This is a genomic window from uncultured Campylobacter sp. (genome assembly GCF_938045225.1).
Taxonomy (GTDB): domain Bacteria; phylum Campylobacterota; class Campylobacteria; order Campylobacterales; family Campylobacteraceae; genus Campylobacter_A.
In genome coordinates this window covers 1-49,175 of record NZ_CALINL010000286.1, presented here as the reverse complement: position 1 = coordinate 49,175, position 49,175 = coordinate 1, and the positions used below count along the sequence as shown (strand labels likewise).

The following is a 49,175-nucleotide window of genomic DNA, read 5'->3' as shown; positions in this document are numbered from 1 at the left end:
CAAGCCACGATCGACGTAAACAACCGCGTCCAAGCCGCGCTCTCAAGACTGCCCCAAGAGGTGCAAAACATGGGCGTGACCGTACGCGAACGTAGCGGCTCGATCCTAGAGGTTATAGGCTTTACCAGCCCGAAAATGAACTCTATCGAGATGTATAACTACGTAAATTTAAACATAGCAGACGAGGTTAAAAGGGTTAACGGCGTGGGCGATACCGTGCTAATCGGTAGCAAAGAGTACTCGATGCGAATTTGGCTAAAGCCCGATTTGCTCGCCTACTACAAGCTAACTCCTAGCGACGTAATCGCTCAAGTAAAAATCCAAAACAGCCAATACGCCGCCGGCAAGATAGGCGAGCAACCATCAGACGGCGATAATCCTTACGTTTATTCCGTTCGCACGGGCGGACGACTCAAAAACGCCGCGCAGTTTGGGGATATAATCATCAAAAGCTCAGACGGCGCGACGCTAAAGCTAAAAGACGTAGCGACAGTGGAGCTAGGAGCGGCTAGCTACGCTAACGACGCGATGCTAAACGGTAAAGACGCCGTGCCGCTTTTAATCTTTATGCAAAACGACGCTAACGCCCTAGCGACGGCGCAAGCGGTAAACGCAAAGCTAGACGAACTAAGTAAAAATTTCCCCGAAGGATTTACGCACACGATCGCATATAACCCGACCGAATTTATCGAAGTTTCTATCCAAGAGGTTATAAAAACTTTCATCGAGGCGATGATCCTAGTTATCATCGTTATGTATATGTTTTTAAAGAGCTTCCGCGCGACCGTGATCCCGATGCTAGCCGTTCCCGTGTCCATCATCGGCACCTTTGGCGGACTGTACGCGATGGGATTTAGTATAAATTTGATCACCCTTTTCGCGCTTATCCTTGCTATCGGTATCGTCGTGGACGACGCCATCATCGTTATCGAAAACGTGGAGAGAATTTTACACGAGGAAAAAGACATCACCGTCAAAGAAGCGACCTATAAAGCGATGGAAGAGGTACAAACCCCCGTCATCTCGATCGTGCTGGTTTTATCCGCCGTCTTCGTCCCGGTTTCTTTTATGGAGGGGTTTGTCGGCGTGATCCAGCGCCAGTTTGCGCTTACGCTGGTTACTTCAGTTTGTATCTCGGGCTTTGTCGCACTTACGCTTACTCCTGCGCTTTGCGGCGTTATGCTAAAAAAACAAGAGAGCAAGCCGTTTTGGTTCGTGCAGAAATTTAACGACTTTTTCGACTGGAGTACGAAAATTTTTACCGCAGGCGTGGCAACGGTGCTTCGCCACGTTATCATCAGCCTTATTGTGATAGGCATTATGGGTTTTGCGACTTACGAGCTGTTTAAAAAAGTCCCTAGCGGCCTCGTACCGTCCGAAGATAAGGGTGCGCTGATGGTTATCACTTCGCTACCGCCGTCAAGCAATATGCTAAAAACCAAAGAAGAGGTAAAAACTATCAGCAACATGGTTCTAAGCAATCCAAACGTCGAATTTACGATGGGTTTTGCCGGATACGATATGATCGCGGGCGCGCTTAGAGAAAACTCTGCCATCAGCTTTATCAAGCTAAAAGACTGGAGCGAGAGAAAAACGCCGGATAGTCAAGCAGACGCGCTAACCAGGCCTTTTAACGGTATGCTTTGGGGCTCGAAGGAGTCGATGAGCTTTGTCGTAAACGTCCCGCCTATCATGGGTCTTTCGATGACGGGCGGCTTTGAGATGTATCTACAAAATAAAAGCGGCAAAAGCTACGCGCAGATTGAAGAGGACGTAAAAAAAGTAGTCGTCGCCGCAAACGCTCGCCCGGATCTAACCAGCGTGCGCTCGACGCTAGAGACTAATTACCGCCAGTTTAAAATCGACGTCGATAGGCAAAAAGCCCAGATGTTCGGCGTGAGCGAGAGCGAAATTTTTAGCGCGATCGGCTCAACCTTCGGCTCGTATTACGTCAACGACTTCAACCTTTTCGGCAAATCCTACCGCGTTTACGCTAGAGGCGAAGAGGGTTTTAGAAACAACCCCGAAGATTTGCGTAAAATTTACGTCCGCTCAAGCGGCGGCGAGATGATACCGCTAAACTCGGTAGCCACCCTAACTAGAATTTTGGGTCCCGATATCGTAGATAGATTTAACCTTTTTCCTGCAGCTAAGATCCAAGGCGACCCAAAACCGGGCTACACGTCGGGAGACGCGATAAAAGCGATACAAGAGGTAGTCGAACAAACGCTAAATATGGAAGAGTACTCGATCAGCTGGGCGGGCACGGCGTATCAGGAGGTTAGCTCGCAAGGCACGGGCTCTACGGCGTTTATATTCGGTATGGTTTTCGTGTTTTTGATCCTAGCGGCGCAGTATGAGCGCTGGCTCATCCCGCTAGCCGTTATCACGGCCGTTCCGTTTGCGGTTTTTGGCTCGCTAGTCGCCGTTTGGGCTAGAGGGCTAACAAACGACATTTATTTCCAGATCGGACTACTGCTTCTTATCGGCCTATCGGCTAAAAACGCGATCCTCATCGTAGAATTTGCGATGCAAGAAAGGCTAGCGGGCAAGAGCGTATTTGACGCAGCCGTTAATGCAGCTAGACTTCGCTTCCGCCCGATCGTCATGACCTCGCTCGCATTTACTTTGGGCGTTTTCCCGATGGTTATCAGCACGGGCGCTGGCGCTGCCTCTCGCCACTCGCTAGGCACGGGCGTGATCGGCGGCATGATAGCGGCCACTACGATAGCGATATTTTTCATACCAATGTTTTACTATCTGCTAGAAAAGCTAAACAACAAAGTCTGGGACAAAAAACCAAGCGGAGCACAGGAGGTCAAAAATGTATAAAATTTTAACTTTAGCCGCGGCGCTATTTTTAGCCGGTTGCTCGTTTCGCCCCGAGATACCCGAGGTCGATACGAAATTTGAATCTACGTATAAATTTGAAACTAGCGACATCAAAGACGAGTGGTGGAAGGAGTTTGGCGACGAAAATCTAAACGCCCTCGTAGCTAGCGCGCTAGAGAAAAACACCGACCTTCGCACGGCATATTTAAATTTACAAAAAGCCGCCGCAAGCCTAGGCATCTCGGAAGCAGATCTCTTTCCTAGCGTAAATTTAAACGTCGGCTACACTAAAGCAAAAAGTAGCGGCGAAACCTACACCAAGCAACCTCAGACACGCTACCGAACATCGCAGGTAAATTTAGGCCTTAGCTACGAGATAGACCTGTGGGGCAGAGTGCGAAACAGCGTCGAGTCGGCTAAAGCTAGTCTAAACGCAACTAAGCTCGACTACGTCACCGCTCGCCTTAGCATAAGCTCTAGCGTGGCAAAAAGCTACTTCGCGCTCGTAGCTCTAAACATGCGCGAAGCCGTGCTAAAAGATACGCTAAAAACATACGAGGAGACGCTAGCGCTTCGCAAAACGCAGCTTGATCTAGGCGGCATAAACGAGACGACCTATCTACAAAGCAAAGCCGCGGTAGAAAGCGCGAAAGTAAGCCTACTAGAGGTGCAAACCTCGCTATCTCAGGCTCTAACGTCCGTAGCGATACTAACGGGAAAATCAAACGACGAGATCCTAAACGGAGCCGTACAGAGCGCTAAAATGCTACCCAAAGAGCCCGAAGTGAGTGCTGGCGTGAGCGCGGACATACTGCTGCACAGGAGCGACGTAGCTAAAGCCTACGCCGATCTAAACGCCACCAACGCGCTAATCGGCGTCGCAAAGGCAGACTATCTGCCGTCCATCTCGTTAACGGGGCTTTTTGGATTTTCTAGCGTGGATTTTGAAAATATATTTGTCGGCAACGCCAACACGTGGAGCATAGGCGGCTCTTTGGTGCAGAAAATTTTCGACTACGGCAGAACCAGAAACAACGTCCGCATAGCCGAAACCAACGAGCAAATCGCGGCCGTAGCCTATGAAGCTGCGATCAAAAAGGCTCTTGGCGAAGTTAGAGATGCGCTAAACAACCGCAAAAACGCCAAACTAACGCTAAATCAGGTCAAAGAGCTCCTGCTCTCGCAAGAAAAAATCTATCAGCTAGCCAAGGATCAGTTCGAGGAGGGCTACACCGGGCATCTGGAGCTACTCGACGCGCAGCGCAACCTGCTCTCGGTTAGACTGCAAGTTATAGCGGCGAATTTGAGCCTCATCGACTCGGTCGTGGATGTCTATAAGGCGTTTGGCGGCGGATTTAAAGCCGAATAATTTTACTTTTTGGCGGAGATTTTCCGCCTCTTTCTTTTTGAATTTCCTTTTGCTTTTCGGTTTTAAATTTGACGCAACGTCGTCTGTAGATTTTAAATATTTCGCTCGTTTTATTACCGCAGCTTATCTTGCTTTATAACCTTCAAATTTCAAAATTTAGCGCTTGCTTTTGCTATTCGCTCGACTCCTGTAAACCTATTTTTAGGCGCCTAATACTTTGGATAAATTTTCGTTGCGACTTTTGAGATAAATTTGCATTCAAAGACGTAAATTTGTTTCAAATTTGGATAATGCGATAAGTCGGTCAAATTTACATCATCCTATCCGGAGTGCATGTTTTATAAATTTACCACCTCAAATTTACGGTTTTTTGGCAATATTTGCGAGTAGGCACGTGATTTACGATCGAATTTACAGACGTATTTTGAGCTTAAATTTAGCGCAAATATCCGCCGCCAAATTTAAGATTTTTGATATTTTAACTGCCGAGCGAAGCTTGCGATTTGCGACGATTTTGCAAATTTATGTTTTTAAATTTGACGTAGCGTAAAAACGGGTGCGAAATTTTAAATTTGCAAGTCGAAATTTGACTAAATTTATGCCCTGCTTCGCAAAAATTATAAATTTGACTCAAATTTAGACGCGAAATTTTACTCTTTGTCGGTTAAAATTTGTACGATAGTTTCTGGTAAAATTTCATGCTCTATTGCGTGGATTTTAGCTTCAAAATCCTCAAAACTCATTCCCGCGCTCTTTTCAAATGCGCGCTGAGCGATGATCTTGCCGCCGTCTAGCTCCTCGCTAACCCAGTGCACGCTAACGCCGCCTACCTTCATATCGCTCTCAAAGCTCTCTTTTATCGCGTGTGCGCCCTTAAAAAGCGGCAGCAGCGACGGATGTAAATTTATAGCGCGAATCTGCCTTGTAAAAACGGGCGTAAGGATACGCATAAAGCCCGCAAGCACGGTTAAATCTACGTTAGCGCGCTTGATTTGCGCTACGACCGCGGCGTCGAATTCCTCTCTCGAGGCAAAATTAACGTGCTCGATGACGACGCTTTTTAGGCCGTATTTTGCGGCTTTTGCGATGCCGCCGGCGTTAGCTTTGTTGGTTAGCGTTAGCGCGACTTCGATCTTGGTTTGGCCAAAAACTTTGCCGTGCAGATTCTGCAAAATCGCCTCCAAATTCGAGCCGCCGCCGCTAAATAAAACCGCTATTTTTTTCGTAAGCATTTGAGTCCTTTGATGACGTCCGCGGCCGTGAGCGCGTAGTCGTTGATTTTGATTTCGCGGGCGGCTAGAGCGTGAGCCAATGTGCCCGAGGTCGCGGCATTTAGCGGGTCGTAACCCTGCGCGAGCAGTCCCGCGACGATACCGCTTAGCGCGTCTCCGCTACCGCCCTTTGCGAGCGCGGCGCTGCCGTGCGTCATGACGTAGACCTCGCCGCCTTGCGCGATTATGGTATTTGCGCCCTTTAACACAAGCGCGCATTTAAAATTTCGGCTAAAAACTTGAGCGAGTTTGAAGCGATTTTTTTGCACTTCGCTAGCGTCAGATTTGCCAAGATTTGCAAGCTCTAGCAGGCTCGCAAACTCCTTTGGATGCGGCGTTACCACGACGTTTTTGCTATTTAAAAGCTCAAGCGTGCGCGGCTCGTAGCAAAGATCGGCGTCGATAACGAGCGCATCTTTTGTTTTTAGCTCGCTAAAAAGCTCGTCTTTTTGCGCCTCATCAAGCTCGCCAAGCCCCATGCCGACGGCTCCGACTCGCATTTTGGACGTTATGCTAGCACTTTGCATCAAAACTGGCTCAATGTTTAAATTTTCGCACACGACGCTAACGAGTCCCGCGCCGATCGTTAGCGCGGCAAGTCCCGCTATACGCGCCGCTCCGCTCTTTTCGCCGCTAACGACAAACACGTGTCCAAAGTCGCCTTTGTTAGCGTTTTGCTTTACGCGAAACGGCAAATTTAAGTCGCTCTTACTAAGCTTATAAAAGCTCGTCTGTGTCTCGTAAAGCTGGCGCGAAAGGCCTAAATTTGCGACTTTCACGCGCCCTACGAAATCCTTTGCGAAATCGCTATAAAGCGCGAGTTTTAGCGCGCCCATCGTCACGGTCGTATCAGCCTTAAAGACTGCGCCTTGCGACACGCCGTTTTTATCAAGTCCGCTTGGGATGTCGCAGGCGAGCTTATAGGCTGGCTTTGCGTTTAGCGTGTTTATCAAATTTATCGTCCGCTCGTCTAGCTCGCGGCTAAGTCCTGTTCCGAAAATCCCGTCGATGATGCAGTCAAATTCGCCGCCTTCCGTCAAATTTGAGATCAAATTTACGCCGCATTTTAGCGCCCTTGTTAGTTCTATTTTTGAGACTTCATTTTGTTTGTCGCTCGCTAAAAATGCAAAGCAATCAAATTTATCTTGCAAAAGCCGAAGAGCAGCAAGCACGTCTGCACCGTTGTTTCCGCTACCGACGACGCCTAAAATTTTACGTCGTTTTTTTGAGGATTTTTTAAACCTAGTTTGCACGGCGCTAGCTAATGCATTTGCGGCGTTTTGCATCAACACTTCGGTGTTAAGCCCAAACTCGCTCACGGCTCTAGCGTCAAGCTCCGCCGTATCCCAAAATAGCTTTTTCATGCGCCCTCCTGCTTCACTCGGTAGCTCAAAGCCTCTAAAATATGCGGTTTTTTGATGATGCGCGAACCCTCGATGTCGGCGATCGTGCGAGCGACTTTTAGGGTTTTGTTTATGGCACGGCGACTGAGCGAAAATCTCTGCGTCGCGTGATCTAGCGCTCTGTTCGCCTCATCGTCGCAAATGCAAAATTTAACGATCTCTTCGTCGCTAAGCTTGCCGTTTAGCTCGCTTTGGGCGCGCGAGATTTGCGTCTCAAACACGCGCAGCACGGTATCTTGCATAGATTCGCTCGTGACGTCGCTTTTATCATCGGCACTAACCTCGTCCATCTGTACGTGAAGGTCGATGCGGTCTAGCACGGGCGCGGAGATGCGCGATTTATAGCGTTTGATCTCAAGCTCCGAGCATTTGCACTCTAGATTTTTAGAGAGGAGATTGCCGCAAGGGCAAGGATTCATCGCGGCTACGAACATAAATTTGGTCTCGTACGTGATTTTTGAGTTTACGCGCGAGATGTTGATTTTATAGTCCTCCAGCGGCTCGCGCAGGCTCTCTAAAATTTGGGGCGCAAAGTGCGGAAGCTCATCGAAAAAGAGTATCCCGCCGTTAGCTAGCCCCACCTCGCCAATCCTAGCCGAGCTCGATCCGCCGCCAAAAATAGAGCTTCTCGTACTCGTATGATGAGGCGATCGAAAGGCGCGAAGGGCGGAAAATTCGCTCTCCTGCTGATTTAGCGAGCTATAAGCGCAGCTGAGCAAAATCTCATCCAGGCTTTGCGGCGGCAAAATGTAGCGCAGGCGCTTGGCGCTCATACTCTTGCCGCATCCGGGGCTGCCCTCAAAGATAATGTTGTGCATACCGCAAGCAGCCACCAGGCAGGCTCTTTTTGCTCTGTGCTGGCCTTTGACGTCGCTAAAATTTAGCTCGAAATTTTGATTTTTTACGAAGCTTTTTTCGCCGATTTTGATCAAATTCGAAAAAAGCGGATGAACGGCGCCGACCTTGCGCGAGGCGGCAAACTCTGGCTCAAGGAAAAATTTGATCGCCTCGGCCAAATTTGAAACGGCGTAAATTTCTAAATTCGGTATCGCGCCCGCTTTTTGCGCTATCTCTTGCGGGATCAGCACGCAAGAGCCCGGCGCTTTCGCGCTTAAAAAAAGCAAGATAGAAAAAAGGCTCGCAGTGCTTTTGACGCCGCCGTCAAGCCCCAGCTCGCCGAATACGAAAATAGGCTCAAAGTCGCGCTCTTTTTGCAAGGCGATTAAAAGCGCGATGGGTAGGTCGAAGTGGCTGCCCGATTTTGGCATATCGGACGGGGATAAATTTATGATGATTTTTTGCGCAGGAAAAGAAAAATTTAACGACAGAAGCGCTGATTTTACGCGTTCGGCGCTCTCTTTGATCGAAGCTCCCGCAAGCCCTACGATATTAAGTGCGGGCAAACCGCGGTTAAAACTGGACTCGACGTCCACAAGCCGCAATTCGTCGTTATAAGTGGCGCATTTTAGGGCTTTCATGCGTTTTTTTGCTTTTTATACTCTTTATCGAATTTTTTGCGTTTGTTGTAGCCGATTCGCTCGATAAAAAGGTGTCCGTCTAGGTGATCCATCTCGTGCTGGATCGCAACCGACAAAAGCCCGTCGGCCTCGAGCTCTCGGCGCTGTCCGAAGCGGTCTTGATACTCTAGCGTTATAAACTCGGCCCTTTTTACGTCCTCGTAGTATCCAGGTACACTCAGGCAGCCTTCTTGGTAGATTATCTCGCCCTCTTTGCGTAAAATTTTGGGATTTATGATTTCTAGCAGATCCTCTTTGCGCTGTTCTTTGCTCTCTTCGTCAACTAAATTTATGATCAAAATTCGCTTGGCCTCGCCTGTTTGGATAGCAGCTAGTCCGATGCCGTTTTTAGCGATCATGGTCTCATACATATCGTCTAAAAATTTATGCAAATTTTCATCAAAAGCTTTAACTTCAAGCGATTTGACGAAAAGTTTTTTGTTCGGATAGGTTAGGATTTCTAGTATCATTTTTCAGTCTTGTCCTCTAATACTAAAAAATGCTCGCCGTCTCTGCCGGTGTTTACAAGCGAATCAAGCGCCAAAGATAGCATCTCTTCGATAGTTTTTGTCATGTTTAGATCAAAAGTGACCACTTCCATGTCAAACTCGTATTTCTCTCCGTTTAGCATAAAAGAAGTGTCGTAAAACATATCGGTTATACGTTTGCAAGCCTTTTGCGCGCCGCTTATGTCGGTATGCTTCATTAGCATAGCAAAACATCCGCCGCCGTAATGCGACAAAATATCGCTACGCCTAGATGTGCGAAGCAGCATGCGAGAGATATTTTTTAAAACAGCCAATTTACCTTTAGAGCCAATACCTTCCAAAGCGCTGTCTTTTGGTTTTATTAGCATTACAGAAGATTTATAGTCGTATTTTTTAATATTTCCCAACTCGATACCGAGCGTTTTGAGGAAAAATTTTCTATTATATACGTCAAATTTTTCATCATATATAGACTGCTCTTCAACTAGTTTGAAAACTTTTCCGATCTCCTCATAGCTCGTTTTTATCACCTCAACGTGTTTATCCATTAGCGAATTTAGTCTATTTAGGTCTTCGTTAAAAGAGTTAAAGACGCTTTGGATCGTAATCAAATTTACGTTGGGGTCAAGGCTTTCTGAACGTTTTTTGATAATAGTTTTTAAAACTCCCAAATTTTTATATATGAGCGCGACAGCTTGCAACATGCTTTTTATTTGCATAAAGCTATTTTTTACTTCGCGCTCTATATTTATTTGTCTATCGTCTTCGAGTCTGCCGACCTCATCTTCGATCTTTATGATCTCGCCTACTTTTTTCTTAAACTCATCAGACTGCTTTTCAAGCATCTTTTCAAAAAAAACGGTGTAGTTTTTAGGTATTGACGGAATATTTTCCTCAGCCAGCTCCCTAATGATAGCCTCAGAAAAGCTGTAGATATTAAAACTACTATCTACAGCTTTTTCATCATCTTTTTTTACTACTTCGATCTCATTTTTTTTATTGTCCAACTTTATCAAAATCTACTCTTTACTTAAAGCTCTTCTCTAAAACTTTATCTATAAGCCCGTACTCTTTGGCTTCGGCAGAGCTCATAAAAAAGTCCCTGTCGGTATCTTTTTGGATTTTGGCTAGTTTTTGACCCGTATTTTTAGCCAGGATCGCATTTAAAATTTCTTTCATGCGCAAGATTTCCTTCGCCTGGATCTCTATATCCGTCGCTTGTCCGCGCGCGCCGCCTAAAGGCTGGTGGATCATAATACGCGAATTTGGGAGCGCATAACGCTTGCCCTGCGCGCCGCAGCTAAGCAAAAACGCGCCCATAGACGCCGCCTGACCTATACAGATCGTGCAAACGTCGGGCTTGATGTAGTTCATCGTATCGTAAATGCTAAATCCGCTCGTTATCACGCCGCCGGGGCTATTTATATATAGATATATGTCTTTGTCCGGATCTTCAGCCTCTAAAAACAGCATCTGAGCCACGATCGCAGACGCCATGCCGTCCTCGATCTCGCCGCTAAGCATTATTATGCGGTCTTTTAGCAGGCGCGAGTAGATGTCGTAGCTTCTCTCGCCCTTGCTCGTGCGCTCGATGACGTAGGGGATGTAGTAGCTCATTACTCCGCCTTTTTCTCTTTTTTATCGTTTTTCTCGCTCTTTAGCGCAAACATCTCGTTAAATAGCTTCTCCTCGATCATCGACATTTTGATCGCAGGTAAAATTCCTTGATTTTTATAATTTTCAAGGTGCTGTTTCGGATCTACACCCGAGCGGTACGCCTCAAAATACACCGCTTGGATCAGCTCTTGATCGCTTACTTTGATATCTCTGCGACGCGCTAGCTCGTCTATTATAAACGTTAGTTTCACGCTTTTTACCGCGTCGTCGCGGTATGTCTCGCGCTGTTTAGTTAGAGCGTCTTTATCCTCTCTAAATTTAGCCATCTGCTCAGGCGTAAAGCTGCTCCAAGCGCTGCGGAATTGCATATCCATCTCTTGCTCTACGATGTTTTTCGGCACGTCAAAGTTAAATTTGGCCACGATCGCGTCGGCAAATTTAGGCTTTAGCTCCTCGTTTACGTTTTTAGCGTGCTTCTCGGCTTTGATCTGCTCTTTTAGTCTCTCTTCAAACAGCTCGACGCTTACCTTTTCCTCGCCCGGCATGATGCGTTTTAGCGTCTCTTCGTCGATCTCTTCAGGCACTTTTTTGCCTTGGATTTCGTGTAGTTTTACTTTAAACGTCGCGTCTTTGCCCGCAAGGTGCGCAGCGCCGTATTCGGCCGGAAATTTGACCTTCACGTCGCGCTCTTCACCGACTTTTAGCCCGATCATACCGTCCTCAAAGCCAGGTATAAACTGACCAGAGCCGATTTCTAGTAGGTAGTTTTCGGCTTTGCCGCCCTCAAACGCAGCGCCGTCTACAAAGCCCTCGAAGTCAAATTTAGCAAAATCGCCCTTTTCAAGCGCCTCTTTTTCCACTTTTTCTAGCGGAGCCATCATTTTTAAAATTTCATTTTTTCTCTCGTCGATCTCTTTTTTAGTTACGCGCGGAGTGCTGACGCTCTCTATCAGCTCCTCGTAGCCGTCGATGTTTATGACGGGTTTAAACGAGATTTCGATCTCTGCGTCTATCTCGTTCTCACCTCTATCAAATTTAGTCACGATCGGCTCGCCGATAACATCTTCAAATTTTCTATTTAGCTCTTTTAGGCCAGCGTCGATCACGTCTTTTAGCGCGTCTTGCTCGGCATCGGCGGTTAGTTCTTTTTCGTAACGTTTTAGAACTACGTTCACGGGCACTTTGCCCGCTCTAAATCCGTCTATTTTCATATTTTTCGCAGCTTTTTTAGCAGCGTTTTCGAGTTTGGATTTTACGTCCGCGCTCGGTATTTTCGCACTTAGCGAAGCGTTTACGGCGTCGATCGCCTTAGTTTTGATTTGCATTAAATTCCTTTAAAAAATAAAAATTTTCTAGAGTGTAGCAAAATTTTCCTTATTCATAGTATAAATTTAAGCGCGCGAAAGGCGAATTTAAGTAAAATCATTTATCAAATTTAAATAGCGAAATTAATTAGGAACGCAAATGCAAGAAAATTTAAAAAATGAGAATTTAAAAAAAGAAAAGTTTGAAAGCTGCGTCGAGCAGATGCTAAATTTAGTCGGCGAAGACCCAAACAGAGAAGGACTGGTTAAAACTCCCGAGCGCGTTTTTAAAGCTTATGAGTTTTTAACGAGCGGCTACTCGCAAGACCCCAAAGTCGTACTAAACGACGCGCTATTTGATAGCTCAAATAACGAAATGGTGCTCGTGCGCGATATCGAATTTTACAGCCTTTGCGAGCATCATTTGTTGCCGTTTTTCGGGCGCGTGCACGTGGCCTACATCCCAAATCACAAGGTCGTGGGCCTTAGCAAAATCCCGCGCATGGTAAATATCTTTGCTCGCCGCTTGCAGATCCAAGAACAGCTCACCGAGCAAATCGCCGAAGCCGTACAAGAGGTCATCAAACCAAAAGGCGTGGGCGTCGTCATCGAGGCGCGCCATATGTGCGTGGAGATGCGAGGCGTGGGTAAGATCAACTCGACCACGACAACGTCGGCGCTGCGAGGCTGCTTTTTAAAGAGCAGCGAGACTAGACGCGAGTTTTTCTCCCTTATAAATTCGCACAAAGAAGTGAGATTTTAGTGGGTTTAGATAGCTTAAAATCAAAACTGGGCGCAAATTTATCTCTCTCTAGCGTCTTTGGCGTGATAGAGCGAATTTCTGCTACGACGATAGAGATTTCAGGTCTTCGCCCCAGCATCGGCGACATCGTGCAAATTTGCGCTAAAGACAAGAGTAAAAGCGGGCTAGCGATGGTGACCGAGGTACGGCAAAATACCGCGCTCATCTCGCCCTTTGGCTTTGTAGAAGGCTACAAGATCGGCGACTTCGTCTATCAAAGCGACCAAGGTATGAAAATCCCCGTCGGAGACGCTCTTTTGGGGCGCGTAGTTGATCCTTTTATGAATCCAAAAGACGGCAAAGGCGCGATCGCCGCCACCGAGTACGCTCCGATAATGCGCACTCCGATCGATGCAATGAAGCGCGGGCTAATAGATGAAATTTTTAGCGTCGGGGTTAAAAGCATCGACGGACTGCTAACCTGCGGCAAAGGCCAAAAACTTGGCATTTTTGCAGGTTCTGGCGTAGGTAAAAGTACGCTCATGGGCATGATCGTAAAAAACTCGCAAGCACCGATCAAGGTTGTCGCCCTCATCGGCGAGCGCGGCCGCGAGGTGCCGGAGTTTATAGAGAAAAATTTACGCGGCGACCTAAGCGGCACCGTAGTCATCGTAGCCACCAGCGACGATAGCCCGCTGATGCGAAAATACGGCGCGTTTTGCGCGATGAGCGTGGCTGAATACTTCAAAAATCAAGGCAAAGACGTACTTTTCATCATGGATAGCGTGACCAGGTTTGCCATGGCGCAGCGAGAGATCGGGCTGGCGCTGGGCGAGCCGCCGACGTCTAAGGGCTACCCGCCGTCCGTACTCACCCTACTGCCTCAGCTGATGGAGCGTGCGGGCAAAGAGGAGGGCAAGGGCAGCATAACGGCCTTTTTCACGGTACTAGTTGATGGCGACGATATGAGCGATCCGATAGCCGACCAGAGCCGCTCGATCCTAGACGGCCATATCGTGCTTAGCCGCGAGATGACGGACTTTGGCATCTATCCGCCTATAAACATCCTAAACTCCGCCTCGCGCGTGATGAGCGACATCGCAACCAAAGAACACAGGGCAAACGCCGCCAAGCTAAAGCGCCTCTACTCGCTTCTTAAAGAAAACGAAGTCCTGCTACGTATCGGCGCATATCAAAAAGGCAGCGACAAAGAGCTAGACCTTGCTATCTCGAAAAAAGAATTTATAGATAATTTCCTAAAACAAGACGCCGAAGAAGGATTTAGCTTCGAGCAGACGCAAGAGCTACTGGGCGGGATAAATTAGTCAAATTTAGGCTTTGCAGGTAAATTTGAGTACGTTTTATCCTCCGGTTCTTAAATTTGACGGGTTAAATTTAAGGGTATATAAGAGTAAATTTGAGCAGAAACTACGACGAAAATCCGCTAGTTTTACAGGGCGATTTTTACCGCATCGCGCTTGGCTGCGCGTTCTTATTTAGCATCAATCTTCTTATGACGTTTTTTATATTTTTTAGCGGCATGGTAGATTGGCAAAGCGGCTCATTTTGGGAGGTTTTAGGGCAGAGGCGATGCGAGACGGCAGATTTGTTTCGGTGTTTATAGGTGTTATTTTTGGAAATATTTTAGCCGCCGCCGACCTAATCAAAAAACTAAAAAATCCCTCGCTCGTTTACCTTTACGAGGATAAAATTTTCCAAACCAAAAAGGGAGTAACGATAAATTTGACGGATGTCCGCGAAATGCGAAAATCGCCCTATCAAATTTTAGGAGCGATACCTAAAAATCGGCTTTCCGCGATAGTAATCCCGTTTATGTTCGTCTTGGCCGCATTTATTTTTTATGCGCTAATTTTTTCGCCAAATGCGTGCTCAGAGCCTTTGACAAAGACGTAAATTTAAGCTACTTTTGCAACCTTGCCCTTGTTTAGCGAGACGAACGTTATAAATATTTATTTCATCTCAAAATCAGACTGCGGTGCGGTGCGTGAGTATTTTAGGGCGAAACTGAGCGCCGATATCGCGGACGCACCCTGGACGATCAAATTTTACGACCCCAGAAACATTCAGCAGTCTCAAATTTGACGCTCGCTCTCGTCTTTATCTCGCGTCAAATTTAACTGAGCAAAGATACAAATTTATCCCGAGTCGGTGCAAAATTTGGATTATTTTCGCCAAATTTTCACTCAAGATGCGAAAATTTTAATTTTTAAATTTTCTAAAACCTTAAGAAATCAAACTAAGTTTAGGATATATTTTATCTTTTTATATCAAATTTGACCGAAAGACCGACGTTTTGCTCATTTGATAAGGAATTTCAATATATAAACTCTATCAAAAAACGGCTAAATTTGAAAAAATTAAGCTAAAATTTTAATCAAAAATTTATAAAATTTGTTATATTATCGTCGCAAAAATAAAAGGGATAAAATATATCCTAATTGATAAAGGTCAAGCGTGAGAGTATATCTAGACAACAATGCCACGACAATGGTCGATCCCGAAGCTTTCGAGCTTATGAAGCCGTTTTTTTGCGAGAAATACGGCAACCCAAACTCGCTTCATAGATTTGGCTCCGAGACGCACCCGGCGCTTCGCCGCGCGATGGATCAGCTCTATGCCGGCATAAACGCAAGCGATAACGACGACATCGTGGTCACGGGCTGCGCCACCGAGAGCAACAACTGGGTGGCTAAGGGCGTATTTTTCGATCATATATTAAATAAAGACAGAGATCACGTCATCATTAGCGCCGTCGAGCATCCGGCGATCTCGGCGACTTTCGAGTTTCTCAAAAAGTACGGCGTGCGCGTGAGCTACGTACCCGTAAACGAAAACGGCCTGCTCGATCCAAACGACCTAAGAAGGCTCATCGACGATAAAACCGCGCTCGTTAGCATCATGTGGGCAAATAACGAAACGGGCACGATTTTCCCGATCAAAGAGTGTGCGGCAATCGCTCACGAGCACGGCGCGCTGTTTCACACCGACGCGACGCAAACCGTCGGCAAGATCAAAATAAACGTGCGCGAGATGGGCATGGACTTTATGAGCTTTTCGGCGCATAAATTTCACGGACCAAAGGGCGTAGGCGGCCTGTATATCAAGGACTCGCAAAAGCTAACGAGCTTGCTCCACGGCGGCGAACACATGGGTGGCAGACGTAGCGGAACGCTCGATGTCGCAGGCATCGTCGGCATGGCGCAAGCGCTGGAAAACAGCAATAAACTAATCGAGTTTGAAAACCTGCACGTTAGACGCCTGCGCGACAAGCTCGAGGACGCGCTGCTACAGCTACCCGACGTCTCGGTCGTGGGAGAGCGCGCTCACAGGCTACCAAACACCATCCTAGCCGCTATAAAAGGCGTCGAGGGTGAGGCGATGCTGTGGGATCTAAATCAAGCAGGCATCGCGGCGTCTACGGGCTCGGCGTGTGCGTCCGAGACGCTAGAGAGCAACCCGATAATGGAAGCCATCGGCGCTAGCAGCGATCTGGCGCATACGGCGCTGAGGCTGTCGCTGTCGAGGTTTAATACCGAAGAAGAGATCGACTACGCGATAGAACATATCAAAAAGGCGGTGGTGAGGTTGCGAGCTATTTCAAGCACGTACGCTTACAACCCTAACGGCAAGTAACGGCTTGTCTTTTGAGCGCTTTTTGCGGAGCTTGCTAAAATTTAGCTCGGCGGACTACTTGTCCAGCCTACGCTAAATTTTACCTGCGCAACCCCAAAAATCATCTCAAAATACTTTGCCTTAACAATTTAAATTTCATAAATTTGGTTCAAATTTGGGTTTTTAAAAGTCCAAATTTGAGTTAAATTTAAAGGAAGCGGGCGGCAGTATCGCGAGATGGATTTGAATGGTGTGAAGCAAAAATGAGCAAGGCTAACCAAATAGGTTGCCGCAGCGATATTTTTGCAAGCTCATTCAAAGACGCTCGCGAGACAACGCCTCCAAAAAGGAAATAAAATGGCAAAAAATAACCTAATCGGCGGTTCAATTTGGGACGAATACTCCCAAAACGTCCAAGACCGCATGAACAATCCCAAATTTATGGGCGAGATCACCGAGGACGAGGCCAAAGCAAAAGGCGGTAAGCTTATCGTAGCGGACTTTGGCGCCGAAAGCTGCGGCGACGCGGTGAGGCTGTACTGGCTCGTGGATGAAAAAACCGACCGCATCATGGACGCTAAATTTAAGAGCTTTGGCTGCGGCACGGCAGTGGCTAGCTCAGATACGATGGCCGAGCTTTGCATCGGCAAGACCGTGGACGAAGCGGTCAAAATCACAAACATCGACGTGGAAAAAGCCATGCGCGACACACCAGACGTCCCAGCTGTCCCGCCGCAAAAGATGCACTGTTCGGTCATGGCCTACGACGTTATCAAGGCCGCAGCGGCGCAGTACAAGGGCGTAGATCCTGAGCATTTCGAGGACGAGATCATCGTGTGCGAGTGCGCGCGCGTGAGCCTAGGCACGATCAAAGAGGTCATCCGCCTAAACGACCTACACACGGTCGAGGAGATCACGCAATACACCAAAGCAGGCGCCTTTTGCAAATCCTGCGTGCGCCCGGGCGGACACGAAAAGCGCGAGTATTATCTCGTGGACATCCTCGCAGACACTAGAGCCGAGATGGAGCAGGAGAAAAAGCAAGCCGTTATCGACGCGCAGGTTTCGGGCAAATTTGACGACGTGAGCTTTGAGAGCATGACCGTCGTTGGCCAGCTAAAGGCCATCGAGAGCGTCATAGATAGGGATATCCGCCCGATGCTGATGATGGACGGCGGCGACATGGAGATCCTCGATCTACAAAAGGACGCCGAAGGTAAATTTGACGTCTATATCCGCTACATGGGTGCTTGCAGCGGCTGCGCGAGCGGTGCGACTGGCACGCTATACGCGATCGAAAACGTGCTTCAAGAAAACCTCAGCCCAAATATCCGCGTTTTACCTATCTGATTTGCTTTAGACGGCAAATTTGACGCGGATTAGAGCTCAAATTTGATTAAATTCGGGCGGTTGGTTTATCCGCCCTGCTCTATTTTGTAAATTTATGCGACCTATAAAATGGTTTTGGCGTTACAGAATCACAAAATCCACCTTATGAAACAAACAAATTTAGCTGCTATAGCTTTGCGTAAATTTGAGTACAGAATTTGACTACTAAAATTTACTCTCTTAGCTCCGCGTAAACACTCTGGTTGCGATAGATACAAGCCGCAATCACTATAATTAGTATCGGAGTTAGCAACAAAAATGCACCAAAAGCTCCTATTGCTCCATCGTTATGCTGGCTTTTGCCAGACAAAGTGACAGGAAGATAAAAAATCAAAGCAAAAGTAGCAAAATTCTCTACCGCAAAAATCGTGTTGCTTTTTTCAGGATTTTTAATAAAAAGATTGCTGTATTTGCGTTTTAAAATTAAAAACAATAGCGTGCAAACAATGGCAGATAATACGACTAGATACAAATTATCCATGCCTAGATAGTTCAAGGTTAAGCAATAAGCCAATGCCGTAAAAGTCGGAAAATTAAATCTAACCAAACGATGAAGCTGATATCTACGCTTTAAATTTTCAGGGATTTGTACTAAGGCTTTACCGTATTCCAGCGCTTCAGCCTCCTTGTTGCTTTGAACTAGCTCGTCTTGGCGGCTTGCATTGTCAATTTTAGACTCAAATTTAGCCGCTTTGGCGATTTTATCTTTTTGAGTTTGCATTGTCGCCTCCTTTTTTGTTATTTTATCCTAAATTCACCTTTTTGCCCGTCAAATTCTACCCTCACCCCGCCTACCCCTATTCCCAATTTGCGAAATTAAATTTTTCTACTTCATTTATCAAAATACCTAAAATTCCGATAATCGTTAATGTATGCGTTTTTAGTAATAAAGTTAGATTTTTGCATATTTGTTTTTTAAGTTTTATAAAAGTTTAAGTTGTTAATATTCGCTCAGATTTTAATACGAAATCAAATTTAATTACAAAGGAAAACGCAATGTTTAGCGCAAGAAATCAACTGTCAGCACAGATCACAGAGGTAAGAGAGGGAGCGGTAAACTCTCTAGTAGTAGCAAAGTTACAAGGCGGAGAGACAGTAAAAGCAACCGTAACAGTAGATAGCCAAAAGGCTCTAGATCTAGTAGCCGGTAAAAAGGTGGTTTATCTATTTAAAGCTTCTTCTATCATAGTAGCTAAAGGCGAGAACGGTCTAAAGCTAAGCGCTACTAACCAACTAAAAGGTAAGGTAGTAAAAGTAGTAGAGGGTGCGGTAAACGCTGAAGTAGATATCGAGATAGCCGGCAGCGATAAGCTAAGCGCTATCATCACTAACGAGTCTGCTAAAAACTTAGCTCTAAAAGCAGGCGATGAAGTAACTGCTATCATTAAAGCTAGCCACATCATCATAGGTGCTTAATTCTTTATAAATAGCGAGCGGTTTATGGCCGCTCGCTGAATTTTAAATTTGATTCAAATTTATATCGCTTAACCCAAAATACTAAATTTATACGCTCAAATTTAACCCCTGTTTTGTCTGATTTAGCGCTTATTTGCTCTTTATTTTTTTCTTAAATTTTTTATATATAATGCGCCTAATCATTATCAATATTAAGGAGAAAATTTTGAACGCTCAATGCAAATTTATAGGCTTATCCATCTGCCTTGCTTGCTTGCTCTACGCAGTCGATGCAAACCTCGGCGAGGTGACCGCATACGGTAAAGCCGATCTATCGACGACCGAGGGTACGGGCTCGTATACGACGCAAAACATGAACACTGCGACGGGTCTTGATTTAACTATCCGCGAAACGCCACAGACCGTCACCATTATCCCCGATCAGCTCGTTAAAGATCTAAATTTAAACGACGTAGATAAGGCGCTAAGCTATGCGCCGGGCATTACGACTACGAGCAGGTTTGGCATGAATCTACCGATGTCTAGAGGCTTTAACATCGATAACATCCAAGAAGACGGCATGCAGTCCACCACCGCGCTTGCTGCGCAGGGGCTCTACGGCCAGTCCAAAGAGCATACCGACATGGCGTTTTATGACCGCGTGGAGGTACTTCGCGGCGTGGCGGGTCTGACGCAGAGTAACGGCGAGCCCGGCGGCACGATAAATTTAGCTAGAAAGCGTCCGCAAAAGACGTTCGGAGCAAATTTATCCCTAGGTATAGGCAGCTGGGATACATACCGTAGCGTAGCAGACGTGACGGGCGGGCTAAACTCCGACGGCTCCGTCCGAGGCAGAGTAATCGGCACTCTGGGCAAGGATGGGTCGTTTAGGGATATGAAAGGCAACAAAAGAGGCGCAGTCTCTGCGATGATAGAAACCGATATAGGCGACTCCACGAACGCGCTTGCCGGGATAATCTACCAAAAAAGTAGAGGCGTCTACGATCCGTTCGGTGTACCGGTTGTAGGCAAGAACGGCGAGGAGTTAAATTTAAACCGCAAAACGACCTTTATATCAGACTGGAGTCGCGCGATCTACGAAAAATATAACCTATTTTTAGATCTTGAGCACTATTTTAACGACAGCATCAAGGCCTATGCCAAATTTAACTATACCGATAGCAAGAGCACTCTCAAATTCGGCGGCTGGCACGGAGTAAATCGCGATCCGATTACCAGATATATCGGCTACGACAGATACGACAACGCGAGTAAAGAATTTAGCTTTAAAACCGGTATCGACGCAAACTATGATTTATTTGGTCAAAATCACGACTTTTTCACCAGCATTACGATGTCGCGCGAGACCTTCACGCAGCACGACAGAGATGTGTTTACGGGCGCGGCAAATCTCACCTATAATACCTTCAACAAAGGCCTCATAAATAACGAACCAAACTGGGGAGATATGACGGCTCTTTGCACGCTGGGTACCAACTGCTACAATCTACACTATAACACTAAAATTTACCAACAAATGTTTACGATCGGCACTAGGTATAACTTTAGCGACGACTGGCATTTACTCCTTGGCGCTAGATACTCGTGGTTAAAGAGAAATAGCGCTACCGATAACTACCGCCGAGGCACGCATACGGTCGCGCAAGAGGTCAAAAAGCACAAACTAACGCCGTATATCGGCCTTACGTGGGATTTTGCCAGAGATCACTCGCTGTACGCCAGCTACACCGAGATATATAAGCCACAAACTGCTACCGATAGAAACGACGAGATACTGAAGCCTATCGTGGGCTACAACGCCGAGATCGGTCTAAAGTCCGAGTTTTTTGACGGTGCGCTAAACACGACCGTGGCGCTGTTTCAGATCGAACAAGAAAATCGCGCGATACAAGACTACGAGTACTACGTCGCCACGAATAAAAACAGAAGCGTAGCCGAGGGTAAAGTACGAAGCCGCGGCCTTGATATCGAAGCAAACGGCGCGATCACCGATAGATGGAAAATTTTCGGCGGATATACGTATAATAAAAGCGAATACATGAAAGACGAAACGCACAATCCTACAAGTGTCGACTACCGCAAAGGCGCAAATGCTAAGCCTTGGATACCAAAACATATTGTCAAGGTCTGCACAAGCTACGAGCTGCCTCTAGTCGCGCAGCAAAAGCTAGTCTTTGGCACGGGCGTACGCTATCAGACCAAGACCAACAACATGTACTCAAGATACAATATCACGACCGGCGCGTATTATCCGGCTAACGACATCCCGGACCAAAAGGCCTACGCGCTATGGGATGCGAATATCGCGTATTATTACGACAAGCACTTTAACGTAAATTTATCCGTCAAAAACATAACCGACGAGAAGTATTTTATCAATCAAAATAACCGCGTGGCCGGACAAAATAACTTCTACGGCGAGCCTAGGAACTTTATGGTGACGTTTAATTACGCATACTAATCAGGCTATTGCGCACCTGCTTTTCGGACTTAGCTAGGCTCGTAAAATTTATAAATACGAGCCTCTAGCGTAAATTTGTCTTACTTATTTACGGAGCTAAATTTGCTCAAATTTAACCTTTCTCGGCTTGCGGAACACGAATTTACTCGTCCGTAAAGCGCGATTAAATTTGCGGTAAAATTTGGAAGATAAATTTCTGCGCAAAAGTCATAATGCGCCGTCAAGCAAGGCAGACGAACATAAAATTAAAAAAAGGCTAAATTTGCAAATTTTAAAGAAGTTTTTTATCATCGCGGGCTGGTTTTGGACGGGCAAGCGCTCGCTGGGGGCGTGGGTGATGCTGGCCGTGACACTGGGAGCTAGCCTAGCCATCGTCAAGGTCGCGACGCTAATGAACGCTTGGGACAAAAAATTTTACGACGCGATCGAAAAATTTGAAAAAGATCTCATGCTCTCGCTTGTGGGTGAATTTCTCGTCTACACCGCCGTTATCGTGCTTTTTATCGTGATCGGAAACTGGTTTAAAAAGCTACTCGTGATCTCGTGGCGCGAGAGCCTAAGCGAAGAGATGGAAGATCTGTGGCTAAAAAACGCAAATTTCTATCGTCTATCCTCAGCCGCGGGCTTTGATAATCCGGATCAGCGTATCACAGAGGACAGCCTCCTGCTCGCCGATAAAAGCGTAAATCTCGTAAAATCCCTAGTTTATAACCTCTCCAAGCTTTTTGCTTTCACGTTTATCCTCTGGGAGGCGTCAAAGGTCTTGCATTTTAGCGCGTTTGGACGCGAGTTTGCGCTGGAGGGTTTTTTGGTCTACGTCGCGCTCGTCTATACGATCATTAGCTCGTTAATCACCCACCTAATCGGCCATAGCCTAAAGCGCCTAAACTACGAAAAACAGCAGGTCGAGGCCGACTACCGCGCAAATCTGCTAATCACTCGCGAAAACGCCGAAGCCGTCGCGCTGATGAATGGCGCAGGCGCTGAAAAATCGCGCTTTCGAGCGAGCTTTAACGAGGTAGTGCGCAACTGGCGCGTCATAATGAACACCGAGTTTCGCCTAGAGTGCTTTTCGGCTAGCTACTTAAAAATCACAAATCTAATCCCGATTTTTGCCTGTTTGCCACTTTATTTCGCGCGGGCGATGAGCTTTGGCGATATGATGCGGGCGCGCTCGGCGTTTTATAGCGTGCAGGACGGCTTTGCGTGGTTTATGGATTATTATAAACAAATCATGGAGTGGGCGGCAAGCGTGGAGCGCATATATAAATTCGTTGAGATCGCGCAGGCGGCAGACTCTAAGGTCAAATATGACGCTAGATTTAGCGGACAAAACAGCAACCTTGACGGAGTGAACGAATTCGCCCGGGTAACGGCGGCAAATTTGACACAGGATAAACTTAAAAGCGTTAAATTTGACGAGAGCTGCAAACAAAACGAGTTAAAATGCTCAAATTTGCAAATTTTTACCCCAAGCGGCGAAAGGCTGGTCTGCGGGCTAAATTTAAACGTAAAAAGCGGCGAATGGACGCTACTGCGCGGAGCTAGCGGGACTGGTAAAAGCAGCGTGTTTAGGTATATCGCGGGCATCTGGGATCACGGCTCGGGCGAGGTTTGCGCGCCGCGCGGAACGATGAGCGTACCGCAAAAGCCGTTTTTAGCGCGCATGAGTCTAAGGCAGCTTATCGCGTATCCTGGCGACTTGCAAAGCGCAGACACCGATTTTGAGGGGATCTTACGACGAGTGCGGCTAGAGAAATTTATCCCCGAGCTGGACGAAATCAAAGACTGGGGCAAGATTTTAAGCGGAGGCGAGGCGCAAAGGCTTGCATTTGCGAGGGTTTATTTCGCGCAGCCTGCGTTTTTATTGCTTGATGAGGCGACATCGGCACTTGATAGCGCGCTGGCAAAAGAGCTCCTTGCTAATCTCAAGCGCGACTTTCCGCGCCTTGGCGTACTCATGATTACGCACCAAGAGGAGCTTAAATTTATTTTTGATAAGGTTATTGATATCGGTTCTGTCAAGCAAATACAACCATCTACAGTTCAAATGAAGCAAGCTTGACTTTACAAAAAAAACGATAAAATTTTATACAAATTTATTAACAGGAGAAAAAATGAAAAAGATTTTATTTTTATTGGTTTTGGGTGCATTCATCCTGATCGGTTGCGGAAGCGACAAGGCAAAAACACCTGAGGAATTAGGTGAAAAAGTCGTAAAAACTATCAAAAATAACCCAGTCGATATGGCGTTTTTAGTTAAAACCGATAGCAAAGACGAGCAAGATAAAATAGCCAAAAAAATAGAAAAAGAGCTAGAAAATAATAAATCAGATAAGATACTTGATGCCTCTGTTTATAAAATAAACATGATAGACCATAAGCATGCCGAGCTTGTAATTGAAATAAAATTTGCAAGCGGAGAGAGAGCTCGTAAATTTGCGATTGAAAAATTCGACGAGATTTGGTATTTAAAAAATCCACTTTAAAAAATTAATTTGGGAGCCAAATTGCTCCCAAAAATTATTTTAAAGCAACCTTTGCTTTTTAAGTCGTGCGATAAAGCGTGAATAGCTAATGTTGTTTAGGCAGTATGCAACATTTATAGGCACTATCTGCAAGTGCGGCGGAAGTCGCTTTTATTGCGACGAGTTGACGTCGGCTGAGCTTGCTAGGATTGCGCCAAAATATAGCCCAAATAATCCCGCCAAGAAGCAAAACGTTAAAAGTTATGATTAAAATTGCGGTTATTTTTAAAATTTGAGCCCTTTCAAAAATATAAATTTAGCCTCCGTCTCGCTCGCGCCGAGCTCACGCTGCTTTTATGCCGCCGTTAAATTTAGCGCCTTTAAATTTGAGTTCACCGCAAAATCTCTTACCAAATTTCGCCTCGACTATGAGAACTAGCACGAAAAATATCTTTTCGTCGTTTAAAAAAGCGATTTGGCGAAGGGTTTGATCAGCACCGTTAAATTTGACGCCGTTTTCGCGCAAAGTGCGGCAAAACTTGGCCTCGTCAAAACCTAGCTTTTGCGAGATCTCAGCGATCGTGTATGGCTCGAGCGATGCGATGATGCGGTCCATGTTGCACATGCTCGGGTTTTTACGGCGAGTGACGACGTCGATGAATTCGTTTGCGAGCTTAATGAGCTTTTTCTTGCGATTTATCACGTGCAAAACGGCTACGATCGCGACTAAAGAGCCCGCAAATTTATGCGCGCTCATCCAAAATTCGCCGTACTCTCCGAGCGCGAAATTTGCCCCCGAAAACGCGAGCAAACAAAGTCCTAAAATCAGCATGCAAACCAGGCAAAATTTATAAACGATCTCAAATTTGAGCATAAAATCTCCTAAAATATATTTTTGAAATTATACATTTTTTAATATAAGGCATATTTTAAGGACAAATTTAGTCCTTTTATTGATATACATCATTTTTGCGCAAATTTATTTTGGATAAACTTTGTCCGAATTTTTCAAAAGGAGACAAAGTATGCGTGAATACAAGAAGTATTGGTGGGCGCTGGTAGCAGTCGTTACTATCGCCTTCGGGATACTGGGTTACTACGGCGTAGAAGTTTACCGCGAAGCGCCGCCGGTGGTGAGTTTTGCCGATAAAAACGGCAAAATCATAATCGAGCAAGAGCAAATTTACAAAGGCCAGGAAGCCTGGCAAAGCATCGGCGGTATGCAGGTGGGCTCGGTGTGGGGACACGGAGCGTATCAGGCGCCCGACTGGACGGCTGATTGGCTACATAAAGAGCTAGTCGCGTTTATGGATATCAAGGCCGCTCAGCTTTACGGAGCTAAATTTGACGCTCTAAGCGCCGAACAGCAAGCCAACATCAAGGCCCTAACAAAGAGCGAATACCGCACGAATACGCTAAAAAATGGCGTTATAACGATCAGCGACGAGAGGATCGCCGCGGCAAAGGTAGTGCGTGACGAGTATAGCGGGCTTTTCGGTAACGATCCGAAATACCAAAAGCTACGCGAAAACTACGCGATGAAAAACAACACGTTAGCCAAAGAGGAAAACCGCGAGCAGCTAAATGATTTCTTCTTCTGGGCGACCTGGGCTACGGCGACAAATCGCCCAAATAGCGAGGCTACATACACAAACAACTGGCCGCACGAGCCGCTAATCGATAACGTGCCGACGCAAGAAAACGTATTTTGGACGATTATTAGCGTTACGATTTTGGTTGCGGGCGTTGGTCTTTTAGTTTGGTTTTCAAATTTCTACGGAGAAAAAGATCACGAAAGGCTCGCTCCTATCGACGCCGATCCGCTCTCAAGGCTAAATTTGACTCCGTCTCAAAAGGCGCTTGGCAAATACCTTTTCGTAGCGCTCGCGCTTTTTGTTTTCCAGATCATGATAGGCGGCTTTGTAGCGCACTACACGGTCGAGGGGCAGGAGTTTTACGGTATAAATTTATCCGAGCACATCCCTTACTCTTTGGCGCGCACATGGCACATACAGGCGAGCATTTTTTGGATCGCGACGGGCTTTTTGGCGGCGGGGCTTTTCCTAGCGCCTATCATCAACGGCGGCAAGGATCCTAAATTTCAAAAACTAGGCGTGGATCTGCTATTTTACGCGCTACTTTTCCTAGTCGTGGGTAGCTTTGTGGGCGAATACATGGCGATAGCGGGCAAGATGGATACTAGCCTGAGCTTTTGGCTGGGACACCAAGGATACGAGTATATCGAGCTTGGCAGGGTTTGGCAGCTTATTTTGTTTGTCGGTCTTGTTATCTGGATGGCGCTCGTGCTTCGCGGATTTGTCGGCGGATTTAAGGCTGAGGGCGATAAAAACCTGCTAGCTATCTTTACGGCTTCTGCTATCGCGGTGGGACTTTTCTACGGCGCGGGGCTATTTTACGGACAAAGAAGCCCGCTACCGGTGATGGAGTACTGGCGCTGGTGGGTCGTTCACCTTTGGGTCGAGGGCTTTTTCGAGGTGTTTGCGACCGCTTCGCTTGCGTTCGTGTTCGCATCTTTGGGTCTAGTAGGTAAAAAATTCGCGACCTATTCGACCTTGGCAAGTGCTAGCTTGTTTCTTATCGGCGGTATCCCAGGCACTTTCCACCACCTTTATTTTGCCGGAACGACCACTCCGATAATGGCCGTGGGCGCTAGCTTTTCCGCGCTTGAGGTCGTGCCTTTGGTGCTTCTTGGAGCCGAGGCCTTTCATCAGTATTCGCTTCAGTTTGCGCAGAGCTGGGCGAAAAACCTCAAGTGGCCGCTTTACTGCTTTATCGCGGTGGCGTTTTGGAATATGCTGGGCGCGGGCGTGTTTGGTTTCCTTATCAACCCGCCGCTATTTTTGTTCTACATCCAGGGCTTAAATACCACTTCGGTGCACGGACACGCAGCGCTGTTTGGCGTTTACGGCTTTTTGGCGCTAGGTTTTGTTTGGCTCGTGGCGCTTTACCTTTTCAAAGGGCAAGAATTTAACGACAAGCTGATGAAAGTGGGCTTTTGGTCGCTAAATGCGGGACTAATGCTGATGATCGTGGCGTCGCTGCTTCCGATCGGTCTTTATCAAGCCGTCGCCGCGATAGACGTAGGCATGTGGTACGCTAGAAGCGCGGAGTTCTTGCAAATGGATCACTTGCAAAATTTACGCTGGCTAAGGATGATCGGCGATACGATCTTTATCATCGGCGGCGTTTGCTTCTTTATCCAGATTCTTAAATTTATCGCGGGAAGCTGCGGCTGCAAGGCCAAAGCCTAACCGCCTAAGCCCCTGTTTTAGGGGCTTAGCTTATTATAAACTTCTATCTTGTACAATTCGCCCCAAAGGACGAAAATGCAAAAATTTAAAAAATATCTCCGAATTTTCATCATTAGCTTTCTGTTTGCCCTGCACGCCTTAGCGTTTGCGGCTATAAACTACGCTTTTCCGCACTACGACGAGGCGATCGTCACCGGCGGCGAGGTCAAGCGCATGGACAAAGACGGCTTTATCGATGCGCAAAACCCAGCCGACGGCCCGACGCGCGACGTGTACTTTATCTACACGCGGGAGCTAAACGGCACAAAGGTGATGCCGTATCGAAACGAGGACACGGGCTGGGGGCTGCCGCTTTATTTTAAATTTAACTCCGCCGACGTCCAAGCCGCGGCGCAAAGTCTAGTGGGCGAAGGCAGGGCGCAGATCAAATACTACGGCTGGCGTATCGCGATGTTTGATATGTTTAGAAACGCCGTTTCGGTTAAAAAGCTAAAAGATGGCGAAACGCGCGCAAATCCTATTTTTAGCTATATATTTTACGCTTTGACTGCGGTTTCGTTTGTAGTTTGCGCCGCTTTTGTTAGAAGGAAATTTAAAGACGAGCCAAGCTCAAATTTATAATCCAAGCTAAATTTGAGCGACTTTTCGTCGCCTCTCTCAAATTTGACTCGGCGAGTACGGCAAATTTGACGTAAAATTTGCGTCTAAACCATGTGCGTGAGCGAGCTATACTTTTATTTGCGAGCTATTTGCACTCTGATAAATAGAAATTTTAAATCAGGCTTGTTTTTTGGCGGTTTGGATGCAGGATTAGTCAAATTTGAGCAGACAAATTTGACTAAGACGAGCTAAATTTAACGGTGCAAAGCTCTGTGCGTTTTACTCCTCGATATTGCTCGGCGAGGTCGGCTTGCCTAGCAAAAATCCCTGTGCGTACTTTATGCCGAATTTTTTTATTTCGGCGAGGATCTCTTCCGAGCTCACAAACTCAGCCACGACGTTATAGCCTTGTCTTCCGGCAAAGTCGATGATAGTTTGCAGCAGATACCTAGCGTTTTTGTCGTACGGCAGCTTTTTGATGATCGAGCCGTCGATCTTGATCGTGTCGATATCAAGCTCCAAGATGCGGTAGTAGTTTGAGTAACCGCTACCGAAATCATCGATCGAAATTTTGCAGTCGTAGGCGCGGATCTTGTTGATGAAGTCATTTACGATCTTGTAATCATCCACGCCCTCGCTCTCTAATATCTCAAAATACACGTGCTCGGGCCTTGAGCAGACACGTAGCTTTTTCTCGATGAGATCCCTTATGCTCTCGTTTGCGATATCGCTACTAGAAAGGTTCATAGAAAAGCTCGTGTTTGTAAATTTCTCCACGAGTCTAAATACGTGCTCGACGACCTTTTTGGTGATATCGTTATAAAGCGAAATTTTCTTTGCTATGTCCAAAAACTCGCCCGGATAACGGATCTTGCCGTTTTCGTCGATAAGGCGCACGAGCACTTCGTAGTATTTGACTCGAGCCGTTTCGCCAGATACGTCGTAGATCGGCTGACACTCGACGATCACAGTATCATTATATAGCGCGTTTTCGATGGTGCGCGACATGACTTGGTTGTGATAATACTGCTGTTCGATGTGACTATTTTCAGTATAAAACTGCGCCGTTTCGCCATTTTGTTTAGCTTCATGGTGAGCTAACATAGCCTGTGTTAGGCGGTTTGTTTGGGGCGTATCTTGAGGCATGCTAACGCCTATGGTTATTTTGATATTAGGGATAAATTCCTTTGCGCCTTCAACTGTAATATAAAGGTTATTAGCCTTAAAATAATCAATAAATCTGCGCACCGACAAATACGCATCATCGCCGCAATACCAAATACAAAACTCGTCAAACTGTACTCTGTAAATATCTGCGTCCATTTTATAAGTATCGATGCAAAGCTGAAGCGTCGTCGCAAATGAAGCAATGATGGCGTCCACGGTCTTTGTTTTGTAAAAAAATCGAAAATCCATAAAGTTGTTGATGTTTATGTAGATGATCATGCCGCCCGAGCCCTGCTCCATCCTTTGCGTTAGAGCAAAGTAGCTGCCAAGCCCCGTTAGCTTGTCTTTTAGCGCTTCGTTTTTCAGCTCTTTGTTTTTGTTTTCGAGCTCTTTTGTCATCGCGATCTCTTTGGTTTTATCAAATTTGATCGACATATAGCCGTCTTTGTCGCCGCTTTCGTTAAAGAGCGGAGAAAAAATTACCTGTTCATAGATTAGCTCGCCGCTTTTTGTTTTGCTGACTAGTTCGTCGGCTCGCCAAATTTGATCCGCTTCTATGGTTTTTAGCATATCTTGATAAAATTCATCGGGGTGCAGGCGAGACTTTATAATGTTTATATTTTTATCTTTTAACTCTTCAAATTTATATCCGAAATTTTGCTCGAAAATTTTATTTACGTATTTTACTTTTCTATTGAGATCGGTAAAAGTTATGGCATTAAAGCTATTATCTACGGCTTGCTCGAAACGATTTAGTAGCCTAATATTGCTTCTAGCTCTAACATAAGATATATAGATAAACACTGATGCCAACGCAAATAACGCAAACACCAATACTATCGTCTCGCGCAAATTTGACAATACGTTTTGTATATAATGTTCATTGCCTTTTTTTAGATTATATAGTTTTTTATTAATCTCAAGCGAATTTATACGGCCATAAATTTCTTGTACTTGTTCGTAGTAGCTGAGTAATTTTTGTACGTCGGCTAAAAATCCGGAGTCGCTTTTGCTTAACTTCGGCTCTTTTAAGTACTCGTTTAAAAGCTTCCTAGGTCCTTTTAGATCAATGTTAAAATCATACCTAAACATCAAAATTTGCGGCATAAGTTTGTTAAAATAAAATCCGTCTAGAGCTTCAAATTTCAAAATTATCTCGTCGTAAACAAGTTTTGCCATTGTCGTCACGGAGTTAAATTTATCCGTTAGCTCAACTCTCTTTTCAACCGCGTTTTCCAATTCGCTAAAAGTTTTTTCGTTTAGTGCGAGTTTTTCAAATGAGATTAGATTGTTCCCATTAAGCTTGCTAAGACCCTCCTTAAACTCTGCCGTATAGCGCGCCACTGCATCATAGTCGGCTTCAAGGAGGCTTTTATCAAATAAAAAATTTACCTCGCTATTGGCGTCCATCATATTCTCGATAGTACCCTTCCATTCATAGGCCGTTACTAAATCCTTGGTAGCCTTATATGTCATAATCGTACCGAAAAATGCGATACAAACGATGATAAAAAACAAAATTTTATGGAAGATTATCTTGTGTTTCATTTTAAAATTTCCGGTTTTTCGCCGCTTAAAGTCAGCAAAAATTTATAAAGTAAAAGCGTCTGATCATCGCTTAAATCGTAGTTTATATACTTTTTAGCAATAAATTTAATCGAATCCTTCAGGCTCGCTATCTCTCCGCTATAAAGATAAGGCGCCGTTTTTTCAATATTTCGTAAACTAGGCACTTTGTAGCGCGCCGTCTTATTGTCTTCGTTAAATTTTGGATCATAGTAGATGTTGGCGCCTAAATTTACGCCGCTGTGGCAGTTTATGCAGCCGATGGTTTTAAATAGTTCAAATCCGCGCTTTTCCTCGTCATTAAAAACGCTCTCGTTTCCGCCGATAAATTTGTCAAATTTGGCATTTGGCGTAACGAGGGCCTTTTCAAAATTTACCAGCGCATCGACGATACTTTCAAAGCTTACTCCATCCTCATAAAGCTCTTCAAATTTATTCCTATAAACGGAGTTTTGATTTACCTTTTGGACTAGAAATTTCGGCTCGCTAGCAAGCTGATTTTTGCCGGTCAAGCTCTGTTTTACCTGCTCGGCTATATCCTTAACTTCGCCGTTTTTAAAAAAGATAAAATTTAGCGCCGAATTTAGCGCAGTTGGCGGGCTAATCTCCTCGTCGGCGGAGATTTTTACGTTTTTTTTACTCGTACCGCTTAAGTCCCAGTAAAGGTTGTGGCATTTATCGCAAGATAGCGTTCCGCTGGGGCTTAGCGAGGCATCGAAAAACAGCTCCTTGCCTAGTCTGGCTTTTTGTTCGTCAAATTTTGGCTGAGCAATCGGAGATAAAACGTGCGAAGCGGCGAAAGCTTGAACGCAAAAAAAACATAAAACGCACGAAAATATCTGCAAAAACGCTCGCGCCAACAAAAATCCTTTTTAAATTTTAAATAAATAAAGCGATTATATCTTAAAAAACTAAAAGCTTCATTGAAGAGACGATTTTTTCCGTCACGTAGCCGTCTTTCGCGATGCTTTCTAGCCGCGATCTGACCGCGTTTTCCTCGTGCGCGAAATTTGCTATCTCTAAATGCCAAAGCGCGTTTTGCGTCATCTCCTCAAGCGTGCGTTTTTGCTCGCGAGACTCCTCGAGCACGCAGGAGTTAAAGGCGATATTTTCGCGGCGCAGGTACTCTTCAAAAAAATTCGCCTTTTCTTTAAAGCACGCTCTCTGCGAGCCTTCGTAAAAAAGCTCCAAAGCGCTTGAATAACGCGGTTTATTCCACCAAAGATAGACCCTTTTTTCGCCCAAATTTATAAATTTACTAAAATCCTCCTCATCCGCGATCGCGGGGCTCATCGTGCTAAAAGCCACGTCGTAAACGCGGTTTGGATTAAAGCTTTTAAAATCGCTTTGCACGGCGGTTAAATTTGAAATACTAAATTTAGCCGCGTCTTCAAGCATGACTTTTAGCATTTTGCCCGAGATATCCATGCCGGTTATCTCGCGGCAAATTTGCGCTAAAAGTAGCGTATGCACGCCCGTGCCGCAGCCGATATCCACGACGCTTTTGCCCTCAAATTTGACGCCAAACTCGGCGATCTTAGCATAAAGCCCTCTCTGAAAAACGCTAGGCTCACCCGTAAATCTCGTATAGCTCGCCGCCTTTTTGTCCCACATCTCTTTCATTTTGTTTGCCTTTAAATTTTTGCTACAATTTTAGCGTTTTTAGGAGCGAAAATGAAAATTTTTTACTACGAATTTACCGTGGGCGAGGACGCCATCGACGTGAATCATCACGCAAACAACGCTCACTACGTCATCTGGATGCAAGAAGCGGCCAACGCGCACTCAAACGCCGTGGGCGACCTCATCGAGACAAATCTCGCGCAAAACCGCACGTGGATGGTGCGCAGGCACGAGATAGACTACCTGGGGCAGCTGTTTTTGGGCGATAAGGTGAGCGTAAAAACCTGGACGCAACCCGAAAAAAGAAGCTGCTCGAAGCGTTTTTACGAGTTTAGTAAAGACGGCGCGCCGGTTGCTAGCGCGGTGACGACTTACGTATTTTTTGATCTCGCGCGCGGTCGTCCGATCGCGATACCGCCGGAGATTGCGAGACTTTACGAGGATTAGTTTTATAGCGCCCGCGTCAAATTTGAGTTTTTAAATTTGACGCAGCGGCCGCTTTAAATTTGCAGCGAAATTTGCTCGGCAAGCCGCTTTTAAATTTAATGTCGGAAAGCAGATTTAATCTCCGAATTTGCCGTCAAATTTAAGCGTAAATTTTAAAAACAATCATCGCAAACGCCCTTAACCACGACGCTTTTGACGTGATTTTGTTTTAGACGAGGCATGTCGATATTCGTCATCTTGTGGCAGACGTCGCAGACGAAATACGCCTTTGCCCCGCTTTCAAGCTCGTAGAAATTTTTGCGGTTATTTTCGCTTTTTAGCACGATGCCCTTAGTTTCAAAAAGATCCATACAGCGGTAAAAAGTGGTTTTGTTTGCGCCTATATGAGCTAAAATTTCATCATAGCTAAGCGGTGCGGCGGCGGCGCGTAAGATGTGTAAAATCTCTAGTCTAAGCGGAGTGATTTTGATATCATTTTTCGTTAAAAGCTCCTCAAAACCGGCTTTTTCTTCCAAATTTTCGCTCATATTTTTCCTCCGCGTTAAGAATTTTAGGGTATTATACCCTGAGTAAAATTAATTTGCAACTAAGTTGCTTTTGATATAATTTCGCCCAAATTTTAACACGGAAAGGATAAAAATGAGAAAAATTTTCGCGTTTTTATGTTTGGGCTTAGTCGCGCTATACGCCAAAGGACAAGTTAGCGTCAGTATTTTGCCGCAGGAGTATTTCGTCAAGCAAATCGCGGGCGACGCGGTCGAGGTAAACGTCATGGTAGGCAAGGGAGCCGATCCGCACACGTACGAACCAAAACCCAAACAAATGACCGCACTTGAAAAAAGCGATCTATACTTTGCTATCGGGATCGAGTTTGAAGATGCTTGGTTGCCGAAATTTCAAAAATCTTATCCAAACCTTAAAATCGTAAAAACCGACGCAGGCGTGGAAAAGATCAAATTTGAAGGTCACCACGAGCACGCGGACCACGATCATCTCCATGACGCCAAGCACGAACACGCTCACCACGATCACAAACACGAGCATGCAGGTCATGACCACCATGACCACGAGCATCACCACGGCGAATTTGACCCGCACATCTGGCTAGATCCCGTTTCCGTAAAAATCCAAGCTAAAAATATCGCCGCCGCGCTAAGTGAAAAATACCCTGAGAACAAGGCGCTTTTTGAGGCGAATTTGGCTAAATTTGAAGCTAAGCTTGACGAGCTTGACGGATTTATCAAAAACACTCTAGCAAACGTCAAAAACCGCGAATTTATCGTCTATCACCCGTCTTGGGGCTACTTCGCTAAACGCTACGATCTAGAGCAAATCGCGATCGAAGTAGACGGCAAAGAACCAAAACCGGCTGAGCTAAAAGAGCTCATCGAGGAGGCTAAAGAGCACGGCGTGAAGGTGATTTTCGTCGCTCCGCAGTTTTCTAAAAAAGCCGCGCAAACCGTCGCCAAAGAAAGCGGCGCTAGCGTCGTAGAGATCGATCAACTGCCGCTTGATTGGGACGCCGAGCTACGCAAAACGGCGCAAATTTTCGCAAAGAGCCTATAAATGAAATTTGGACGCATACTCGCCGTTTTAGCGCTTCTTGCGTCCTTTTTTAGCTTTGCGCATGCCTGTGCGCTCTGCGCGCTTTACACTCCGACCGCGCATGCCGACATTAAATTTAACCTGCAAGGCGAGACGATCAAAACGGTCACCGTAACCTGGACATTTTCTGAAAATTTCACCGAACTCACGCTACAAAGCTACGACGAAAACGCCGACAAAGCGCTTAGTAAAAACGAAGCGTGGAAGGTGCAAAAATCGCTGCTCGACTACATCGTGCCGCGCGGATATCTAACTAGCGTAGGCTACTACGACGGCGCGGGCGAGACGGTAAATCTGCACGCCAAAACGCTCTCGCAGCGGGTTTATCTAGATGAGGGCAGGCTAAATTTCGAGTATATTTTAGAGCTAAATTTAGCGGTCAAAGACGGCCGCGTCGTCACGGTCGAGGTTTTTGACCATGAGGGATTTTTTAACTTTAAAATAAGCTCGCCCGAGCCCTACGCGCTCACCGATAAAATTTATCTAGTTCCAAACGTAAATTTGAGCACGGCGTTTTTTGAAATGACTTCAAAAGCGCCTAAAATAGAGCCTGCAAAGCCAGAGCTTAGCTCGCTCGTTAAAGCGCAAAATAAGCAAAATTTAGAACAAATCGACGCCGAGGATAAGGCTAAATTTGACTCCGTTTCAGGCATGAGCCTACAGTTTTTGGAGCGCTTAAAAGAGCTCATCAAGATAAATAGCGCCGAGCTAAACGCGCTAAATTTCGCCCTGCTAGCCGCGGTTAGCTTTTTTTACGGATTTTTGCATGCCGCCGGCCCCGGGCATGCTAAGATGCTAACGGCTAGCTACTTCGTCGCAAACGGCGGCAGCTACTCGCGCGCTCTAGTTTTTGCGATGAAGGTCGGCTTCGCGCACGTGGCGGGGGCGTTTTTACTCGTGCTTTTTAGCTACGTTTTTTTAAACGCGTTTTTGACGAACAAGGTCAGCGACATAGCGGGCGCGATGACGAAAATATCGGCCGTAGCGATCGTTTGCGTGAGCCTTTACATGATCTACGCCAAGATTAAAAAAACGGCGCTAAAGCCAAAATTTAGCTTTGCTAGCGCGTCCGTTTCGGGTGAAAAAGGCGCAAATGGAGCGAGTAAGGTTTTTGGCTCAAATTTAAATCCAGCGTCAAATTTGAGCGTAAAATCGGTCAAATTTAGCCCTGCCGCTCACGAGAGCGAATGCGGCTGCGCGGCCTGTAAGGCCTCTAGCGAGGCGCCAAAAACCGCCAGCGAATGGCTCGTGGTGCTAGCTGGCTCGCTAGTGCCGTGTCCTGGTACGCTGCTGGTTTTCGTGCTGGCATTTAGCCTAAACAGCTACGCGGCCGGGCTTGCTAGCGGCGTATTTATGGGGCTTGGCATGGGCGCGGTGATATTTCTGGCGGCCGTTTGCGGCTTTAAGCTAAAGGGCGCGGTGAGATTTCGCGTGCTGCGGACTTGCTGCGAGTTTGCCGCGCTTTTTGTGATGCTAGGGCTTGGCGTTTTTATGTTTTATATTTCGGGTAAGGTGAGCGTTTTATGAGCGACATTTCGGTGCGAAATTTGAGCTTCGGTTACGATGAAAACCTCGTATTTGACGGTATAAATTTAGAGTACGACTGCAAGGATTTTCTAGCTATCATCGGCCCAAACGGCGGGGGTAAAAGCACGCTTTTAAAGCTGTTGCTAGGGCTAAACAAGCCAAGCGGCGGGACGATCGAAGTATTTGGCCAGGAGCCCGCTAGCGTGAGCAAGGCCGTGGGCTACGTCCCGCAAAATATCCCGATAAATCAAAGCTTCCCGATGCGCGTGCTCGAGGTCGTTTTAATGGGGCGGATAGATAAAAAGCTGTTTGGATTTTACGGCAAAGACGACAAGATAGGGGCCGAGGCGGCGCTGGAGCGCGTCGGGATGGGCGAATTTACGCGACGAAAGATCGGCGAGCTAAGCGGAGGACAGCGCCAACGCGTCTATATCGCGCGCGCGCTTTGCGCGAAGGCTAAAATTTTGATGTTAGACGAACCCACCGCCAGTATCGACACGAAGGGCCAAGCGGACGTTTATAAGCTGCTAAAGCAGATCAATGCTGAAGGCACGGGCGTCGTGCTCATTAGCCACGACGTAAATTTGACGCTAAATTTCGCCACCAAGGTTGCCTACGTCAATCACGATCTTTTCATGCACGAGATCGCACAGGGCTCAAAGCAGGATTTTATCGAGCATTTGGCGAGAGATCATAGGCATTTTTGCGATGTGGAGGTGGCGTTAAAGGAATGCGGCTGCGGACATCACTAAATTTGACGGCGGCTTGTCTTTTTCCTTTATACGTCGTTGGAAATTTCACCGAAGCTCGGTTACATACTATATGTATGCGCCCTCGCTCGGCTCATTTCCGCCTCGTCTAAAGGAAAAATACCGCGCCTTATCGTTTTGCACTCAAATTTGAAGCTAAATTTATAAATTTGAGTCACCTAGACCTGCATCGCAAAAATGTTAAACTAAAAAACACGCGACGCGATAGCATCAAATTTAAACCTGCACGCAGTGCAGCAACCTCTCACGTGCAGTGGGGTTGGTGGGGGTTTGGGGGCGGAAGGGGCGCTTCGTAAGTAGAAACCCCTTCCGCCTCCCAAAAAAAAGAAAAAGGGAGCTCTTTTGCTTCGCTATGCTAGCCTTGTGCCTGCATTCTCTTTGAGAGCTGCAAAGCAGAGCGCAATTTAAGCCCTTCCCCCTTAACAAGAAAATTAAATTTATGCGCGACGCTAAATTTAACCAAACCAAATTTAGCATTTTCGCGGTGCGGGTTTCGCCGAGTAACATCAAAAAGCGCCGAAAAAAAGTAAAAAAGGAAACAAATGCTAGAAGCTCTTAGCTTAAATTTTATGCAAAACGCCCTGCTGGCGGGCATCCTCGTTAGCATCGCTTGCGGTGTGATCGGCACGCTCACGGTCATAAACCGCATGGTTTTCATTGCGGGCGGCATCGCTCACGGCGCATACGGCGGGCTTGGTATCGCGTTTTATTTTTCGCTCGAACCGCTGCTGGGTGCGAGTCTGTTTTCGCTATTTTTGGCGCTACTCATCGCTACGATAACGCTCAAAGACAAAAGCAAGATGGACTCGGTTATTGGCGCGCTGTGGGCGTTTGGCATGGCGTTTGGCATCATCCTAACCGACCTGGCGCCGGGCTATAACGTCGATCTAATGAGCTATCTTTTCGGCTCTATTTTGGCCGTACCGCAGGGCGATCTTGTTTTCATGGCGGTTGCAAACTGCGTCATACTTGCGTCCATCGCGCTATTTTACCGCCAGTTTGAAGCACTTAGCTTTGACGCGGAGTTTGCGCGTCTTCGCGGCGTGCACACGACGCTACTATACTACGCGCTAACGTGCATGATGGCGCTAAGCGTCGTGATGACGATACGCGCGGTCGGACTCATACTGGTTATCGCGCTACTCACGATCCCGCCGTATATCGCGGGCGCTATATCAAGCCGCCTGGGCACGATGATGCTAAACGCCGCACTCATCTCGGCCGCGTTTTGCGTGAGCGGGCTGTGGCTGAGCTTTGAGGCGAATTTAACCAGCGGTGCTAGCATTATTCTCATCGCTTCGGTTTGTTTTTTTATATTTACGGCGGTAAAAAGGCGGTAGATTCGGCGTTTTAGAGTTAAATTTGATCAAATTTGGCTTGTGAGCCCACAGGCGACAGACTGCGCGGCGCTCTCAAATTTGGCTAAATTTAGGGATTAACTAGCTTTCGATTTACAAAATAAGGCAGTCTTTCCCATAAAATATGCTCATTTTTTGAAATATCGTATATCGTTTTTATCAAATTTTTATATTCGTCGCTTTCCTTGTCCACAACGCAATAAAATAAAAATCTTTTATTTTCATAAAAATAAATCTGGGTTTTAAAGGCTATGATATCGCCGCCGCTAGTCTCGAGATACCTAAAATACACGTCGCCGATACCAACTGTATCGCGCTGCGTTATAAAACGCTTATTCGTGACGTATAATTTTTTTTGCTTTGGCGGTCTTTACGCTTTGTCGTGCAAAAAGGCAAAATAAAAATGCGCAGCCCGCCGTCATAGCAAACCAAAGAGCACCTATGTCAAAACCTTGTCGCCCGCGTATAAAAGCAGTATCAAAAGACAAAGCGCCATCCTAACTTCTTTGTGAACGGTATGCGCGAGCTCAAATTCGCACAAAATTTTCTCGTCGGCATTAAGCTCTATCCACTTTGGTGCCGCTAAATTTTTATCCTCGTTCATTTTTTTTCCTTCCTTTGCGCGGTCAAATTTACGCCGAAATTTTTAATTTTAAACCTGAGTTTGGGCCGTGCACGTCAAATTTCGCTTTCGATGTGCCCGAATTTGAGCAAAATTTGGCACTCAAACTCGCCGTTAAAACCTTAAATTTAACCGTAAAATTCGGCCGCCCCGTATTTAAGCATGCAAAAGCCGCTAGCTCAAATTTCCCCGCAATTTTTTGTTTTTATAGTAGCTGCCCACCTCGCTAACGACGATGCCAAAGAGTATGAGGCCGGCTCCTGCTATCTGCACGCCGCTTAGTATCTCGCCGCCAAAAAAATACCCCACTATCCCCGCACTCACGGGCTCAAAGGTAAATATGAGCGAGGTTTTAACGGGCGTCGTGTAGCGCTGCGCCGCCGTCTGCACGAAAAACGCCAAAACCGTCGCAAACACCGACGTTACCGCGACTGCAACGAAAAACGCCTCGTCCAAAACGGGTACGACGCCGCGAGGCTCGAAAAACTGCGCCGCAACGAAACAAAGCGCCGCCACGACCGCAAACTGCGCGCTCACCATCCAGTATAGCTCGCACCTGCGCACCAAAACGCCCGTGAAAATGATATGCAGCGCAAAGCCCAGCGCGCAAACGACGCTAAGCGCCTCTCCCGCGCCAAAACCAAGCTCGCTGCCCGTTAGAAAATAAAGCCCCGCCGCCGACAAAAACGCGCCGATAAAGGCATAAACTACGACCTTTTGTCCGAAAAACGCAAGCGCGATAAATGGCGTAAACACGGCGTTTAGACCTGTGATAAAGGCGACGGTGGAGCTTGGAGCGTATTTGAGAGCGAAGGTCTGAAGCGTAAAGGCCGCAAACAAAAGCGCGCCTAAAAATGCGCCGAATCTTAGCGAATTAGGATCGATCTTGCGCGTAAATTTGAGGCTTATTAGCGACATCAGCGCGGCCGCGATCAAAAATCGCCAAAACAAAAGCGTAAAAACGCCGTTTGTCTTTAGCGTCTGCGCCATCGGCAAAAATGTCACGCCCCAGACCACCGCGATCACGAACAGCGCGAGGTCGGCCTTAAATTCGGTTGATTTTTTCATCTGATTTCTTTAGCTAAATTTAAGGGGCAAATTTAACGCAATTTCTCTAAATTCGGGCTTTATCGCGTCAAATTTGAGAGTCGCCGCCGCCTTGCTAGCTGGCAAACGGAGATAAATTTAAATGGAATAAAATCGCCGCGAGAGTAAATTTGGCGGCGATTTGATAAATTTGATTTTACGGCGGGTCGGTGCTTTGAACGAAACGACAAGCAAAACCCGCCGAAATTTAAGCTAAATTTTCCTTTTTAGCGCGCAGGTAGCTGCCTATCTCGCTAATCAAAACTCCGACCAAGATGAGCGCCGCGCCGCAAAGCCTGTACGCGCTGATGTCCTCTGCGCCGACGAAATACCCCATCGCTCCTGCGGTTACGGGCTCGAGGGTGAAAAATATCGCCGTTTTAACGGGCGTGGTAAATTTTTGCATAAGCGCCTGCGCGAAAAACGCAAACGCCGTACCCAGCACGCCCACGACTAGCATCGCTATGATAAACGCCTTGTCCGTGACGGGCGCGATTTTAGCGTCCTCAAAAACCAAAATAGCTGCAAAACAAAGCGCGACTAGGGTTAAAATTTCAAAATAAACCATATTTACGAGGTTGCATTTTTGCACCAAGCGGTTTGTTAGTACGATGTGAAAAGAGTAGGCGCACGCGCAAACCAGAGCCAAAATTTCGCCCAGCCCAAAGCCCACCTTCGTATCGCCTATCATATAAAGCCCCGCCACCGCAAACGCCACGCCCACATACGCGTAAGAGTAAATTTTATGCCTAAAAAGCCCCGCCGCGATAAAAGGCACCAAAGCCACGTTTAGCCCAATGATAAAGGCTACGGACGAGGTGTCGGCGTACTTAAACGCAAAAGTCTGGCTGACAAATCCCGCGAACAAAAACAGACCCAAGATCACGCCCGATTTTATATCAGGTGCGCTTATGTCTTTTAGCTTTTTATAAAATATCGCCCCGGCTATGATCGCCGCTAGCAAAAATCTCCAAAACAAAACGCCAAAAACGCCGTTAGTCGCAAGCGCTAACGAGGTGGGCAGATAGCCTAGACCAAAGACTATCGCAACAAATATCATGCCTACGTCGGCGCGAAATTCCAAACTATTTTTCACTATTCTCCCTTATTTTTACTTAAAAATTCCCTGCAGGATTTTCGTGCCCTGCTCCACGGCGCCGCCTCGCAGCGAGCTTTCTTTCTCGCTCATCACGTTAAATAGCCCGTCTAGCGTCTTGCGCGTGATATAGCCGTTTAGATCCTCGTCCTCTTGCGGGATGTATTCGCCCGCGCCCATGCTAGTAGCGATACCTTTTAGCTGCTTTGCGGTATCTGATTTTGCCAGCGCGCTGCCCGCGACGAACGAATTTAGCCCGTTGTACGCCGTGGCAAAGGTATTATCGCTCATCATTTTGGTGATGATCGGCTTAAACACGGCTTGCAGTTTCTCGCTCGAGTTTTGTTGCAAAAACTTCGTAAAGCTGTCCTTGCCGCCTTCTAGCACCTTTTTCACGTCCGCGTCGCTCATGTTTTTTATCACGCCCGAAAATACGTCTGCAGCCCCCGGCACGGCCGCGCTTGCAGCGTTGTTTATCGAGGTTACTAGCTCGTTCGCCCACTTTTCGCCGCCCACTTTTTTAGCCAAATTTGCCGCCGTTTCTAGGCTCTTTGGCAGCGGGATTTTAGCCGTGGCGTTATTTAGAAATCCCCCGTTTGATAGCTCCTTAACGGCGGCGTTTAGAACCGAGCTAACCGCGCTTTTGTAGTCGCCCGAGTTTGCCGCGCCCAGTATCTGCGCGCCTTGATTTAGCGTCTCTTTATTTAGCGCGTCCTGCCAGCCTGCCGCGTGCGCCGAAGCTGCGAGTAAAATAGCGCATAAGATCAAACTTTTCTTCATCGTTTTTCCTTAAAGTAAAATTCGGCGGTTATGATATTAAATTTCAGCTTTTAAACGGGTAAATTTGGGCCTTTTTAGGGCGAATTTACCCGCATTTTACGGCGCTAAGGGCTAAATTTACAAATTTAAATCCCAAATTTGAACCGCGATTTAAGGATTAAATTTAAGCGCAAATTTATAAGCCCCGTTCGTCTTTGCGGCGGGCGATTTAGAGTGTCAAATTTGGATGTAAATTTGAGCGAGATTAGCCGCAAGAAGTAAATTTTAAGCTAAAATTAGCCTTTTTGAAAGGACGAAATGGAGCTTTTACTTCTCTCTATCGCGCTTGCTATGGACGCGGCGGCGCTTAGCATCGCAAACGGCGCAAAATACCGCAATCTCGCGCTATCAAAGATTTTATTTATCGCGTTTGTTTTTGGATTTTTTCAGGCGGCGATGCCGCTTGCGGGCTACTTTTTGGGCGCGACGTTTGCGAGATTTATCGCGCAGATCGATCATTTTATCGCGTTTGCGATTTTGGGCTTTTTGGGCGTAAAAATGATCCGCGAGGCCTGTAGAAACGAGCTCGCGCAGGCCGTGAGCCTTGATACGAAGATGCTACTTTCGGGCGGATTTGCCACCAGCATTGACGCGCTAGCCGTGGGCGTGACGCTGAGCTTTACGGCTGCGGATATCTACTTTAGCGCCGCCGTGATCGGGATAGTGTGCTTTACGCTTAGCGTCGCGGCGTTTTACGTCGGTAAATTCGCGGGAGAGTTTTTGGAGCAAAAGGCGCTGATTTTAGGCGGCGCGATCCTCATCGCACTAGGTTTTAAAATCCTAATCACGCACCTTTTAGATCATGGGTTTTTGAGCTAAATTTAATACTTTGTGCTCAAATTTAGAAATCAAAACGCTGTTCTTAAGCCAAATTGTAAATAAAAATGTGGCGAATCAAATTCAACCCAAAATCTCGCTCGCAGCATAAAAACAAGCATAAAATTTAGGTCAAATTTAACCCCTGCCGCCGTAAAGCACCACGCAAGCGCCAAGCAAGCAAATCGCGCCGCCGATTAAGTCCCATTTGGTAAAGGCTTGTTTTTCTACAAAATGCAGCCAAAGCAGCGACGAGACGATGTAGATACCGCCGTAAACGGCGTAAGCACGCCCAGCGAAATCTAAATTTGCCCGCGTCAAAATATAAGCAAACGCCGCGAGTGACGCACCGCCGAGCCCCAAAAACAGCGCGCTTTTGCCCAGCCTAAAATACGCCCAAAAGCCAAAGCAGCCCAAAATCTCAAAAAACGCTGCCGCAAAATAAAGCGAGATTTCTTTTAGCAAAGTCCGTCCAGATCGATCTCTATGCCGACTGGGCAGTGATCGGAGCCCGTGATATCGCTTAGGATAAAGGCGTCTTTTAGGCGGTCTTTGAGGCTTGCCGAAATGAAAAAATAATCGATCCTCCAGCCGACGTTTTTAGCGCGGGCGTTAAAACGGTAGCTCCACCACGAATACGCGTCCGCGATGTCGCCACGTACGTGCCGAAAGGTGTCGATAAAGCCGCGTGCGACGACCTCGTCCAGCCACGCGCGCTCGATAGGCAAAAAGCCCGAGGTTTTGGCGTTTGCTTTTGGATTTTTGAGGTCGATCTCGCGGTGCGCGGTGTTCACGTCGCCGCAAAATATCACGTCCTTGCCCTGTTTTACGAGCTCCTGGATGTAGGCTAGAAATTTAGCGTAAAAGTCCATCTTGTAGGCTAGGCGCGTCTCGTCTTTTTGCCCGTTTGGAAAGTAGATGTTAAAAAGTACGACGTTGCCGAATCTATGCTCCAAAACCCGCCCCTCGTCGTCGTCAAAAAACGCCGCTTTTTGCGTAACGGAGCTAAATTTAGCCAGGCTCATCACGCCGGAATACCCCGCTCTGGCTGCCGAATTTACGCTGATTTCATTAAATCCAAGTTTGTAAATCTCGGCGGGCACGTCGCTCTCGCGCACCTTGATCTCCTGAAGGCCCAAAAAATCGGGTCTATGCTGCTCTAGCCAAGCAAAGCCGTCTTTGGCGGCAACCGCGCGCAGCCCGTTTACGTTCCAGCTGATTAACTTCAAATTTTATCCTTTGTTAAATTTGGCGTATTGTATCGCAAGAGCCGTAAAATAAGCTAAAATTTAGTAAAATTAGGATCATTTTAAGGAGTAAAAAATGAAAAAAATCATCGTTTTATCGCTTGCGCTTGCCGCGTTTTTGGGTGCGAAAGAGATAGATACTGCCAAGATATTTTTGTCAGACGTCAAGTCTATGCACGCGTTAAAATCGTTTTTAAAAAAGAATAAAAACGATATCGTAAAGCTAAAACTCAGCTACTGCGTCAATGAAAACAGTATGCAATACTTAGAAGCCGAGGCAAGCAAGCGTAAAGAGGACGAAAACTATAGCCATTTGAGCGAAAATTTCGTTATGGCGGACGGCAGCAAAATAACCTACGAAGGAAAAAATTACGACTTTGGCGAAGGATATAACGGAGATGTAAACACAGGCATTGAATACGGCGAACTAATGCTGGACGAGCCTAACAGCAATCATCTCAAAAATATATTTTTAAAAGTCGGAAATTCAAATTTTGGGCAGATATACAAATGGGAATACGAATGGCCTGACGAAGAAGAGGGAAACAAAAAATGTAAATTTGGGCAAGTCGCCCTAGACGGCGCGTTTTACGTATACCACGAAGACGAAAATGAAAAAGGTCGAGAAATGTATAAATACAACATGAGACCGGAACTTATGGGGCAGGATCCGGGCGATAAATACGATGCCTTTTTTCTCGATCCCGTCGCGAAAAAATACTTTAAACTGCTAGAATACAAGTAAATTTAGCGCGATGACGGAGTTAGAGAGGGAGATTTTCGGTCAAATTTTGGGCGAGAAAAAGATGGAGATCATCTTGTTTTTAGCCCAAAATGCAGACGAAAACGGCTTCATAACCGTTAAAATTTTAGATATCTGCGAGCGGACTGATGCTAGCAAGCCCACCGTCACGCAGACTATCAAGCTGCTTGAAAATCGCAAAATTTTCGAGCGAGTGAAAAATGGGATTTATAGATTTAAAAATTTAAAGGAACTAGAGAAAAAATGAGGAAAATTTGGATACTCGTCGCTGCGGTTGCGCTCGCAAACGCCGCGATAGACGAGGTCGGGCTAAATGCCTGCATAAATAAAGGCGACGCCGCGAGCTGCGAAAAAACGCTCGCCGCGCTAGAAAAAAGCTGCTCGGGCGGCGACGCGCTGGCTTGTTACTTTGCTGCGGAGTTTTACGCCAAAGGATTAACGGGCTACAAGGACGGCGCAAAAGCCTTTGCAATCTATAAAGACGCTTGCGCCGCTGGGAGCGTGGAGAGCTGCTACGAAGAGTCAGTGTTTTATCTAAAAGGCGACGTCGCGCAGCAAAGCTTTGAGCTATCGGGCGAGCGACTCAAAAAGGCCTGCGAGCTTGGCTCCAAACGCGCGTGCAATATACTTGAACTAGCGAAGTGAAGCTGTTTTTGGCTGCATAAAAACGAGCTTTAATGTGCGGCAAAATGCGAGCGCGGGGTTAAATTTTAGCTTCGGCGCGAAATTTTAAATTATTTCTAGTTATTAAATTTGGGTAATTTGCTACAAAATTTCACTCAAATTTTACAAAGCCGCTTGCAATAAATTAGACGCCTTGTTTATGGTTATAAATTTGAGAAATTTACGGGTTTTGCTATTTTTATAGAACCCGATTTCGAGCGCTAAATTTGGCTTTGACGGACGGTTTTTGTTTTGCGTATCGACGGTGCGGTAGGCTGGGAATTTGATAAATTTTAGTTGGATAAATTTGAAAATTTTATGTGTTATGGACGACCAAATTTTATCGGTTTACATACTTCAACTTAGTTTTATTTGATATTTTCCAACGCTAAATTTAAAAAAGCAGATCCGAATTGACAACTATTTTTCAGAGATTTTTACCTAAAACGCGAAGATAAGTTGTTCTCAAATTTAACTTGCATGACGACTCCGTCTGCAGCAAAATTTGCATCCAAATTTAACGAAAATATCGTGTCAAAAATGCCAAATTTTGAGTTAATTTTAAAATTTACAAATCGGCGTCCGAGATCGCTTCGGCTTGATAATGCGCAATCAGCGGCTCCTCTGGGCTCTTATCTCGTCAAAAAGCCCAGCTGCCATTATCGCGTCGAGGCGGTAAAGCGTCAAATTTATGCGGTGGTCGCTGATGCGGTTTTGCGGGAAGTTGTATGTGCGGATACGTCCCGAGCGGTCGCCCGTGCCGACTTGACTTTTGCGCTCGCTGGTTTCTTTGGCTAGGCGCTCTTCTTCTTGGATCTCGTAAAGGCGCGCTTTTAGCACCTTCATCGCGGCTTCTTTGTTTTTGTGCTGGCTTTTGCCGTCTTGGTTCGTGACGACGATACCGGTCGGGATATGAGTGATGCGCACCGCCGAGTCGGTCGTATTTACCGACTGTCCGCCGTGGCCCGAGCTGCGCATAACGTCGATACGAAGGTCGTTTGGATTTATCTCGATCTCGCTGTCTTCGACCTCGGGCATGATAGCGACTGTGACTGCAGATGTGTGCACGCGGCCCTGACTTTCAGTCTCTGGCACGCGCTGGACGCGGTGAGTGCCACCCTCAAATTTGAGCCTTGAGTACGCACCCTTGCCCTTTATCAGCAAAATAATCTCTTTAAAGCCGCCCGTGTTGCCTTCGCTTTGGCTTACGATCTCAAATTTATACCCGCGAAGTTCGGCGTATCTGGCATAGGCGTTAAACAAATCGCCCGCAAAAAGAGCCGCTTCGTCTCCGCCCGTACCTGCACGGATCTCTAAAAATACGTTTTTATCGTCGTTGGGATCTTTTGGAAGGAGTAAAATTTTAATCTCTTCTTCGAGATTTTCTTTTTGGGATTCTAGATTTTTTAGTTCGTCTTTTGCTAGTTCGCCAAGCTCGGCATCATCGAGTAGAGCCTTATTTTCCTCGATATCTGCGAGAGTTTGCAGATAGGACTTTGCAGCCGAGGCGATATCTTCTAAATTTGATTGCTCTTTTGAGAGCTTGGTCATATTTGCGATATCGTTTGTGATAGACGGATCGCTAAGCAGACGAGAGAGCTCGTCGTAGCGATCCAAAAAAGGCTGCAGTTTGTCGGCTAACATTAAAATTTAGATTAAGCAGATAGTTTGTTTACGAGTTTTGCGAGGCGTCCTACGCGGCGAGAAGCTGTTTGTTTTTTCAAAAAGCCCTTACTAACGAAGCTGTGGAAATCTTTGTTTGCCACTTTAAACGCGTTTAACGCAGCTTCTTTATCGCCTGCCTCAACGGCTACGCGCACGGCTTTAGTGATATTTTTAAGCCTGGTGCGGTAAAATCTGTTTCTTTCAGTCCTTTTGATAGTCTGTCTGGCTCTTTTTTCAGAAGATTTATGGTTTGCCATAATGTCCCTTTTGTCATAATTTTAGTCCGTGATTATATAAAAATCAGTTTTAAAATCCGCTTAATTTAAGTAAAATTTAAAGCGAGGAAATTTACAACTTAAATTTGGATATTTTTTGATAGAATAGGTCGAAAATTTAATGAATTTATGGAATTTGGCGGGCAAATTTTATCTTACCATAAATTTAAAAGCGCAGTGTTTGCCACCCAAAAAGTTGATAAGGCTTTATATCTTGAGATAGATTTAAAAGTTGCGACGCAAAAATAAAGCGGAGCGGACTGGTCGTCCGTGAGCATTTATTTTTGCTAGCCCTTTTAAATATACTCAAGAGATAAGGCCGTAGAAATTTTAAAAAAAGGAAAGATAATGAAACTATTCGGTACCGACGGCGTCCGCGGCAAAGCGGGCGAAAAACTCTCCGCCGCAACATCCATGCGCCTTGCTATGGCTGCAGGGATATATTTTAGGCAGTTTGCGTCGCATACAAACACTATTTTACTAGGCAAAGACACGCGCAAAAGCGGCTACATGATCGAGACTGCCATCGTCGCGGGGCTCACGGCCGTGGGCTACAACGTCCGCCAGATCGGCCCGATGCCTACTCCCGCGATCGCGTTTCTCACCGAAGATATGCGCTGCGACGCGGGCATCATGATCAGCGCCTCGCACAACCCGTACTACGATAACGGTATTAAATTTTTTGATAGCGAAGGCAATAAACTGGGCGAAGAGGCCGAAGCGCAGATAGAAAAGATTTATTTTGACGACGCGCTCATAGAAAGATCGCAAAAACAGATGCTCGAAATCGGCGCCGCAAAGCGCATCGACGACGTCATCGGTCGCTATATCGTGCAGATCAAAAACTCATTTCCTAAAAACCTAAGCCTGCACGGGCTACGCGTGGTTTTAGACGTCGCAAACGGCGCTGCTTATAGGGTCGCTCCAACTATCTTTAGCGAGCTAGGAGCTGAAACCATCGTCATAAACGACGAACCAAACGGCAGCAACATAAACCTAAACTGCGGCGCGCTCTATCCGCAAAATTTAGCCTCCGAGGTCGTGCGATTACGGGCCGATCTGGGCTTCGCGTTTGACGGCGATGCCGACAGACTCGTGGTCGTCGATGAATGCGGCGAGGTGGCAAACGGCGATAGTTTGCTAGGCGTCATGGCAGCATTTTTACAGGAAAACAAAGCCCTAAAAGGCGGCGCGGTCGTGGCTACGGTGATGAGCAACGCAGCGCTCGAAGACTACCTAAAATCCCACAAAATCAAGCTCCTGCGCGCAAACGTCGGCGACAAATACGTGCTTGAAAAGATGAAAGAAAACGGCACGAATTTTGGCGGCGAGCAGAGCGGTCACATCATATTTAGCGACTACGCAAAGACAGGCGACGGGCTCGTGGCGGCGCTGCAGTTTGCGGCACTGGTGCTAAAAAAAGGCAAAAAAGCGAGCGAAATTTTAAGCGAAATAAAACCGTATCCGCAAATTTTGCTAAATTTAAAGATAACCGAGAAAAAGCCGCTTGAAAGCATCGCCGGACTAAAAGAGCTTGAAGCAAGCCTCGCAAAAGACGGCATCCGCTCGCTATTTCGCTACTCTGGCACCGAAAATCTCATCAGGCTTTTACTCGAGGGCAAGTGCGCCGACGCGCTAAAAACCCACATGGATGAGGTCGAAAAATTTTTCGTAAAAGCACTAAATGGCTAAAATTTTAGGCATTTTTTTCGCGGCTTTTTTCGTCGTTTTCGCACTCGATCAGGCGGTCAAACAGATATTTTTGGGCGGTTTTTCGTGGCAGGGCGAGTACTTTTCGCTAGTGCTTGCTTACAACCGAGGCGTGGCGTTTTCGATGTTTGCGTTTCTTGGGCAGTGGCTCAAATTTATCCAGCTAGCGCTGATTGCGGGCGTTTGCGGCTATCTGCTTTGGCGGTTAAAGCGTAAATTTGACGCGCGGGCCGCGGCGAAAACGGAGCCAAATTTGAGCGCAAACGGCGAAAAAAAGGAAATCCTAGAGGAGCACGCGCTGGGAGCAGGTATAATCCTAGGCGCGGGTAGCTCAAATTTGCTCGACCGTTTCGTTCACGGCGGCGTCGTGGACTACGTCTACTGGCACAAGTGGTTTGAGTTTGCGATATTTAACCTCGCCGACGTTATGATCGACGTCGGGATCGTGCTCATACTCTGGCAGAGCTTCGCCGCTGGGCGAAAAGGTGCTAAAAATGGGTGATAACGTTTACATAGCCTACGCGCTTTGGCTACTGACGGGTTGGTTTGGCGGGCATAGATTTTATCT

Annotated in this window: 45 protein-coding genes and 1 pseudogene; 25 read left to right on the top strand and 21 right to left on the bottom strand. The window is 46.5% G+C overall.

Annotated features, from left to right (window positions below; all coding sequences use genetic code 11):
- Both Q0200_RS10445 and Q0200_RS10440 read left to right on the top strand, forming a co-directional pair.
- On the top strand, positions 1-2,832 hold a 2,832-nt coding region (locus Q0200_RS10445), incomplete at its 5' end, for an efflux RND transporter permease subunit (protein ID WP_297940981.1).
- Positions 2,825-4,201, top strand: coding sequence for an efflux transporter outer membrane subunit (locus Q0200_RS10440; RefSeq protein ID WP_297940979.1), 1,377 nt, complete (start codon positions 2,825-2,827; stop codon positions 4,199-4,201). The genes Q0200_RS10445 and Q0200_RS10440, both read left to right, overlap by 8 nt.
- Positions 4,202-4,851: 650 nt before the next feature.
- On the opposite strand, the gene purN is transcribed toward Q0200_RS10440, so the two are convergent.
- The 7 genes from purN to tig are packed head-to-tail and all read right to left on the bottom strand — an operon-like array spanning position 4,852 to position 11,822.
- On the bottom strand, positions 4,852-5,433 hold the full coding sequence (purN, locus tag Q0200_RS10435; RefSeq protein ID WP_297940977.1) for a phosphoribosylglycinamide formyltransferase: 582 nt from the start codon (positions 5,431-5,433) through the stop codon (positions 4,852-4,854).
- Positions 5,415-6,836: an NAD(P)H-hydrate dehydratase gene (locus Q0200_RS10430; RefSeq protein ID WP_297940975.1), complete on the bottom strand. Its 1,422-nt coding sequence runs from the start codon at positions 6,834-6,836 to the stop codon at positions 5,415-5,417. The genes purN and Q0200_RS10430 overlap by 19 nt, the downstream gene beginning before the upstream one ends.
- Positions 6,833-8,353, bottom strand: coding sequence for a YifB family Mg chelatase-like AAA ATPase (locus tag Q0200_RS10425; protein ID WP_297940973.1), 1,521 nt, complete (start codon positions 8,351-8,353; stop codon positions 6,833-6,835). Before Q0200_RS10425 ends, Q0200_RS10430 begins: the two co-directional genes overlap by 4 nt.
- Complete coding sequence (gene def, locus Q0200_RS10420) at positions 8,350-8,862, bottom strand: peptide deformylase (RefSeq protein WP_297940971.1); 513 nt, start codon at positions 8,860-8,862, stop codon at positions 8,350-8,352. The genes Q0200_RS10425 and def overlap by 4 nt, the downstream gene beginning before the upstream one ends.
- Positions 8,859-9,896 (bottom strand): diguanylate cyclase, encoded by a 1,038-nt coding sequence (locus Q0200_RS10415; RefSeq protein ID WP_297940969.1) that lies wholly within the window; start codon positions 9,894-9,896, stop codon positions 8,859-8,861. Before Q0200_RS10415 ends, def begins: the two co-directional genes overlap by 4 nt.
- Before the next feature lie 10 nt (positions 9,897-9,906).
- Positions 9,907-10,497 (bottom strand): ATP-dependent Clp endopeptidase proteolytic subunit ClpP, encoded by a 591-nt coding sequence (gene clpP / locus Q0200_RS10410; protein WP_002949394.1) that lies wholly within the window; start codon positions 10,495-10,497, stop codon positions 9,907-9,909.
- Complete coding sequence (gene tig, locus Q0200_RS10405; protein WP_297940967.1) at positions 10,497-11,822, bottom strand: trigger factor; 1,326 nt, start codon at positions 11,820-11,822, stop codon at positions 10,497-10,499. Before tig ends, clpP begins: the two co-directional genes overlap by 1 nt.
- Before the next feature lie 139 nt (positions 11,823-11,961).
- Here tig and folE point away from each other — a divergent pair, with 139 nt between their 5' ends.
- The 5 genes from folE to Q0200_RS10380 all read left to right on the top strand — a co-directional run bounded on the left by folE (position 11,962) and on the right by Q0200_RS10380 (position 17,526).
- Positions 11,962-12,564 carry a GTP cyclohydrolase I FolE gene (gene folE, locus Q0200_RS10400; protein WP_297940965.1) on the top strand — a complete coding sequence of 201 codons (603 nt, stop codon included), beginning with the start codon at positions 11,962-11,964 and terminating at the stop codon, positions 12,562-12,564.
- Positions 12,564-13,868: a flagellar protein export ATPase FliI gene (fliI, locus tag Q0200_RS10395; RefSeq protein WP_297940963.1), complete on the top strand. Its 1,305-nt coding sequence runs from the start codon at positions 12,564-12,566 to the stop codon at positions 13,866-13,868. The genes folE and fliI overlap by 1 nt, the downstream gene beginning before the upstream one ends.
- Positions 13,869-14,109: 241 nt before the next feature.
- Positions 14,110-14,457, top strand: coding sequence for a hypothetical protein (locus Q0200_RS10390; RefSeq protein WP_297940961.1), 348 nt, complete (start codon positions 14,110-14,112; stop codon positions 14,455-14,457).
- A 561-nt stretch (positions 14,458-15,018) separates the two neighbouring features.
- The gene (locus Q0200_RS10385) at positions 15,019-16,197 is read left to right on the top strand and encodes a NifS family cysteine desulfurase (protein WP_297940959.1); all 1,179 of its coding nucleotides are present in this window, start codon (positions 15,019-15,021) and stop codon (positions 16,195-16,197) included.
- A gap of 336 nt (positions 16,198-16,533) precedes the next feature.
- Positions 16,534-17,526 (top strand): iron-sulfur cluster assembly scaffold protein, encoded by a 993-nt coding sequence (locus tag Q0200_RS10380; protein ID WP_297940958.1) that lies wholly within the window; start codon positions 16,534-16,536, stop codon positions 17,524-17,526.
- Positions 17,527-17,737: 211 nt separating this feature from the next.
- Here the strand turns inward: Q0200_RS10380 and Q0200_RS10375 are convergent, their stop codons facing one another.
- Positions 17,738-18,286: a hypothetical protein gene (locus Q0200_RS10375; RefSeq protein ID WP_297940956.1), complete on the bottom strand. Its 549-nt coding sequence runs from the start codon at positions 18,284-18,286 to the stop codon at positions 17,738-17,740.
- Between the two features lie 275 nt (positions 18,287-18,561).
- Here Q0200_RS10375 and Q0200_RS10370 point away from each other — a divergent pair, with 275 nt between their 5' ends.
- From Q0200_RS10370 to Q0200_RS10355, 4 genes are all read left to right on the top strand, one after another.
- Positions 18,562-18,981, top strand: coding sequence for a TOBE domain-containing protein (locus tag Q0200_RS10370; RefSeq protein ID WP_297940955.1), 420 nt, complete (start codon positions 18,562-18,564; stop codon positions 18,979-18,981).
- A 205-nt stretch (positions 18,982-19,186) separates the two neighbouring features.
- Positions 19,187-21,442 (top strand): TonB-dependent siderophore receptor, encoded by a 2,256-nt coding sequence (locus Q0200_RS10365; RefSeq protein WP_297940953.1) that lies wholly within the window; start codon positions 19,187-19,189, stop codon positions 21,440-21,442.
- A gap of 262 nt (positions 21,443-21,704) precedes the next feature.
- Positions 21,705-23,507: an ABC transporter ATP-binding protein/permease gene (locus tag Q0200_RS10360; RefSeq protein WP_297940951.1), complete on the top strand. Its 1,803-nt coding sequence runs from the start codon at positions 21,705-21,707 to the stop codon at positions 23,505-23,507.
- Positions 23,508-23,559: 52 nt separating this feature from the next.
- Entirely contained in the window at positions 23,560-23,931 is a 372-nt protein-coding gene (locus Q0200_RS10355) for a hypothetical protein (RefSeq protein ID WP_297940950.1), read from the top strand.
- Between the two features lie 322 nt (positions 23,932-24,253).
- Here Q0200_RS10355 and Q0200_RS10350 read toward each other — a convergent pair whose 3' ends face one another.
- Entirely contained in the window at positions 24,254-24,784 is a 531-nt protein-coding gene (locus Q0200_RS10350) for a chemotaxis protein (RefSeq protein WP_297940949.1), read from the bottom strand.
- Between the two features lie 151 nt (positions 24,785-24,935).
- Between Q0200_RS10350 and Q0200_RS10345 the strand changes: the two genes are divergently transcribed.
- Together Q0200_RS10345 and Q0200_RS10340 are read left to right on the top strand one after the other, a co-directional pair.
- Positions 24,936-27,182 (top strand): nitric-oxide reductase large subunit, encoded by a 2,247-nt coding sequence (locus Q0200_RS10345; protein WP_297940947.1) that lies wholly within the window; start codon positions 24,936-24,938, stop codon positions 27,180-27,182.
- Between the two features lie 75 nt (positions 27,183-27,257).
- Positions 27,258-27,803, top strand: a complete 546-nt coding sequence (locus tag Q0200_RS10340; RefSeq protein ID WP_297940945.1) for a DUF1523 family protein — start codon at positions 27,258-27,260, stop codon at positions 27,801-27,803.
- 258 nt (positions 27,804-28,061) lie between these two features.
- On the opposite strand, the gene Q0200_RS10335 is transcribed toward Q0200_RS10340, so the two are convergent.
- Genes Q0200_RS10335 through Q0200_RS10325 form a run of 3 tightly spaced genes read right to left on the bottom strand, consistent with a single transcriptional unit; the run spans position 28,062 to position 32,138 of the window.
- Complete coding sequence (locus tag Q0200_RS10335; protein ID WP_297940943.1) at positions 28,062-30,497, bottom strand: EAL domain-containing protein; 2,436 nt, start codon at positions 30,495-30,497, stop codon at positions 28,062-28,064.
- On the bottom strand, positions 30,494-31,375 hold the full coding sequence (locus tag Q0200_RS10330; protein ID WP_297940942.1) for a cytochrome c peroxidase: 882 nt from the start codon (positions 31,373-31,375) through the stop codon (positions 30,494-30,496). The genes Q0200_RS10335 and Q0200_RS10330 overlap by 4 nt, the downstream gene beginning before the upstream one ends.
- Before the next feature lie 43 nt (positions 31,376-31,418).
- On the bottom strand, positions 31,419-32,138 hold the full coding sequence (locus tag Q0200_RS10325; RefSeq protein WP_297940940.1) for a class I SAM-dependent methyltransferase: 720 nt from the start codon (positions 32,136-32,138) through the stop codon (positions 31,419-31,421).
- Positions 32,139-32,189: 51 nt separating this feature from the next.
- Between Q0200_RS10325 and Q0200_RS10320 the strand changes: the two genes are divergently transcribed.
- On the top strand, positions 32,190-32,585 hold the full coding sequence (locus Q0200_RS10320; protein WP_297940938.1) for a thioesterase family protein: 396 nt from the start codon (positions 32,190-32,192) through the stop codon (positions 32,583-32,585).
- A 152-nt stretch (positions 32,586-32,737) separates the two neighbouring features.
- Here Q0200_RS10320 and Q0200_RS10315 read toward each other — a convergent pair whose 3' ends face one another.
- A complete protein-coding gene (locus tag Q0200_RS10315; protein ID WP_297940937.1) occupies positions 32,738-33,112 on the bottom strand; it encodes a transcriptional repressor in 375 nt (124 codons plus the stop codon).
- Between the two features lie 112 nt (positions 33,113-33,224).
- Between Q0200_RS10315 and Q0200_RS10310 the strand changes: the two genes are divergently transcribed.
- The 4 genes from Q0200_RS10310 to Q0200_RS10295 all read left to right on the top strand — a co-directional run bounded on the left by Q0200_RS10310 (position 33,225) and on the right by Q0200_RS10295 (position 37,827).
- Positions 33,225-34,151 (top strand): zinc ABC transporter substrate-binding protein, encoded by a 927-nt coding sequence (locus Q0200_RS10310; protein ID WP_297940935.1) that lies wholly within the window; start codon positions 33,225-33,227, stop codon positions 34,149-34,151.
- The gene (locus Q0200_RS10305) at positions 34,152-35,717 is read left to right on the top strand and encodes a DUF1007 family protein (RefSeq protein ID WP_297940933.1); all 1,566 of its coding nucleotides are present in this window, start codon (positions 34,152-34,154) and stop codon (positions 35,715-35,717) included. It begins immediately after the preceding gene.
- Positions 35,714-36,469, top strand: coding sequence for an ABC transporter ATP-binding protein (locus Q0200_RS10300; RefSeq protein WP_297940931.1), 756 nt, complete (start codon positions 35,714-35,716; stop codon positions 36,467-36,469). Before Q0200_RS10305 ends, Q0200_RS10300 begins: the two co-directional genes overlap by 4 nt.
- A 560-nt stretch (positions 36,470-37,029) precedes the next feature.
- Positions 37,030-37,827, top strand: a complete 798-nt coding sequence (locus Q0200_RS10295; protein WP_297940929.1) for a metal ABC transporter permease — start codon at positions 37,030-37,032, stop codon at positions 37,825-37,827.
- Between the two features lie 457 nt (positions 37,828-38,284).
- Here Q0200_RS10295 and Q0200_RS10290 read toward each other — a convergent pair whose 3' ends face one another.
- The 4 genes from Q0200_RS10290 to Q0200_RS10275 all read right to left on the bottom strand — a co-directional run bounded on the left by Q0200_RS10290 (position 38,285) and on the right by Q0200_RS10275 (position 41,429).
- Positions 38,285-38,449 carry a hypothetical protein gene (locus Q0200_RS10290; RefSeq protein ID WP_297940927.1) on the bottom strand — a complete coding sequence of 55 codons (165 nt, stop codon included), beginning with the start codon at positions 38,447-38,449 and terminating at the stop codon, positions 38,285-38,287.
- A gap of 192 nt (positions 38,450-38,641) precedes the next feature.
- On the bottom strand, positions 38,642-39,535 hold the full coding sequence (locus tag Q0200_RS10285; protein ID WP_297940925.1) for a DMT family transporter: 894 nt from the start codon (positions 39,533-39,535) through the stop codon (positions 38,642-38,644).
- 226 nt (positions 39,536-39,761) lie between these two features.
- On the bottom strand, positions 39,762-40,649 hold the full coding sequence (locus Q0200_RS10280) for a DMT family transporter (RefSeq protein ID WP_297940923.1): 888 nt from the start codon (positions 40,647-40,649) through the stop codon (positions 39,762-39,764).
- Positions 40,650-40,664: 15 nt separating this feature from the next.
- Positions 40,665-41,429, bottom strand: a complete 765-nt coding sequence (locus Q0200_RS10275; protein WP_297940921.1) for a DUF4197 domain-containing protein — start codon at positions 41,427-41,429, stop codon at positions 40,665-40,667.
- A 297-nt stretch (positions 41,430-41,726) separates the two neighbouring features.
- Between Q0200_RS10275 and Q0200_RS10270 the strand changes: the two genes are divergently transcribed.
- On the top strand, positions 41,727-42,287 hold the full coding sequence (locus Q0200_RS10270; protein WP_297940919.1) for a manganese efflux pump MntP family protein: 561 nt from the start codon (positions 41,727-41,729) through the stop codon (positions 42,285-42,287).
- 135 nt (positions 42,288-42,422) lie between these two features.
- Here Q0200_RS10270 and Q0200_RS10265 read toward each other — a convergent pair whose 3' ends face one another.
- Both Q0200_RS10265 and Q0200_RS10260 read right to left on the bottom strand, forming a co-directional pair.
- Complete coding sequence (locus Q0200_RS10265) at positions 42,423-42,749, bottom strand: YnfA family protein (protein ID WP_297940917.1); 327 nt, start codon at positions 42,747-42,749, stop codon at positions 42,423-42,425.
- Complete coding sequence (locus Q0200_RS10260; protein WP_297940915.1) at positions 42,743-43,513, bottom strand: exodeoxyribonuclease III; 771 nt, start codon at positions 43,511-43,513, stop codon at positions 42,743-42,745. The genes Q0200_RS10265 and Q0200_RS10260 overlap by 7 nt, the downstream gene beginning before the upstream one ends.
- A gap of 94 nt (positions 43,514-43,607) precedes the next feature.
- Here Q0200_RS10260 and Q0200_RS10255 point away from each other — a divergent pair, with 94 nt between their 5' ends.
- The 3 genes from Q0200_RS10255 to Q0200_RS10245 are packed head-to-tail and all read left to right on the top strand — an operon-like array spanning position 43,608 to position 44,939.
- Positions 43,608-44,276: a hypothetical protein gene (locus Q0200_RS10255; protein WP_297940913.1), complete on the top strand. Its 669-nt coding sequence runs from the start codon at positions 43,608-43,610 to the stop codon at positions 44,274-44,276.
- A 10-nt stretch (positions 44,277-44,286) separates the two neighbouring features.
- Complete coding sequence (locus Q0200_RS10250) at positions 44,287-44,541, top strand: helix-turn-helix domain-containing protein (protein WP_297940911.1); 255 nt, start codon at positions 44,287-44,289, stop codon at positions 44,539-44,541.
- On the top strand, positions 44,538-44,939 hold the full coding sequence (locus tag Q0200_RS10245; protein ID WP_297940909.1) for a sel1 repeat family protein: 402 nt from the start codon (positions 44,538-44,540) through the stop codon (positions 44,937-44,939). The genes Q0200_RS10250 and Q0200_RS10245 overlap by 4 nt, the downstream gene beginning before the upstream one ends.
- 586 nt (positions 44,940-45,525) lie before the next feature.
- Here Q0200_RS10245 and prfA read toward each other — a convergent pair.
- Positions 45,526-46,601: pseudogene (gene prfA / locus Q0200_RS10240) on the bottom strand (peptide chain release factor 1).
- Positions 46,602-46,612: 11 nt separating this feature from the next.
- Positions 46,613-46,879: a 30S ribosomal protein S20 gene (gene rpsT / locus Q0200_RS10235; protein WP_002949506.1), complete on the bottom strand. Its 267-nt coding sequence runs from the start codon at positions 46,877-46,879 to the stop codon at positions 46,613-46,615.
- 366 nt (positions 46,880-47,245) lie between these two features.
- Here rpsT and glmM point away from each other — a divergent pair, with 366 nt between their 5' ends.
- The 3 genes from glmM to Q0200_RS11970 all read left to right on the top strand — a co-directional run.
- Positions 47,246-48,589: a phosphoglucosamine mutase gene (glmM, locus tag Q0200_RS10230; protein WP_297940908.1), complete on the top strand. Its 1,344-nt coding sequence runs from the start codon at positions 47,246-47,248 to the stop codon at positions 48,587-48,589.
- Positions 48,582-49,109, top strand: coding sequence for a signal peptidase II (locus Q0200_RS10225; protein WP_297940906.1), 528 nt, complete (start codon positions 48,582-48,584; stop codon positions 49,107-49,109). Before glmM ends, Q0200_RS10225 begins: the two co-directional genes overlap by 8 nt.
- Positions 49,102-49,175, top strand: a 74-nt coding sequence (locus Q0200_RS11970) for an NINE protein (protein ID WP_366118640.1), incomplete at its 3' end; no start/stop codon positions are given. The genes Q0200_RS10225 and Q0200_RS11970, both read left to right, overlap by 8 nt.

Coding starts and splice junctions, on each gene's coding strand:
- def (WP_297940971.1), bottom strand. CDS start 8,862: ATGATACTAGAAATCCTAACCTATCCGAACAAAAAACTTTTCGTCAAA.
- Q0200_RS10355 (WP_297940950.1), top strand. CDS start 23,560: ATGAAAAAGATTTTATTTTTATTGGTTTTGGGTGCATTCATCCTGATC.
- Q0200_RS10310 (WP_297940935.1), top strand. CDS start 33,225: ATGAGAAAAATTTTCGCGTTTTTATGTTTGGGCTTAGTCGCGCTATAC.
- glmM (WP_297940908.1), top strand. CDS start 47,246: ATGAAACTATTCGGTACCGACGGCGTCCGCGGCAAAGCGGGCGAAAAA.
- Q0200_RS10255 (WP_297940913.1), top strand. CDS start 43,608: ATGAAAAAAATCATCGTTTTATCGCTTGCGCTTGCCGCGTTTTTGGGT.
- Q0200_RS10430 (WP_297940975.1), bottom strand. CDS start 6,836: ATGAAAAAGCTATTTTGGGATACGGCGGAGCTTGACGCTAGAGCCGTG.
- Q0200_RS10320 (WP_297940938.1), top strand. CDS start 32,190: ATGAAAATTTTTTACTACGAATTTACCGTGGGCGAGGACGCCATCGAC.
- Q0200_RS10380 (WP_297940958.1), top strand. CDS start 16,534: ATGGCAAAAAATAACCTAATCGGCGGTTCAATTTGGGACGAATACTCC.
- Q0200_RS10425 (WP_297940973.1), bottom strand. CDS start 8,353: ATGAAAGCCCTAAAATGCGCCACTTATAACGACGAATTGCGGCTTGTG.
- Q0200_RS10305 (WP_297940933.1), top strand. CDS start 34,152: ATGAAATTTGGACGCATACTCGCCGTTTTAGCGCTTCTTGCGTCCTTT.
- Q0200_RS10270 (WP_297940919.1), top strand. CDS start 41,727: ATGGAGCTTTTACTTCTCTCTATCGCGCTTGCTATGGACGCGGCGGCG.
- Q0200_RS10345 (WP_297940947.1), top strand. CDS start 24,936: ATGCGTGAATACAAGAAGTATTGGTGGGCGCTGGTAGCAGTCGTTACT.
- Q0200_RS10375 (WP_297940956.1), bottom strand. CDS start 18,286: ATGCAAACTCAAAAAGATAAAATCGCCAAAGCGGCTAAATTTGAGTCT.
- Q0200_RS10290 (WP_297940927.1), bottom strand. CDS start 38,449: ATGAACGAGGATAAAAATTTAGCGGCACCAAAGTGGATAGAGCTTAAT.
- Q0200_RS10315 (WP_297940937.1), bottom strand. CDS start 33,112: ATGAGCGAAAATTTGGAAGAAAAAGCCGGTTTTGAGGAGCTTTTAACG.
- Q0200_RS10325 (WP_297940940.1), bottom strand. CDS start 32,138: ATGAAAGAGATGTGGGACAAAAAGGCGGCGAGCTATACGAGATTTACG.
- tig (WP_297940967.1), bottom strand. CDS start 11,822: ATGCAAATCAAAACTAAGGCGATCGACGCCGTAAACGCTTCGCTAAGT.
- Q0200_RS10300 (WP_297940931.1), top strand. CDS start 35,714: ATGAGCGACATTTCGGTGCGAAATTTGAGCTTCGGTTACGATGAAAAC.
- folE (WP_297940965.1), top strand. CDS start 11,962: ATGCAAGAAAATTTAAAAAATGAGAATTTAAAAAAAGAAAAGTTTGAA.
- clpP (WP_002949394.1), bottom strand. CDS start 10,497: ATGAGCTACTACATCCCCTACGTCATCGAGCGCACGAGCAAGGGCGAG.
- Q0200_RS10250 (WP_297940911.1), top strand. CDS start 44,287: ATGACGGAGTTAGAGAGGGAGATTTTCGGTCAAATTTTGGGCGAGAAA.
- Q0200_RS10295 (WP_297940929.1), top strand. CDS start 37,030: ATGCTAGAAGCTCTTAGCTTAAATTTTATGCAAAACGCCCTGCTGGCG.
- Q0200_RS10440 (WP_297940979.1), top strand. CDS start 2,825: ATGTATAAAATTTTAACTTTAGCCGCGGCGCTATTTTTAGCCGGTTGC.
- Q0200_RS10225 (WP_297940906.1), top strand. CDS start 48,582: ATGGCTAAAATTTTAGGCATTTTTTTCGCGGCTTTTTTCGTCGTTTTC.
- Q0200_RS10245 (WP_297940909.1), top strand. CDS start 44,538: ATGAGGAAAATTTGGATACTCGTCGCTGCGGTTGCGCTCGCAAACGCC.
- Q0200_RS10370 (WP_297940955.1), top strand. CDS start 18,562: ATGTTTAGCGCAAGAAATCAACTGTCAGCACAGATCACAGAGGTAAGA.
- rpsT (WP_002949506.1), bottom strand. CDS start 46,879: ATGGCAAACCATAAATCTTCTGAAAAAAGAGCCAGACAGACTATCAAA.
- Q0200_RS10285 (WP_297940925.1), bottom strand. CDS start 39,535: ATGAAAAAATCAACCGAATTTAAGGCCGACCTCGCGCTGTTCGTGATC.
- Q0200_RS10350 (WP_297940949.1), bottom strand. CDS start 24,784: ATGCTCAAATTTGAGATCGTTTATAAATTTTGCCTGGTTTGCATGCTG.
- Q0200_RS10275 (WP_297940921.1), bottom strand. CDS start 41,429: ATGAAGAAAAGTTTGATCTTATGCGCTATTTTACTCGCAGCTTCGGCG.
- Q0200_RS10335 (WP_297940943.1), bottom strand. CDS start 30,497: ATGAAACACAAGATAATCTTCCATAAAATTTTGTTTTTTATCATCGTT.
- Q0200_RS10340 (WP_297940945.1), top strand. CDS start 27,258: ATGCAAAAATTTAAAAAATATCTCCGAATTTTCATCATTAGCTTTCTG.
- purN (WP_297940977.1), bottom strand. CDS start 5,433: ATGCTTACGAAAAAAATAGCGGTTTTATTTAGCGGCGGCGGCTCGAAT.